General features: G+C 60.5%; 55 protein-coding genes, 2 tRNA genes and 2 pseudogenes (2 of these 59 running past the window's edge). 19 read left to right on the top strand and 40 right to left on the bottom strand.

The window, feature by feature from the left end; translation table 11 throughout:
- The 12 genes from HBH25_RS01270 to HBH25_RS01215 form a co-directional block, all read right to left on the bottom strand.
- A protein-coding gene (locus HBH25_RS01270) for a non-ribosomal peptide synthetase (protein ID WP_168080701.1) crosses the window boundary here: on the bottom strand, positions 1-7,011 show its 5' portion. The gene continues 2,826 nt to the left of window position 1, outside the view; only the first 7,011 of its 9,837 coding nucleotides appear in the window; its start codon is at positions 7,009-7,011; the stop codon falls past the left edge of the window.
- Positions 7,012-7,479: 468 nt separating this feature from the next.
- Positions 7,480-8,628 (bottom strand): epoxide hydrolase family protein, encoded by a 1,149-nt coding sequence (locus HBH25_RS01265; protein ID WP_168080699.1) that lies wholly within the window; start codon positions 8,626-8,628, stop codon positions 7,480-7,482.
- Positions 8,629-8,716: 88 nt separating this feature from the next.
- Positions 8,717-9,847, bottom strand: a complete 1,131-nt coding sequence (locus tag HBH25_RS01260) for a hypothetical protein (RefSeq protein ID WP_168080697.1) — start codon at positions 9,845-9,847, stop codon at positions 8,717-8,719.
- A 344-nt stretch (positions 9,848-10,191) separates the two neighbouring features.
- Positions 10,192-12,270, bottom strand: coding sequence for a M10 family metallopeptidase C-terminal domain-containing protein (locus HBH25_RS01255; protein WP_168080695.1), 2,079 nt, complete (start codon positions 12,268-12,270; stop codon positions 10,192-10,194).
- 248 nt (positions 12,271-12,518) lie between these two features.
- On the bottom strand, positions 12,519-13,904 hold the full coding sequence (locus tag HBH25_RS01250; protein WP_168080693.1) for a GntP family permease: 1,386 nt from the start codon (positions 13,902-13,904) through the stop codon (positions 12,519-12,521).
- 82 nt (positions 13,905-13,986) lie between these two features.
- Positions 13,987-14,817, bottom strand: a complete 831-nt coding sequence (locus HBH25_RS01245; RefSeq protein WP_168080691.1) for an amidohydrolase family protein — start codon at positions 14,815-14,817, stop codon at positions 13,987-13,989.
- Between the two features lie 5 nt (positions 14,818-14,822).
- Positions 14,823-16,124, bottom strand: coding sequence for an MFS transporter (locus HBH25_RS01240; protein ID WP_168080689.1), 1,302 nt, complete (start codon positions 16,122-16,124; stop codon positions 14,823-14,825).
- Positions 16,125-16,178: 54 nt separating this feature from the next.
- Positions 16,179-16,910 carry a GntR family transcriptional regulator gene (locus HBH25_RS01235; RefSeq protein ID WP_168080687.1) on the bottom strand — a complete coding sequence of 244 codons (732 nt, stop codon included), beginning with the start codon at positions 16,908-16,910 and terminating at the stop codon, positions 16,179-16,181.
- Positions 16,911-17,074: 164 nt separating this feature from the next.
- On the bottom strand, positions 17,075-17,626 hold the full coding sequence (locus HBH25_RS01230) for a glycoside hydrolase family 19 protein (RefSeq protein ID WP_168080685.1): 552 nt from the start codon (positions 17,624-17,626) through the stop codon (positions 17,075-17,077).
- A 61-nt stretch (positions 17,627-17,687) separates the two neighbouring features.
- Positions 17,688-18,014 carry an MFS transporter gene (locus HBH25_RS01225; protein ID WP_168080683.1) on the bottom strand — a complete coding sequence of 109 codons (327 nt, stop codon included), beginning with the start codon at positions 18,012-18,014 and terminating at the stop codon, positions 17,688-17,690.
- 111 nt (positions 18,015-18,125) lie between these two features.
- Positions 18,126-19,307, bottom strand: coding sequence for a cellulase family glycosylhydrolase (locus HBH25_RS01220; protein ID WP_168080681.1), 1,182 nt, complete (start codon positions 19,305-19,307; stop codon positions 18,126-18,128).
- Between the two features lie 13 nt (positions 19,308-19,320).
- Complete coding sequence (locus HBH25_RS01215; RefSeq protein WP_168080679.1) at positions 19,321-19,503, bottom strand: Com family DNA-binding transcriptional regulator; 183 nt, start codon at positions 19,501-19,503, stop codon at positions 19,321-19,323.
- Between the two features lie 133 nt (positions 19,504-19,636).
- Here HBH25_RS01215 and HBH25_RS01210 point away from each other — a divergent pair, with 133 nt between their 5' ends.
- Both HBH25_RS01210 and HBH25_RS01205 read left to right on the top strand, forming a co-directional pair.
- Positions 19,637-20,293 carry a helix-turn-helix domain-containing protein gene (locus HBH25_RS01210; protein ID WP_168080677.1) on the top strand — a complete coding sequence of 219 codons (657 nt, stop codon included), beginning with the start codon at positions 19,637-19,639 and terminating at the stop codon, positions 20,291-20,293.
- Positions 20,294-20,436: 143 nt separating this feature from the next.
- Entirely contained in the window at positions 20,437-20,691 is a 255-nt protein-coding gene (locus HBH25_RS01205; RefSeq protein ID WP_168080675.1) for a DUF1654 domain-containing protein, read from the top strand.
- A gap of 1,214 nt (positions 20,692-21,905) precedes the next feature.
- Here HBH25_RS01205 and HBH25_RS01200 read toward each other — a convergent pair.
- Positions 21,906-22,580: a cupin domain-containing protein gene (locus HBH25_RS01200; RefSeq protein ID WP_168080673.1), complete on the bottom strand. Its 675-nt coding sequence runs from the start codon at positions 22,578-22,580 to the stop codon at positions 21,906-21,908.
- Between the two features lie 155 nt (positions 22,581-22,735).
- Positions 22,736-23,509, bottom strand: a complete 774-nt coding sequence (locus HBH25_RS01190) for an SDR family NAD(P)-dependent oxidoreductase (RefSeq protein ID WP_168080671.1) — start codon at positions 23,507-23,509, stop codon at positions 22,736-22,738.
- Between the two features lie 151 nt (positions 23,510-23,660).
- Here HBH25_RS01190 and gcvA point away from each other — a divergent pair, with 151 nt between their 5' ends.
- Positions 23,661-24,596 carry a transcriptional regulator GcvA gene (gene gcvA, locus HBH25_RS01185; protein WP_168080669.1) on the top strand — a complete coding sequence of 312 codons (936 nt, stop codon included), beginning with the start codon at positions 23,661-23,663 and terminating at the stop codon, positions 24,594-24,596.
- A 178-nt stretch (positions 24,597-24,774) separates the two neighbouring features.
- Here gcvA and HBH25_RS01180 read toward each other — a convergent pair whose 3' ends face one another.
- From HBH25_RS01180 to HBH25_RS01170, 3 genes and pseudogenes are all read right to left on the bottom strand, one after another.
- A complete protein-coding gene (locus HBH25_RS01180) occupies positions 24,775-25,173 on the bottom strand; it encodes a hypothetical protein (protein ID WP_168080667.1) in 399 nt (132 codons plus the stop codon).
- 313 nt (positions 25,174-25,486) lie between these two features.
- Entirely contained in the window at positions 25,487-25,747 is a 261-nt protein-coding gene (locus HBH25_RS01175) for a hypothetical protein (RefSeq protein ID WP_168080665.1), read from the bottom strand.
- 196 nt (positions 25,748-25,943) lie between these two features.
- Positions 25,944-26,459, bottom strand: a pseudogene (locus tag HBH25_RS01170) (contractile injection system protein, VgrG/Pvc8 family); the annotation flags it as partial.
- Positions 26,460-26,616: 157 nt separating this feature from the next.
- On the opposite strand from HBH25_RS01170, the pseudogene HBH25_RS23140 reads away from it, so the two are divergent.
- A pseudogene (locus HBH25_RS23140) lies at positions 26,617-26,700 on the top strand (integrase); the annotation flags it as partial.
- Between the two features lie 78 nt (positions 26,701-26,778).
- Here HBH25_RS23140 and HBH25_RS01165 read toward each other — a convergent pair.
- The 9 genes from HBH25_RS01165 to thrS form a co-directional block, all read right to left on the bottom strand.
- Positions 26,779-26,855 (bottom strand) — tRNA-Pro (locus HBH25_RS01165).
- A gap of 98 nt (positions 26,856-26,953) precedes the next feature.
- Complete coding sequence (locus HBH25_RS01160) at positions 26,954-27,310, bottom strand: MerR family transcriptional regulator (protein WP_168080663.1); 357 nt, start codon at positions 27,308-27,310, stop codon at positions 26,954-26,956.
- A complete protein-coding gene (gene ihfA, locus HBH25_RS01155; protein WP_002553164.1) occupies positions 27,291-27,593 on the bottom strand; it encodes an integration host factor subunit alpha in 303 nt (100 codons plus the stop codon). Before ihfA ends, HBH25_RS01160 begins: the two co-directional genes overlap by 20 nt.
- Positions 27,594-27,596: 3 nt before the next feature.
- A complete protein-coding gene (gene pheT, locus HBH25_RS01150; RefSeq protein ID WP_168080661.1) occupies positions 27,597-29,978 on the bottom strand; it encodes a phenylalanine--tRNA ligase subunit beta in 2,382 nt (793 codons plus the stop codon).
- A gap of 27 nt (positions 29,979-30,005) precedes the next feature.
- Positions 30,006-31,022, bottom strand: coding sequence for a phenylalanine--tRNA ligase subunit alpha (pheS, locus tag HBH25_RS01145; protein ID WP_168080659.1), 1,017 nt, complete (start codon positions 31,020-31,022; stop codon positions 30,006-30,008).
- Between the two features lie 108 nt (positions 31,023-31,130).
- A complete protein-coding gene (gene rplT / locus HBH25_RS01140) occupies positions 31,131-31,487 on the bottom strand; it encodes a 50S ribosomal protein L20 (protein WP_040262863.1) in 357 nt (118 codons plus the stop codon).
- 33 nt (positions 31,488-31,520) lie between these two features.
- Positions 31,521-31,715, bottom strand: coding sequence for a 50S ribosomal protein L35 (gene rpmI, locus HBH25_RS01135; protein ID WP_009394045.1), 195 nt, complete (start codon positions 31,713-31,715; stop codon positions 31,521-31,523).
- A 59-nt stretch (positions 31,716-31,774) separates the two neighbouring features.
- Complete coding sequence (gene infC, locus HBH25_RS01130; RefSeq protein ID WP_195755872.1) at positions 31,775-32,326, bottom strand: translation initiation factor IF-3; 552 nt, start codon at positions 32,324-32,326, stop codon at positions 31,775-31,777.
- Positions 32,326-34,248 carry a threonine--tRNA ligase gene (gene thrS / locus HBH25_RS01125; RefSeq protein WP_168080655.1) on the bottom strand — a complete coding sequence of 641 codons (1,923 nt, stop codon included), beginning with the start codon at positions 34,246-34,248 and terminating at the stop codon, positions 32,326-32,328. The genes infC and thrS overlap by 1 nt, the downstream gene beginning before the upstream one ends.
- A gap of 342 nt (positions 34,249-34,590) precedes the next feature.
- Between thrS and HBH25_RS01120 the strand changes: the two genes are divergently transcribed.
- On the top strand, positions 34,591-34,890 hold the full coding sequence (locus HBH25_RS01120) for a hypothetical protein (protein ID WP_168080653.1): 300 nt from the start codon (positions 34,591-34,593) through the stop codon (positions 34,888-34,890).
- Between the two features lie 187 nt (positions 34,891-35,077).
- Positions 35,078-35,290 (top strand): cold-shock protein, encoded by a 213-nt coding sequence (locus HBH25_RS01115; protein ID WP_003234260.1) that lies wholly within the window; start codon positions 35,078-35,080, stop codon positions 35,288-35,290.
- 97 nt (positions 35,291-35,387) lie between these two features.
- On the opposite strand, the gene HBH25_RS01110 is transcribed toward HBH25_RS01115, so the two are convergent.
- The 7 genes from HBH25_RS01110 to HBH25_RS01080 all read right to left on the bottom strand — a co-directional run bounded on the left by HBH25_RS01110 (position 35,388) and on the right by HBH25_RS01080 (position 42,261).
- Positions 35,388-35,714 carry an I78 family peptidase inhibitor gene (locus HBH25_RS01110; protein ID WP_168080651.1) on the bottom strand — a complete coding sequence of 109 codons (327 nt, stop codon included), beginning with the start codon at positions 35,712-35,714 and terminating at the stop codon, positions 35,388-35,390.
- A gap of 167 nt (positions 35,715-35,881) precedes the next feature.
- Positions 35,882-36,817 carry a nucleoside hydrolase gene (locus HBH25_RS01105; protein ID WP_229631773.1) on the bottom strand — a complete coding sequence of 312 codons (936 nt, stop codon included), beginning with the start codon at positions 36,815-36,817 and terminating at the stop codon, positions 35,882-35,884.
- Between the two features lie 4 nt (positions 36,818-36,821).
- Positions 36,822-37,763, bottom strand: coding sequence for a ribokinase (rbsK, locus tag HBH25_RS01100; RefSeq protein ID WP_168080647.1), 942 nt, complete (start codon positions 37,761-37,763; stop codon positions 36,822-36,824).
- On the bottom strand, positions 37,760-38,791 hold the full coding sequence (locus HBH25_RS01095) for a LacI family DNA-binding transcriptional regulator (protein ID WP_168080645.1): 1,032 nt from the start codon (positions 38,789-38,791) through the stop codon (positions 37,760-37,762). The genes rbsK and HBH25_RS01095 overlap by 4 nt, the downstream gene beginning before the upstream one ends.
- A 1-nt stretch (position 38,792) precedes the next feature.
- A complete protein-coding gene (locus tag HBH25_RS01090) occupies positions 38,793-39,782 on the bottom strand; it encodes an ABC transporter permease (protein ID WP_168080643.1) in 990 nt (329 codons plus the stop codon).
- Positions 39,779-41,317: a sugar ABC transporter ATP-binding protein gene (locus HBH25_RS01085; RefSeq protein ID WP_168080641.1), complete on the bottom strand. Its 1,539-nt coding sequence runs from the start codon at positions 41,315-41,317 to the stop codon at positions 39,779-39,781. Before HBH25_RS01085 ends, HBH25_RS01090 begins: the two co-directional genes overlap by 4 nt.
- Positions 41,314-42,261, bottom strand: coding sequence for a sugar ABC transporter substrate-binding protein (locus HBH25_RS01080; protein ID WP_168080639.1), 948 nt, complete (start codon positions 42,259-42,261; stop codon positions 41,314-41,316). Before HBH25_RS01080 ends, HBH25_RS01085 begins: the two co-directional genes overlap by 4 nt.
- A gap of 273 nt (positions 42,262-42,534) precedes the next feature.
- On the opposite strand from HBH25_RS01080, the gene HBH25_RS01075 reads away from it, so the two are divergent.
- Positions 42,535-42,735, top strand: a complete 201-nt coding sequence (locus HBH25_RS01075) for a DUF1654 domain-containing protein (RefSeq protein ID WP_168081423.1) — start codon at positions 42,535-42,537, stop codon at positions 42,733-42,735.
- The gene (locus tag HBH25_RS01070; protein WP_168080637.1) at positions 42,728-43,429 is read left to right on the top strand and encodes an endonuclease; all 702 of its coding nucleotides are present in this window, start codon (positions 42,728-42,730) and stop codon (positions 43,427-43,429) included. The genes HBH25_RS01075 and HBH25_RS01070 overlap by 8 nt, the downstream gene beginning before the upstream one ends.
- Here the strand turns inward: HBH25_RS01070 and HBH25_RS01065 are convergent, their stop codons facing one another.
- Positions 43,430-43,993 carry an SPOR domain-containing protein gene (locus HBH25_RS01065; protein ID WP_168080635.1) on the bottom strand — a complete coding sequence of 188 codons (564 nt, stop codon included), beginning with the start codon at positions 43,991-43,993 and terminating at the stop codon, positions 43,430-43,432.
- Positions 43,994-44,134: 141 nt separating this feature from the next.
- Between HBH25_RS01065 and HBH25_RS01060 the strand changes: the two genes are divergently transcribed.
- A complete protein-coding gene (locus tag HBH25_RS01060; RefSeq protein ID WP_168080633.1) occupies positions 44,135-44,425 on the top strand; it encodes a DUF6388 family protein in 291 nt (96 codons plus the stop codon).
- Positions 44,426-44,497: 72 nt separating this feature from the next.
- Here the strand turns inward: HBH25_RS01060 and HBH25_RS01055 are convergent.
- Positions 44,498-44,574: transfer RNA gene (locus tag HBH25_RS01055), tRNA-Val, on the bottom strand.
- Positions 44,575-44,758: 184 nt separating this feature from the next.
- Between HBH25_RS01055 and HBH25_RS01050 the strand changes: the two genes are divergently transcribed.
- Complete coding sequence (locus HBH25_RS01050) at positions 44,759-46,042, top strand: NAD(P)/FAD-dependent oxidoreductase (protein ID WP_168080631.1); 1,284 nt, start codon at positions 44,759-44,761, stop codon at positions 46,040-46,042.
- Here the strand turns inward: HBH25_RS01050 and HBH25_RS01045 are convergent.
- Positions 46,039-46,767 carry a peptidase C39 family protein gene (locus HBH25_RS01045; protein ID WP_229631772.1) on the bottom strand — a complete coding sequence of 243 codons (729 nt, stop codon included), beginning with the start codon at positions 46,765-46,767 and terminating at the stop codon, positions 46,039-46,041. The two genes, HBH25_RS01050 and HBH25_RS01045, sit on opposite strands and share 4 nt — an antisense overlap.
- Positions 46,768-46,918: 151 nt before the next feature.
- Here HBH25_RS01045 and HBH25_RS01040 point away from each other — a divergent pair, with 151 nt between their 5' ends.
- Complete coding sequence (locus HBH25_RS01040; protein WP_168080629.1) at positions 46,919-47,107, top strand: hypothetical protein; 189 nt, start codon at positions 46,919-46,921, stop codon at positions 47,105-47,107.
- Between the two features lie 34 nt (positions 47,108-47,141).
- Here HBH25_RS01040 and HBH25_RS01035 read toward each other — a convergent pair whose 3' ends face one another.
- Complete coding sequence (locus HBH25_RS01035; RefSeq protein ID WP_168080627.1) at positions 47,142-47,888, bottom strand: TerC family protein; 747 nt, start codon at positions 47,886-47,888, stop codon at positions 47,142-47,144.
- A 106-nt stretch (positions 47,889-47,994) separates the two neighbouring features.
- Here HBH25_RS01035 and nhaR point away from each other — a divergent pair, with 106 nt between their 5' ends.
- Both nhaR and HBH25_RS01025 read left to right on the top strand, forming a co-directional pair.
- Positions 47,995-48,894 carry a transcriptional activator NhaR gene (nhaR, locus tag HBH25_RS01030; RefSeq protein WP_168080625.1) on the top strand — a complete coding sequence of 300 codons (900 nt, stop codon included), beginning with the start codon at positions 47,995-47,997 and terminating at the stop codon, positions 48,892-48,894.
- 59 nt (positions 48,895-48,953) lie between these two features.
- Positions 48,954-49,610, top strand: a complete 657-nt coding sequence (locus HBH25_RS01025; protein ID WP_168080623.1) for a YceH family protein — start codon at positions 48,954-48,956, stop codon at positions 49,608-49,610.
- On the opposite strand, the gene HBH25_RS01020 is transcribed toward HBH25_RS01025, so the two are convergent.
- Positions 49,607-50,428: a shikimate 5-dehydrogenase gene (locus HBH25_RS01020; protein ID WP_168080621.1), complete on the bottom strand. Its 822-nt coding sequence runs from the start codon at positions 50,426-50,428 to the stop codon at positions 49,607-49,609. The two genes, HBH25_RS01025 and HBH25_RS01020, sit on opposite strands and share 4 nt — an antisense overlap.
- 166 nt (positions 50,429-50,594) lie before the next feature.
- Here HBH25_RS01020 and HBH25_RS01015 point away from each other — a divergent pair, with 166 nt between their 5' ends.
- The 3 genes from HBH25_RS01015 to pbpG all read left to right on the top strand — a co-directional run bounded on the left by HBH25_RS01015 (position 50,595) and on the right by pbpG (position 52,325).
- Positions 50,595-50,939 (top strand): hypothetical protein, encoded by a 345-nt coding sequence (locus HBH25_RS01015; RefSeq protein ID WP_168080619.1) that lies wholly within the window; start codon positions 50,595-50,597, stop codon positions 50,937-50,939.
- Positions 50,940-51,047: 108 nt separating this feature from the next.
- Entirely contained in the window at positions 51,048-51,227 is a 180-nt protein-coding gene (locus tag HBH25_RS01010; RefSeq protein ID WP_168080617.1) for a hypothetical protein, read from the top strand.
- A gap of 186 nt (positions 51,228-51,413) precedes the next feature.
- Positions 51,414-52,325 (top strand): D-alanyl-D-alanine endopeptidase, encoded by a 912-nt coding sequence (gene pbpG, locus HBH25_RS01005; protein WP_168080615.1) that lies wholly within the window; start codon positions 51,414-51,416, stop codon positions 52,323-52,325.
- 38 nt (positions 52,326-52,363) lie between these two features.
- On the opposite strand, the gene HBH25_RS01000 is transcribed toward pbpG, so the two are convergent.
- Positions 52,364-52,819, bottom strand: a complete 456-nt coding sequence (locus HBH25_RS01000) for a hypothetical protein (RefSeq protein WP_168080613.1) — start codon at positions 52,817-52,819, stop codon at positions 52,364-52,366.
- 189 nt (positions 52,820-53,008) lie between these two features.
- Between HBH25_RS01000 and HBH25_RS00995 the strand changes: the two genes are divergently transcribed.
- From HBH25_RS00995 to HBH25_RS00985, 3 genes are read left to right on the top strand one after another with little or no spacing between them, the layout of a single operon-like run.
- A complete protein-coding gene (locus tag HBH25_RS00995; RefSeq protein WP_168080611.1) occupies positions 53,009-53,692 on the top strand; it encodes a response regulator transcription factor in 684 nt (227 codons plus the stop codon).
- Entirely contained in the window at positions 53,670-55,064 is a 1,395-nt protein-coding gene (locus HBH25_RS00990; RefSeq protein ID WP_168080609.1) for a sensor histidine kinase, read from the top strand. Before HBH25_RS00995 ends, HBH25_RS00990 begins: the two co-directional genes overlap by 23 nt.
- On the top strand, positions 55,061-55,720 hold the full coding sequence (locus HBH25_RS00985) for a response regulator transcription factor (protein WP_168080607.1): 660 nt from the start codon (positions 55,061-55,063) through the stop codon (positions 55,718-55,720). Before HBH25_RS00990 ends, HBH25_RS00985 begins: the two co-directional genes overlap by 4 nt.
- Positions 55,721-55,880: 160 nt before the next feature.
- Here HBH25_RS00985 and HBH25_RS00980 read toward each other — a convergent pair whose 3' ends face one another.
- Positions 55,881-56,107, bottom strand: partial view of an enoyl-CoA hydratase gene (locus HBH25_RS00980; RefSeq protein ID WP_168080605.1) — the end only. The gene runs 550 nt beyond the window's last position; the window shows 227 of its 777 coding nt (coding positions 551-777); its start codon lies off the right edge, out of view; it ends in the stop codon at positions 55,881-55,883.

The following is a 56,107-nucleotide window of genomic DNA, read 5'->3' as shown; positions in this document are numbered from 1 at the left end:
CACCTGGGGGGTTTGGGTGATGCTGTGGACGGGGGTCGCGTTCAGGGCGTCTGCCAGGTTGAATTCGGCCAGTTCTGGAGCGGCCTCGGACAAGGTGCTGTTAAACACCACTGGCAATGCACTCTGTTGCACGCCACGGGCTTGGGACAGCTCACGCAGCACCTTTACCCCGCTCACCACCGCATGGTCCATGGCTTGCCACAACCGCGCCTGAACCCCCCGGGCGTTGTCGCTGAAGCTGGCCGTGCCGTCGATGGCAACTTCCAGCAAGGCCACGGACGTGAAGTCGCCGATGATCGCATCCACGTCCGCGTGCAGCGGCAGGCGGTTGAACAAGGGCAGGCTGAGGGTAAAGCGCGGCTGTCGGCTCCACAGCGCCAGCACCTGGCTGAATGCCGTGAGCAGCATCACCGACGGGGTGACTGCGAACTGCTTGGCCACCGCTTTGAGCTGCGACCACTGGGCCGCCGATAGCGCCCGGTCGCGCCGCGTGAAATGCGGGTTCATCAGGCTTTCGGGCTGCCGTACCTGGGGCAGCTCAGGCGCCGGCGCCAGGGTGGCAGCACGCTCCCGCCAGTACGCCAGGGCGCAGTCGTAGCGAGGGCCTTGGCGCAGGTGCTGCTCGGCCAGCACGTAGTCGCGGAAGGTCAAGCCCGGCGGCGCCAGCGCGCAGGCAGGGTTGGCATAGAATGCCATCAGTTCACGGGCCAGAATCTGGGTGCTGGCGGCGTCCACAATCAGCGCGTCCAAGCTGATGTGCAGGTGGGTGATGCCGCCATCGAGCAGGGTGACGGCGAACTCGAACAGGGGCCAGCAGCTGGCGTCCAGCACCTGGTGCGACTGGCGCTGGCGCGTGGTTTCCAAGGCCTGCCGCGCCACCTCGGTGGGCAGCCCGCGCAGGTCATGGCGTGGCAGGCGGTACTCAGGCACGTCGGCCAGCACCTGTTGGGTGCCGTCGCTGCGAAACACCACACGCAGCATGTCGTGGCGCTGGATCATCTGGTTCAACGCGCGCTCGAACCGCTCCAGGTCAAGGCCGGGCATGCGCAGTTCTTCATAACCATGGGCACTTACCCCACCCAACCCAACGCTGGCTTCTCTTCCGAACCAATAGGCCTGCTGGATATCGGTCAGGGGGAACGGCGCATGGCGGTTGTCGGGGTCTGGCACCAGCTCGAACGTCGCCTCCAAGTGGGCGTCACCCGCTGGGCGGGCGGCCACGCGGGCGGCCAGGTCCTTGAGGACCGGGGCTTCGAACAGGTCGCTCAAGGCCACCTGCCCGCCCAGGCGCTGGTTGATGGCGTAGACCATGCGCGTGGCCAGCAACGAGTGCCCACCCAGCTCGAAGAAATGGTCTTCCCGGCCTACCCGCTCGCGCTTAAGCACGTCGGCCCAGATCTGCGCCATCTGCTGTTCGCATTCATTGATGGGGGCCACATAGTCGGCCCCGGCCGCACGCTCCGGCGCTGGAAGCGCACGGCGATCCACCTTGCCGTTGCCGGTCAGTGGCAACTGTGCCAAGGGCACCCAGGCGCCGGGCAGCATGGGCTCAGGCAGGTGCTGCGCCAGTGCGGCACGCAGGGTGTGGCCTTCCACGTCTCCCACCACGTAGGCCACCAGGCGCGGGTCGCCGGGTACATCCTCACGCAGCAGTACGGCTGCTTCACGCACCCCTGGCTGGCGTTGCAACAGGCTTTCGATCTCGCCCAGCTCCACACGAAAGCCCCGTACCTTCACTTGATGGTCCACGCGGCCCAGGTACTGCACGTTGCCGTCGGCCAGCCACCGTGCCAAGTCGCCACTGCGGTACATCCGGGCGCCGGGGGTGTGGCTGAACGGATCGGGCAGGAAACGCTCGGCCGTCAGGTCAGGCCGGTTAAGGTAGCCCCGCGCCAAGCAGGCACCGCCGATGTACAGCTCACCGGCCACCCCGATGGGCACCGGCTCCAGTCGAGTATCAAGCACGTACAAGCGCGCATTGGCGATGGGCCTTCCAATGGGGGGTGACTCGGGCCAGCTGTCAGCCGCTTCGCACGCCAGGCTGAACTGGCTCACCACATGGGTTTCAGTGGGCCCGTACTGGTTATGCAGGAAGCGGCCGCCCAAGCCACGCACAAAGGTGCGCAACCCCTCGTTGACCTGAAGGGCTTCGCCTGCAGTGATGATCTCGCACCCTGCTGCGGGCGCAAAGGTGTCGCCCAGCGCGGCCAGTTGCTGCAGCACGGCGAATGGCAAAAAGGCCCGTTCCACGCCTTCGCTGACCAAGGTGCTGGGCAGTGCGGCCAGGTCCTTGCGGCTGGCTTCGGTCATCAGCACCAAGGTGCTGCCCTGGCACAAGGTGCTGAAAATTTCCTGGAAGGACACGTCGAAGTTCAGCGACGCAAACTGCAATACGCGCCGGGGCGGTGGCGTAGGCGCCTGGCTCAGTTGCCAGGCAATGAGGTTATCCAGCGCGGCACGGGTATGGGCCACGCCTTTGGGCTGGCCGGTGGAGCCGGAGGTGTAGAGCACATACCCCAAGTGGGCAGGCCCAACGGCCACCTCAGGGCGGCTGGCGGGCTGATGGGCCCAGGCGCTCGCATCACGGTCCAGGCACAGCACCTGAACCGAGGCGCTGATGTCATCGATGGGCAACAGGTCGCACAGGCTGGCCTGGGTCAGCACCACCTTGGGTGCCGCGTCGCTGAACATGAAGGCCAGGCGGTCACGGGGGTAAGCAGGGTCGAAAGGCACATAGGCCCCGCCCGCCTTGAGAATGGCCAGCACCCCGATCACCATGGCCGGCGAGCGCTCCAGGCTGATGCCCACGCACTGTTCAGGGCCGACGCCCAAGGTCACCAGCTGATGAGCCAGGCGGTTGGCGGCACGGTCCAGTTCCCCATAGCGCCAGTGCGCCTGGCCTGCGATCAACGCCACCGCATCGGGGGCCTGCTCGGCCACGGCCTCGAAGGTATCCAGGCAGCTGCGGCCAGGTTCCGCCTCGGTAGCGTTCCACCCGTACAGCACTTGGCGCCGCTGCTCGGCACCGAGCAGGTCCAGGGCAGTCACAGGTCGCTGGGCGTCCTCGACCATCTGTGTCAGCACGCGTGTGAGGCAGTCGCCAAAGCGCACAACGCTGGCGGGCTCGAACAGGCTGGAGGCGTACTCAAGGCCCCCGGTAATCTGCCCGTCGCGTTCGCTCAGCGCCAACTGCAGGTCGAACTTGGCCACCCGGTGTTCTGTGGCCATCGGGGTGACCTCCAGCCCCATCAGGGCCAGGTCTGGGCCTTGATCCTGCTCCCAGGCGAACAGCACCTGGAACACAGGGCTATGGGCCAGGCTGCGCGGTGGGTTGAGCGCTTCCACCACCTGCTCGAAGGGCAGCACCTGATGGGCCTGGGCTTCCAGCGCCACCTGCCGCGCCTGGTGCAGCCATTCACGGACAGAGGGTGTGCCCTCATGCGTCATGCGCAGGGCCAGGGTGTTGACGAAGAACCCCAGCAGCCCTTCTAGCTCAGGTTGCGTGCGGTTGGCCGAAGGCACGCCGATCACCACGTCCGCCTGGCCAGACAGCCGCGCCAGCATCAGCGACCACCCTGCCAGCAACGCCATGAACAGGGTGACGCCCTGAGCCTTGCACAAGGCCTTGAGCTGCGCAGTCAGCGCCCGGTCCAGAACCAGCGGTACGAAGCCGCCCTGGAAATTCTGGGCCGGTGGGCGCTTATGGTCGGTGGGCAGGTCCAGCAGCACCGGTGCGCCGGCCAACGCGTGGCGCCAGTACGCCACCTGGCGCTCAAGCTCGCTGCCGGTGAGCCATTGCCGTTGCCAGGCGGCGTAATCCACATAACGCAAGGGCAGCGGCGCCACGTCAGCCTCGCGCCCCTCCAGGGCGGCTTCGTAGAGCAGGCCCAGCTCCCGTGTGAGCACACCCACTGACCAGCCATCAGAGATGATGTGGTGCTGAGTGAGCAACAGCACGTGCTCGTCGGCCGCCAGCCGTACCAGGCAGGCGCGAAGCAACGGCCCCTGGGCCAGGTCGAACGGCGCATCCGTGTGCGTGGCCATGTGCGCCTGCAATTGCGCTGGGGCATCGGCCTGTTCGCTCAGGTCGAACAGCGGCAACGTGAACCCGGCTGCCGGTTCGACACACTGACGCCCTTCCCCTTCGACGGCGATGAAGCGCGTACGCAGGGCCTCATGACGGGCGATCAACTGCCCGAAGGCCGCTTCCAAGGCTGGCGGGTGCAGAGCGCCACGTAACCGCAGGTTCAGGGGCATGTGGTACGCCGCATTCCCACCCTGCAACTGGGCCAGGAACCACAGCCGCTCCTGGGCAGAGGACAAGGGTTGGGGGCCTTGGGCGTCGATACGGGGGATCGTAGCCGTGGTGTGGGCCTGCGCCTGCACAGTGCTCGAGCCCTCGGCCACCTGCTGGGCGAATGCTTGCAAAGTGGGTGCAGTGAACAAGGCCGCTGGGGAGACCTGCGCGTGCAGGCGCTGCCGCACATGAGCCAGCACGCGCATGACCAGCAGCGAATGGCCGCCCAGGTCGAAGAAATGGTCGTCCCGGCCTACGCGATCCGTGCCTAGCACCTCAGCCCAGATGGCAGCTAAGGCCGTTTCCAGCTCGCCTTCAGGCGCGGCATAGGCCCGTTGTTCGAACGCCTCGGCACCTGGCATGGGCAAGGCTGTGCGGTCCAGCTTGCCGTTGGCCGTCAAGGGCAGGGTCGCCAGGCCAACGTAGGCCGCGGGCACCATGTAACCGGGCAGCTGAGCCGCCAACTGCTGGCGCAAGCTGCCTGGGGTCAAGCCGGCGCCCACGCGCTCACGGTAATAGGCGACCAGGCGCTGCTCGCCAGGTGTGTCCTCGCGCAGCACCACCAGGCACTGGGCGATGCCGGGTAACTGGGCCAGCTGAGCCTCAATGTCGCCCAGCTCCAGGCGAAGCCCCCGCAGCTTGGCCTGAAAGTCATTTCGGCCCAAAAACTCCAGGTTGCCATCGGTGCGGCAGCGGGCCAGGTCACCACTGCGGTAGAGGCGCTCACCGGGCACGAAGGGGTTGTCGACAAACCGCTCGGCCGTGAGAGCCGGGAGGTTGAGGTAACCCCGTGCCACCCCCACGCCACCGATGTACAGCTCGCCCGTGACCCCAGTGGGCACAGGGGCGCCCAGGGCATCCAGCACGTATAACCGGGTATTGGGCAGTGCCTGGCCGATGGGCAGCACGCCCTCATCACTCCCCGCTGGGCCTACCTCATAGCAGGCACTGTCAATGCTGGCTTCGGTCACGCCATAGGCCTGCACGATCTGGGCCTGGGGGCTGCACAGCCGGCGCAGGCGGGCAGCACTGTGGGCCGTCCAGACATCCGAGCCACACACCAGGGTGCGCATGAAGGCCAGGTCATGGCCGCTGTCTTCCAGCCAAGTCAGCAAGGGGTTAAGCACAGCAGGCACGAAGTCCGCAAAGCCGATGCGCTGGGTTTCAAGCAGCTGGTACAAGGCGGGTGGGTCTAGCAGCGTCGCGGCTGGGCACATGATCAACGTGCCGCCAAAGCACAGTGAGCGGATCACGTCCGCACTGAACACGTCGAAAGAAAAACCAGCCATTTGCACATGGTTCAGTGGCTGCGCCAAAGGGTACAGCTCGGCCCAGGCCGCGCTGACTGCCACCAGGCCCTGATGCTCCACCATCACCCCTTTGGGTGTGCCAGTGGAGCCGGAGGTGTAGATGACATAGGCCAAATGGCGCGAAGTCAGGCCTACGGCCTGGGGGTCGGGGTTGGTGGTGGCCTGGCCCGCCCACAGGTGCGTGTCGTCCAGGTCAAGCACCGCGGGCGCCAGTTCGGCGCCCGTCAAGGCGCTCTCTAGAGGGCGGCGGACAGCGCGCTGGGTCAGCACCACGGGCGCGGCACTGTCGGCCAGCATGTGGGCCAGCCGCGCTTGTGGGTAGGTGGGGTCCATGGGTACATAGGCGCCCCCTGCCTTGAGCACAGCCAACAGGCCCACCAGCATGTCCAGGGACCGCTCCAGGCACAGCCCCACACGGGTGTCTGGCCCTACACCGAGGCTGCGCAGGTAATGGGCCAACCGGTTGGCTTGGGCATTGAGCACACCGTAGCTCAACACCTGCTCGCCGAAGCGCGCAGCCACCGCGTCGGGCTGGCGCGCCGCCTGGGCTTCGAACAACCCATGGAGGCACAGGTGCGCGTCGAAGGGTAGCTGCCGGGCATTGGCGGCATACACCTGCTGTTGATACTCGGCGTTGTCGAGCAGCGTCAGCGCCATTACTGAACGGTCCGGCTCGGCGACCATGCCCGCCAATAGCGTGCGCCAATAGCCCGCGAAGCGCTCCACCGTAGCGGGCGTGAACAGCGCTGCGTTGTACCGTAACTGGCACTCAAGGCCTGCATGAACGTTTGACACCGCCAGGTTCAGGTCCAGGCCTGCCTGCGCTTCCTCCACACCTGTGCCGGCCGACTCACGCCATTGGAAACCCGCCTGGGCCAGGGGGGCATACGCCGGGCTGAGGCCGATGCCCAGCCCGCCGACCCATTGATCGAAAGGTATGCGCTGGTGTTGATCGGCCTGGGCAACGGCCTCGCGCGCGTGGGCCAGCATCTGAGCCACCGCAGGCCCCTGCGGGTTGCCCGCCACTGACAGCGGCACTGCAAGGGTATGGCTTTCACCGTTGGGCTCAGTGGCTATCACCACCTCGGTTTGCCCCGCCAAACGCGCCAGCAACGCGCCCCAGGCCGCCAGCAAGGTAACCCCCAGTGTGACGCCCTGCCGCTGACTGAGCTGTTCCAGCCCCAAGCACAGCGCCGCTTCCACGGTAAACGCCAGGGTTGCACGCTTGCGGGTTTGCTGAGCAGGCCGAGGGTGATCCGTGGGCAGGCTCAGCACCACCGGTGCCTGTGCAAGCCGTTCACGCCACGTGGTCGGAGAGCCAGTCAAGGCGTGGTCAGTGGATTCAGGGGCGAGCGTGTCTGTGCGGGACAGCAATGTCCCACGCGAGGAAAAACGGTCGAGCATGGCGTATCCCGTCTAGAACAATTGTTGTTTGTTGTTAGGCGTATCGGGGCAGTGCTTCAGGGGTGCCGCTTGGCAAGCGGCAAAGGGGTGTCAAGGCGACGATGCGGCCGGTACAAGACCTGAGCGGGGGTAGGAAGGTGGTTGGAGACGTGCGTGGGCCTGGGGATCGTTGAAGTGCGCGGGGGACGTTGCCCCAGTGTTCATGACAGCAACCATTGCATACCACATGATCATGCAAGACTTTCCCTTTCGTTGGAGGGTCAACGACCGGGTACGGCCCGCGCGGGTGTCAGCGCTAGGGTGGACCCGTTCGGCTGTGATCGCAGCATGAAGGCATGCCTGGCGATCGATCGGCACCCGGCTTGTGGCCTGGTACACGTCGTACAACTAAATAACCATGTTTTTTGTGATCCGAGCAAACGAATTATGAAATTTTACTTACAAAAGTTATAAGGTTATTCCTACACGCTACATCGCCTTCCCTACCTGACGGGTCAGGGTTGCGATAAATCGGCGTACGTCGGCCAGCATCAACGCAGGCTGCTCCCACGCTGCGAAATGGCCCCCTGCGGGCATGTCGTTCCACTGCACCACATTGAAGGTTTTCTCCACGTACGTGCGGGGCGGTGGCGCAAACACCGGGTCAGGAAAGGCTGCAAAGGCCATGGGTACCGTGATGCGCGTACCAGGGGGAAACGCGCCGGAGCCTTCCAGTTGCCGCCCGTGGTAGAGCCAGGTAGCGGTGACCATGGCCGAGGGCGCCACGTAGAGCATGATGTTGGTGAGCAATTGTTCTTCAGTGAACCGGGCCCACAGGTCCGGGGCACCTTGGGCGTTCCTAGGCAGGTCCGCCCACTTGCCGCATTTCTCTAATATCCAGGCCGCAGCACCCACCGGGCTGTCCGCCAAAGCCACGCCAAGGGTTTGCGGGCGGGTGCGCTGCAGGTGGCTATAGCCCGTTTCCTCCTCTCTCATCAGCGCCTGGGCCTTGAAAAAGGCCTGCTCCTCAGGGGTACTGGCCTGGGTGCCTTCGGCCGCCAGGTTGGCCATGTTGAGGTGCAGCCCTAGCAGCCGCTCGGGTCGGTCGTAGGCCATCCAGCCGGCGATAGACGATCCCCAGTCACCGCCCTGTACAACGAAGCGCTGGTGGCCACACACGCGGGCCATCAGTTCGTGCATAAGCGCTGCGGTGCGCCGAGGCCCCACCACACCGGTGATGGGCGTGGAAAAGGCATACCCCGGCAGCGACGGTACAATCACGTCATGGCCATCGGCTGTCAGCGGTTCAAGCAGCGCTTCGAACTCAATGAACGACCCAGGCCAGCCATGGAGTAACAGCAGGGGCGGTTTACTGCCGTCCCCTTTTACATGGACGAAGTGAAGGGTTTCGCCATCAATCACGGTGGTGAAATGGGGTAACTGGTTCAGGCGCGCCTCCACCGCTCGCCAGTCGAACGCGGTGCGCCAGTAGTCTACAAGGCGCCGAAGGTCAGCCAGGCCGACGCCCGCCGTCCATCCACCAGCGTCGGGCATTTGGCCCCAGTCGAAGGCGGTGACCTTGCCAGCGATCACCGCCAAGCGTTCATCGGGGATATGAATACGGTAAGGGGCGACCATGGGTGTCTCCTGTGAAGGTTCCGTCCACTACAGGACCCTGTGCAAGCCCCTTATATCCTTTACTCACGCTGAGCCAAGCCCCTACCCATCATGCTTTGCCGAATTCCACATCCAAGCTCATGGAGTTGGAACTGCGCATGGGGTTCTTGCCTTGCCCAAGCTGGTCGTCGTTAGGGTGGATATACGTATCGCCCGTTCCCAACTGCTGCTCCAGGAAGGCGCCGCCCTTCTGCATTTCGGCCGTGGAGCCGTCGTACCAGCCGGGGATGGTGTCATCCAGGTTCTTGATCACACCCTGCTTCAACGCTTCGGCGGCAATGCTCTTTTTGTCGCCGATTTCAAAACCTTTACCATCCGTGGCGTAGATAGAAGCATCGCGACCATCGATGTCACTGGTATTCACGAATTTGTTATAGGCCTCTAGCCGAGCGGCATCCGCGTGGTACTTGCCGTCATCGCCCTTCTGTTTAAACAGCATGGTGGTATCAGCTTCGTACTTGAGGGTGCCCTTTTCCCCTGGCTTGAGGGTGATTTCGCCGATCAGTTTTTCATTCTTGTCGAAAGCACCGTATGACCGCTCTTTATCATCGGTATTGGTGATATTGAGTGAGTAAGGCCCGGTGCCTGACGTCTGGCCACTCTCTGTGGCAACGGTAGCGGGTTTAGAGGTGGCTTGCGCTTCACTCGTCCCCGAGCCGTTGGCAGGCTCGCCCTGAGCGGTTGGGCTGGTGGGTACAGGGGTCTCGGCCTTCTGCACCGGTGCTGGGCTGGCGGTAGGTTGGGCTGTCGCCTGCTCGGGCGCTGGCATGCCGCCTGCTGGCGCACCGGCCCCTCGCCCGCTGCCGCCGCCAGACGAATTGCCGCCGGCATTGTTCTGGGCCGCGCCGGCGTTACCGTTCTGGTTCTGCTGGGTGAACTGGGCGAGCAATTGCAGAATCTGCTGCACTAGGTCACGTACCCGTGACATCACGTCATCGTCTTGGCCGGTTTGTCCGGCAGCAGCCGTTTTGCCCAGCGTGGCCTGCGGGGCCTGCCCGCCAAAATGGATCTGGTTGTTTTGCAGCCCCAGGTTGGCTGAGCTGCCGAAGTCCACGGCGCCACCGCGACCACCGCCGCCCGAAGGATTGCCTGGCCCCGGCTGAAGGCTGGAGGGTGGCTGGTAGGGCGAAACATCCAGCCCAAACGTTTGGGCCGCTGGCCCCTGCACTAGCGTCGACATACCGGTACCTTTGCGCGAGATCGGATGGAGACTGCCTGTGTGGTGAAAGAGGGGGCGTGGTTCCATTGACAGCAGGCGGCTTTTATCGCTGGATCAGGCTGCGCCTCAAGCCGCGCCGTTGTTCGGCCGCGTTGCCCAGGTGGTGGCGAGGCCGAGTACCTACTTCCCGTGCCTTCGCTCTCCCGAGGCGCGCAGGGCTGAAAACGTGGAAGCGCTGCGAAGCACCGCCTGGAAAAAGCCCTCAGCGCGCGGTGCGTCACCGGAGGCGGAGGCGCTGCCAAAGAGATCGGGGCAACGCTTGTCGGGTAGAGGGGGCTTTTAAGGAAAAGCGCCCCTCTCTGCCATTACGCCACGACAGCGTGCTCTGCAGGGTGTTCTACCCCCAGCATGACAATCTGTGGCACCTCAGCGGTGTGCGACGTGCCCGCAGTCTCTTTGGCCAGTGTGGTGGGGGCAAAATTGAAATTTCTGGCCCGCAGTTCATCGTCGTAAGACCCGTCGAGAGACACTTCAAAGCGATTGCCCGCCTCATCCGGCTCCAGCGACTTAACGTAAGTACGGTCCAGCGTGCCGCTGTAACTGACCTGCAAGGTGCCGTTATGGCCATCGCCCAACCCCGTAAACCCCAGGGCCGATACGTCCAGCACATCCTTGTAGTGCTCAAACCCTTTGATCACATCGGCAAAGCTGGTGGTCGCGTTGCGGTAGCTGTCAGTGAGGGCCGTAAACACAAAGGTGTTCTTGCCCTCACCCCCGTCCAGGGTATCCCGGCCGGTGCCGCCGATCAGCACGTCATCGCCCCTGCCGCCATTGAGGCGGTCATCCCCGGCCAACCCTCGTAGCACTTCGTTCAAGGGGGTGCCGGTCAGGGTATCGTTGCCGTCCGTCCCGGTGATCACCACCGTGGAGAACAGCAAGTTGCTGGTGTTCAGGCTGGCGGCCACGTCGCCGTCGATGGCCACTTCGAAGCGATGGCCGTTGGCGGCCGCGTCGTAGTTTTTTAGGTAGGTCGTGCGGTGGTCGGCACTCACCTGCACTGCCAGCGTACCGTTATGGCCATTGCCCAGGCCGGTGAAACCCAGCCCATTGAGGTCGATACGGTCCTGGCTGGCATCGAAGTCCAGGATGCGGTCGCTGAATGCGCCGGTGGACGTTCGGAAACTGTCCTCCAGGGAGGGGAAGCGGAACACGTCTGCGCCCTGGCCGCCGATCAGCACGTCACGCCCGCCACCGCCTTGCAGCACATCGTTCCCTGCGCCGCCATTGAGCACTTCAGCGTCACCTGACCCTTCCAGCAGGTCCACATTGGGCGAACCGTCCAGGTGAACCTTGCCGTCCTGGCTGCCGAAAGTGGTGTCCAGGCTGCCATCGGCATTCAGCCGAACCACCCCATAGCCGTCCACTACTTCGCCGGCTGCTGCCCCCAGGTAGCTATCAGCGGCGATCAGTATCTTGCCATCGGCCTGCACGGTGACAGAGCGTGGCGAGTCGTAGCCAGGGCCGATATCCAGGGCCAATACCCCGCCTGCTCCGAAGGTGTTGTCGTAGCTACCGTCAGCGTTGAGCCGTACCAGCGAGAAGCCTCCATAGCTGCTGTTGCTGCCTGCCAGCAAAATCTTGCCGTCGGCCTGCAAGGTAATGTCACTCCGGTAGTCGTCCAGTACATCAGCGCTGAACCCTACTTGCCCGTGGTCGCCGAAGCGGTCATCCAGGGAGCCGTCGGCATTGGCGCGTATCAAGCTGTAGTGGGAGCCCTCGCCGTAGCCTTGCGCGCTGGCCACAAGCACCTGCCCATTGGGCAGCGCAATGGCATGCCGGTCACCATACAGATCCAGCCCAGTATCGACGTTGAGCACACCCCCCGCACCGAACCGGGTGTCGCGTGTGCCATCGGCGTTGAGCTGTATCAGGCTGGCGCCGTTTTCGCGGCCACCGCTGTACAGCACCGTGCCGTCGGCATTGACCCTCAGGTCACCTTCATCGGTGCTGAAACCTGGTGGAATGCTGGCCTGTGCATTGGCGTTGAATAGTGTGTCCGGGGTACCGTCAGGGCTTAGGCGTGTGAGGCTGGCCGTCGACTCGCCCTCTACATAGCCAGGCGATTGCACAATGATCGCACCGTCAGGCTGTACGACCAGGCTGTAGCCTTCATCGATGGACACCTGAGCGCTGATCACCACGCGGCCGCTCACGCCAAAGCTGGTGTCCACCGTGCCATTAGCGTTCAGGCGAACCACCGAGTAGTCATAGTAGGTTTCGATGGGCCCGCCGTAGAAGCTGAAGCCGCCCACTAGCACTTTGCCGTCTGGCTGAACGGCAATGCTTTGGTTGACTTCATTAAGGCCGGCTACATCGACGATGACGGTACCGGGGGCGGTTCTAGTCGTGTAGCTGGCAGTGGAAACAGGGGTGTAGACGGCCATGAATCATTCCTTTGCAGGGCGGTGAGAGGTGCTGGTATGTAACGGCCCTTCCACCCTAGCGGGTTTGAGCGCCGTTGCCATCAACCTGCAAACCAGCGGTCGGATATTTGATGGCGTCGCACTACGCCGCCCGCAAGCACTGCCATTTCGCGCGGCGCTGTAAGGGCATGGGCAGTTGCCAGGGTACTCGGCAATCGAAGCCTCAATGATCTGCTTTGTGATAGCGTCGTCACTGATAGAGCCATCGGTCAGCCCACGGTTACCACTGCGTTAATTAGCAGCACCACGATCAACCCCACCACGGCTACGATGGATTGCACCACCGAGATGGTTTTGGTGGCTTCGCCCATGGTCATGCCGAAGGATTCCTTCACCATCCAGAAGCCGGCGTGGTTGGCGTAGTTGAAGAAGAGCGAACCGCAGCCGATGGACAACGCCAGCAGTGGCAGGTTGAGTGTAGGGTCTGCGCCAGCCAGGGGTGCTAGCAAGCCGGCAGCGCCGACGATGCCAACAGTCGCCGAGCCGGTGGACACCGACAGCAGCATGGCGATCAGCCAACCCAGTATCAGCGGAGGGAACGCCGATTGCTGGGTAAGGTGCACGATGGCGTCCCCTACTTTGGCGCTGGTCAGCAGTTCCTGGAACGCGCCACCCCCGGCGATGATCATGATGATGGAGGCAATGGGCTTGAGGCTTTTGCCCAGCCCATCGCGCAACTGTTCGGCATCACCTTTGCGAACCAACACCAGGGCGGCGCCGGCAAACAGCACGCCTAGCAGCATGGCGATCAAGGGGTTGCCCAGGAAGCTGGCCAGTTCCAGGGCAGCGGCGCCCTTAGGCAGCACCATTTCGGCCACGGCGTGCACCAGCATCAGAATGGCCGGTAGCAAAGCAGCCAGCACCCCCAGCCAGACGCTCGGGCGGGCGTGATCGGCGGGCGTTTCAGCGAGGGTGAATTGGTCCAGCAAAGCCTGATCGGGCTTAGTGGTCATGCGCGGTGAAATAAACGCGCCATACAGCGGCCCGCCCAGGATCATGGCCGGAATCGCTGCCAGAAAGCCGTAAAGCATGGTGGGGCCGACCGAGGTCTTCAGGGCCGCAATGGCGGTCAAAGGGCCTGGGTGCGGCGGCACCATGCCATGCATGGCGGCCAAGGCCGAGATCACCGGCACACCGACATAGACATAGGCCGACCCTTTGAAGCGTGCCTGGGTTTCCAGCTTGCGAGCCACGCTGAAGATCAGCGGCAACATGATCACCAGGCCCACTTCGAAGAACATGGGAATGCCAATCACAAAGGCCACCATCATCATGGCCCACGGAATCATGCGGTCCGAGGTGCGCCTGAGGATGACTTCGGCGATCTGCTCAGTGACCCCGGCGTCAGCCAGGATCTTGCCCAGCATGGCGCCCAGCGCGATCACCACCCCTACCGCGCCCAGGGTTTTGCCCGCGCCGGTGATCAGATGGGTGACGATGGCGCCCGGCTCCATATGGGTGGCAAAGCCTACCCCGATGGACACCACCAGCAAGGCCAGCAGAGGGTGCAGCTTCAAGCGCGATACGATCAATGCAACCAGCACCAGCACGCTGGTCAACGCCGTGAGTAACAGCTGTATATCAAGAGCGGTCATGAAGGAAATCTCGGTTTGGGAGGCTTTGGAACAGCACTCGGCCGTTGAACAAGGGTTCAAGCGTCATACGCGCATACAAGGGTTAAAACCCGAACAGCACGCGGGGCGCGTCAATCAGCAACGCTTGCCGCAGGTGTGACGAACAACCCAAGGCCTCAAGCTGTGCCACAGCGGTGGGGAAACTTATGTGGTGTTCATGTTGGGTATGAGGCCAGTCACTGCCCCATACCAGGCGCTGGGCACCGAACCGTTGCTCCAGCAGTGCCATGGCCTCACGCGCGAAGGCCAGTTTTTGCTCATCGGTTCCACCTAAACGGTACAGGCCGGACACCTTCAGCCACACCTGTTCGTTCGCGCCCAGCGCCAGCACGTGCGCGAACCCCGGATGATGCACGCCCAGTGCTGCGTCGGGGCGGCCGAAGTGGTCGATCACCAGCCGAACCCCACACGGCAGCAACTGGGTGACCAGCTCGGGCAGGTCGTCCACGTGCCGATGCAGCTCTACGTGCCAACCGAACTCAGCGACCCGGCCAAAAAAACGCTTCCATAAAGGCTCGCGAAGGTCCGGCATAGCCTTGCCCAGCAGATTAAGGCGGATACCGACCACGCCTTGGGCCGCCAGGCGCTCCAGCACTACAGGGCTGGTATCAGGTGCGAGCACTACTACCCCGCGCAGCCGCTCCGGGGCCTGGCGCAGGGCTGAAAGCAGGTAGCTGTTGTCGGTGCCCAGGAAGCTGGGCTGCACCAGCACCCCATGGCTGAACCCGTGGCGGTGCAGGTGAGCCAGGTACTGGGCCAAGGGGGCATCGTAGCCAGGGGCATATCGGCGCTCCGCCGCAAGGTCGAGCTCGCGGGTAAACACATGGGCATGGGCATCAATGCCAGTCAGGGGAACAGCAGAGGTATCGGGCATAGGACTCATGGGTGGTTAGTACGAGGTATCAGTGACGAGGGCGCTGGCTGGGCGGGCGAAGGCGCAGGCGTACCCTCCAGGTGGCGGCCCTGGGTTTCCGGCAGGCACAGGGCAGCGATAACGGCTACGCCATAGGCAACCCCTGCATCAATGCCGATAGCAGAACCCAGGGACATGGCGTCGCTCATATGGCCCACCAGAAACGGGAACACAGCCGACAGCACCCGGCCGAAGTTGTAGCAAAACCCGACACCCGCGCCCCGTACGTCGGCTGGGTAGAGCTCGTTGAACAGCGCCCCAAGGCTGGCGGGAATACCTGCGGCGAAGAAGCCCAGGGGGAACCCCAGGAACAGCATTTGGGTGTTGGTCAACGGCAGAAAGACGTAGCACTGCACGGTTATCACGCAACACAGTGCGAACAGCACGATGTTCTTGCGGCGGCCAATGCGGTCGATGGCGTAGCCGCTGGCCACGCACCCGCACCAAAACGCGATGATGATCACCGCGAGATAGCCGCCGGAATTAAGCACTGACAGGTTACGCTCGGTTTTAAGGAAAGTCGGCAGCCAGGTCATGACCGCGTGGTAGCCCCCATGGGCCCCAAGGCCCAGCAGCCCGCCAAAAAGGGTGACCCGAAGCAGTTCAGGCCTGAAAATGCCTGCCATGGAGCGAGCGAAACTGTGCGGGATGGCCTGAGCCTGCTTTACCCGCTGGAAACTGTCAGGTTCCTCCACGTGGCGCCGTACCCACAGAATAAGCAACGCGGGCAACAGGCCCACAATGAACATGACGCGCCACGCCATGGCCTGGGGTACAAAGGTGTAGATGAGCGCAAACACACCTACGGCAATCCCCCACCCCACTGCCCAGGCGCTCTGGACAGTGCCCATCACTTTCCCCCGATACCGAGGGTTGATGGTCTCGGCCATCAGTACTGCACCGGCCGCCCATTCACCGCCAATGCCGAACCCCTGCAGCGCTTTTACCACCAACAGCTGGTTGAAGCCCGTGACAAACGCCGACAAGCAAGTGAACAGGGAAAACCACAGGATCATCCACTGAAGCGTGCGCACTCGGCCATAGCGGTCTGACAGGGTGCCGCCCAACCAGCCACCCAATGCCGAGGTAATCAGGGTCACGCCACTGATCAGCCCCGCGTCACCTTTGCTCAGGGCGAACGCAGCGATCAGCGCTGGAATTGCCAGGCCGAACATCTGCACTTCCAAAGCGTCCAGCGACCATCCGCCGAAACAGGCCCAAAACGTTTTTCGCTCGCGAGGCGTAATCTGGCGATACCAGCCGAACATAGTGCTTATCCTTATGGTTGAACGTGAAGCAGCCCACAAGCGCTGACGGCGGGGTCAACGAATGTCCACGTGGTAGCGGAAGTGTTCAGCGTGGCCCCGGGAACGACGCCATTCCAATGGCGTACCGGCGTAGTCCCGCGCCAGCCGTTCGATGACCACTACGGGGCTGCCCAAGGGCACATGCAGCAGGCGCGCGTGCACCTCGTCCACGGCTTCGGCTGTCAGGGTTTCTTCAGCGAAAGCGACTACTTGCCCGCATACCGTCTCGTAAATGGGGTAAAGCAGCGGCCCTTGCTGGCTAAGGTCGATGCCTAGCAGCCCCTGAAAGCGCGCGCGTGCAAGCCAGATGTCCTCCGCCAATACCGGCTGATCCTCCAGCAGGCGAAGGCGAACGATACGGATCACGGCAGCGTGAGCAGGCAGGCCCAGCGCTTGGGCAACGGCGGACGGTGCAGCCAAGGGCTCGATGGACAGGATTCGGCTTTCCGGCACCTGGCGTTCGCCTGTGGCTGACTGGAAGCGGAAAAACCTAAACAGCGAAGAATGGAATTGGGGGCGCCGCACGAAGGTGCCTCGGCCCTGATGCCGTTCGAGAATGCCTTCGGCAACCAGAGCGTCTACGGCTTTGCGCACGGTGCCGGTGGACAACTGATGTTCGGCCGACAGTGCGGCTTCAGTAGGAATGGCTTCGCCGGGGCGCCACCGGTTGTTGGCAATCTGCTGGGCCAACTGGTCACGCAGGCGCTGATACAGCGGCAAGCGTGCATCACTAGGCAGTGAATTCATAGACTTATTCACCTTGTTATATAGTCATCTATATGAATCTGCAGTGAGTATTCGTCGCCCTGTGGGGAGGTGTCAAGGGGCTGAGGGTGTGAGCGGCACAGGTGGTGGCCGCTCGAAAGAAAGGGTTAGCAGCGCTGAAAAATGTTTGGCACTGGGGCAAGTGCTTATGTGAGCACCTTCAACGCCCGGTCATAAAAGGCTTTTCGCTCGGGCAACCCCTTGAGCCCGCCGTTGATGGCACGGGTAATCGCCTCGGTATCCCCGCCATCAGCCAGCCTGTTGAGGTGGCGCATCGCCCAGTACCAACCAGCGGACAAAGCCGCATAGCAGGGCTGTTCAAGGAGCTCGGGCGAACCCAGCAGCCTCTGATCGCCGAACAGGGCCAGGCTGCAGGCCAGGTAGTTGTCGCGGCCGGTGACCTGAAGCAGCCCCCTGCCACGGTAGGCTTGGCCATCGCCATCTGCCCAGGGGGTGTTCCCCAAACGCTTGGCGAGGGGCCCGGTGTCATAGCGCTCCAGGTAGCGATCGCTGCCCAACTCACGAACGTATCGAAGTTGGCCAGACTCCTGGCCGACCTGCGCGAGAAAAGCGCTGACCCTGAGGGGGGTGTCGATGGCGTAACGCGCCATGGCCAGGTTGATCGAATTCAGGTAAGCGCTGGCGCGGTCCCCCGCCAGCGGGAAGATCTGCCGCAGTTGAATGTCGGTCAGAGGCATACGCACCTCCGGTGTGAAGGCCTTGCGGCCAGGGTATTGCAAAGGTGGAGCATGCAAGGGGTCATGGTTTGGGCCCTCCGAATTTGCTTCGGATGATTGACCATAGGTCTGCTGCCTTGATAGCACGGGTAATGGCGGCCACCAGCGACCCTCCAAACGCGCCCAGCAGGAACCCTACCCCTGCCACGCTGCTAGGTTCGACAACGCCGAAGTAGGCGCTCACCATGCCGGTAAGGTAGTGCGCGCAAGCCATGCCCGTGAACAGAAACATCAGCCATGACGCGCAATCGCTCAGGTCTTCCTTGTGCCAACGGCTGGCAACAAGGGCGCCGAACAAGCCCGCCATCATCCAGTCAAGCCGGGTGAACATCCGCTGAAAGAAGTCCATACGTCACCTCGCGGCGTGATGCGGAACAGGCCGCCACCGGCCTGCACACTGGCAAGGCGTGCAAGACCGGCAGCGGGATGGATGCCCGGCGAGTGCCGGGCTAGGGGTGAGTCAGCTCGCGGAGAAGTTCCAGTGGCTGATCCGTTTGGCGAAGTACGGCGTAACCAGTGCCACCGTAGCCGCTTGGTCCGAGCGTTCCAGGCTCATCTTCTCGGTGTCCGAACCAGGGCCGGTGACCCACAGCGTGCCAGGGACCTGTTTGGTCACCATCAGGTCCAGCAGGTTCTTCAGCGCCGTGCGGGCCGCGTCAGTGCTGGGGATGCCTACCTCACCAATGTAAGTAGCCATTTTGTTCTTGGTGGCATACTCGAACATGGGTGTGAAGATCCCGTCCGGTGCCGCTTTGGTAAAGACGTCGGGCTTTATCTGGGTGTTGTCACCGTTGTAGGCACCACTGGAGCCGCCGTCTACGTCTCCGTAGCCGTGTACTTCCCACACAATCGAATTGGCCGAATCTACAATTTGTGCTTGCAGGTCTTTTGACGCATTTTCCCAGTTGCGAGCACTTGCATACTGCAAGCCACAGATAAACACCGGTTTCTTGGAGCTGTTGCGCAAGTACTTCAGCACCGTGTTCATGGTGTTGATATACAGCGTATTCATCCCCTCTGCCGTGATGTAGTCCGTTGCATTGGGCGTGGTCTGTGCATAGGGCTCGTTACCCAGCCCCCAACCCAGCACCATCGGGTCGTCACAGGACTGCACCAGCTTCTGGTGGAAGTTGGCCAGGTGAATGGCCGACCAGGCCGCCCCACTGATGCTATTGCTGTCGTTGATAAGCACAGGCTCGGTGGCCTTCCAGCGGTTACCTTGGTTACCGGCCTGGTTGGCTGGCAGCAGGCGCCCGGTCATCTTGCCGTTGGCCGTTTCATAGCGCATCAGGCGCATGTAATGGTGTGGGTCCGGGATGATTTTCGCTTCACCGTTGGAGTCTGCGCGAATCCACCCCAGCAGCTCCTTCCATTTGCTTACAAAGGTGGTATCCAGGCTGGCGCCCTGCCCTGGCAAGCCTTCGTTGGTGAGGTTGATCGCCCGCTGCACTTCGAAAGGGAAGCGAATAAGGCGAACGCCGCGCTGCTTCACCCAGAGGGTGATGGTGTCGCGGGTAGGCCAGAAGTAATGAGTGCCCGCCTCGCCGGGCACGATCTGCCGAGCGTTTGCATGGGAGCCCAGGTTGATACCCAACAGTGGAATGTTGGTCAGCGTGTTGATGCCGGTGCTTGAATTAGCCATGGTGTGTTGCCTCTTAGTCAGTAGATAAGGAAAGCAGTCGTGCTGCCTGTTCTACGCTCAAGGGCGTTGGCTCGAGGCGCTTGGCCTTCACATGATTCAATGTTCCGCAGCGGGAGCATTTGATCTGGAGTTCAGTGAACTCGCCCATTCGGGCGAGCAGTCGGTTGCAGTTGCCACAGCGGCAGTCGTTCAACATGTGGAAAGGTCCTCGCTGTTAATCCCCGCTGGCCTGTGTTCGTATCCAGTGACATCAGGTTACAAGTATAGATTGCGACTTACAAGCTTTTTTTGTAATGATTTCTACAACCCTGAATTGTATAGTGATCGCCATGAGCACACTCCATAGCCGCATCGGTACGGCACGCGAACAGAAAGGCCTGAATCAGTCCGAGCTTGCCAGAGCGCTTGGGGTGTCCCCTCAAGCTGTGCAAGGTTGGGAAGCAGGCAAGTCAAGCCCTCGGGGCAGCCGGCTGGCTGCGCTCGCCAATTGCCTTGGGGTCTCTGTGGCCTGGCTCATGGTGGGCGGAGACTCCCCGGCGGTCTCTATAGAGCCAAATGTGGAACCAGGCCCTCCGATTACGTCAGTGGCTCGAAGGATTGAGATTGTGGGAACAGCACAGTTAGGCCCGGAGGGCTTCTGGTTCGAGCTCGATGGCGGCGACGGCCATGTGGAAACCTGGTCCAGGGACGAGGACGCTTACGCCCTGCGCTTGAAAGGGGACTCCATGGCGCCGGCGATACGCAGCGGCTGGGTAGCCGTGTGCGAACCGAACCATCGGCTGGTGCCGGGTGAATATGTGATGGTGACCACCCGGGATGGGCAAAGCATGGTCAAAGAGCTGCTATTCGAGAACGACGATGGTGTGAGCCTGATGTCGGTGAATTCTGCTTATGGCGACCGCTTGTTCGTGAATTGGCAGGACGTGCAGGCCATTCACTATGTGGGCAACATTCTTGCGCCCAGCAAGATTCTCGGCCGCCTGTAGCGGTTAGCGCTCCCCTTTTCATGTGCCCGCCTTGTGCGGGCTTTTTTGTGCCCTTCAAACTTGCCGTACCTCGATACAGCCTAGGCTTGCTTTCAGTGAAGCCTTGGAATACTGTTTATAAATACAGTTATTCGGAGGCTACCATGGCACGTACAGAGACCCGCGCTACACACACCCCGCCCACCTCGTACGAGCTGATGGGGCTGCGGCTTCAAAAAGTCATCAACTCGTCGGCTTCCCAACTTTCCAGGTCAGCCGTGCTGGAACGTCGGCCTGAAGACCAGGAACAGGATTGGGATCGGCTCATAGAGGAAATTGGCGAGAACGAGCACGTCACTATTCGCCATCGCGGGAATCATTTTCTTACGCTGGTGTGGAGTGTGCCTACGGAGCATTGAACACACTCAGCGTGCCTATAGCGTTCGAACAATCCTACAGTGCCAGGTCTGCAGGTACGTCTGGCCACCCTCCTGCTCCTGCCCTACGACCGTAAAAGCGCGTGTCGACATCGTATCCACGCGCACATTTACCAACGGAGGCAGCAGGTGCTGCCGGGTGCCTGGTGCAATCAGTACAGCCCTGGGGGCATGCCCCACCACTCGCTCACACCTCTCCACCCCTATTTTCAGATCGCCTTGTACCGCTTCGCTTAGTGGTACATCGTTCGGTTCCCGCTTGACACCGTGGGTATACATGCGGATTACTGCGAAGTACATAGTCCTTCCTATATGTATATCTATACAGTAATTATCCTTCAGGAAGGGGGGAATGGAAACCGCGCTTGGTCGGCCAGGAGGCACTGTGAACCGTTGGAGAAGCTATTGGGAAATCATCGATGACCAAGTGTGCTGCCGTACCTGTGGTGCGCGACAAGGCCTGATAGAAGCTGGGCGCCCGTTCGTACACTACCCCTTCTGCACTGCGAAGATCCCGGCAGCTCAATTGCCGTGGCGGGACCTTGCCTCCATATTGAGGCGGGAGGTGGGGAAGCCTTCCAAGGGCCAAGCAGGTTGAAGAATAGGGGCAGCGTCCGGCCTCGCAGACATTGCCCAACTCAACACTCGGCGGCTGTACAGTATTGAAATGATTTGCCCGCACGCCCGATGTTCCAAACTCACACTGCGTGCTTAGTGCCTCGACTGCATCCAGCCAATGATCATGAATATCAGGCCTGGAATAAGAAGGCCTGGCGCCACGTAGGCCAAGGTCCCATGAGCGATCAGTCCCGTCACACCGGGGCTGAAGCCGCAGATTGCGAGGGGTAGCCCTACTAGAAACATCGAATTCCGGAATGCCCTTTCCACACCGTTTCCTTATCGAACTGACGTTCGATCAATCGTAGCAGTAGATGGGAGGCTGATCGAGTCGGCCTAAAACATATCAGGCACAGTTGTGCGCGGGCCGGTGTTGACCCTATTGAAACGGTGGACCGGATAAGAATGTGATGTCACTCATAAAGTCACTAGGCCCAAAAACAACAAAACCACCCGAAGGTGGTAAGTCATTAGATATATTGGTCGGGACGGAGGGATTTGAACACTCGCACCCCCATGCGTGCAAGAGGCCTCAAACCTCCCCGGCATCCCGCCAATAACTGCAACACGCACTTGATTCACACCGAAGCCTCTTGAGATACGCCTATCGATTCCCCGAGCCGTAGGTAGAGCGTGGCGCCTTGCGTGCCCGCCTGTAGCTGCTCCGGCGGGCCGGGGGGGAACCGCAGCCAGCTGCCGGAAGCGAATCGATGCCCATTTGTGAATACCTCGCCGGCAACAATCAGGATTTCAGTCTGGGTTGAACGGTTGCCGAAGACGGAGCCTTCTCCCTTGAGACGCAACAGGTAAACCTCTTCGCTGTCGTTGCTATACAACGGACAGACAGACCCGTCACGGCCCGGGCGCCAATTCGCAGGATCATAGGTGTCCAAACGCACCATGAGCTGATCGTCTTCACGCATCTGCCGCAGCTTGACGAAAATTACAGCGCCCTTCGGGCTGGAAGGCGCGTGCATCGAACCGGAAGGGTTACGCAGGTACCAGCCGGCCGGATAGTGGCCGTCATCGTCCGCGAAGGTGCCGTCGAGCACCAGGATCTCTTCACCGCCGGGATGACCATGGCTCGGAAAGACCGAGCCCGGTGCGTAGCGGACAATGCTGGTGGCCCGTGCTTTTTCAGCTCCCACTCGGTCAAGCATGACGCGTTCGACCCCCGCCTGGGGCGAGGCAACCCAGTGGTAGTCCTCGACAGCGACGACTGCCGGACGGGTGAAGTCAGCATTGACCAACATGAGGCGCTCCCAGAACGTACGAGGTAGAAGATTAAAACGTAGGCAGTTGAGCGTAGGCATCCATTACCCGAGCGGAATATACCAGGGCAGCACCGGCATTGAGTGCGACTGCTACACCCAGCGCTTCAGCGATTTCGCCTTGGCAGGCTTCTAATTTAGTTGCGGCCGGCCATGACACCGCCGTCAACGTCCCAAATGGCACCCGTAACCCAGCCAGCCTTGTCGGAGAGCAGCAAGGCGACCACTTCTGCGACGTCTTCTGGGGTACCTACCCGGCCAATCGGATGGAAAGCATTGAAACCTTGCAAGGCCGAATGAACCTCGGCCTTGGGAATGAAGCCTTCGTAGATCGGGGTTTCAACCACGGCAGGCGATACAGCGTTCACGCGGATCTGCTTAGGCGCCAGTTCCATCGCCAGGTGTTGGGTCAACGCATGCAGGCCGGCTTTAGCCATGGAGTAAGCCGAGGAAGGAGTTGCAGCAATGGCTTGCCGGGCCCACATCGAGCCGATGTTGACGATGGCGCCAGGACGGCCCTTAGCTACCAGGTTCTCAGCTACTTTCTGGGTGATGAAGAAAGTGGCTTTGTTCAGCTGCATGTACTGATCGTAGTCCGCTTCCTGATGTTCCAGGAAAGGCTTGGGAAAGAACACGCCAGCAGCATTGACCAACAGGTCGATGTCAGCGTGATGCGCGTCAATTTCGGCCAATACCGCTGCTACGCCTTCTGCATTGGTCAGGTTGGCCGTGAAGGCGCTGATAGGGCCAAAGGCCGAAAGGGCTTGGCGCGCTTGCTCGGTTTTCTCGGCACGGCTACCAACGATAACGGCGGTACCGCCCTGTTGCAGAACGTGGCGAGCGATGGCCATGCCCATGCCGCTGGTGCCGCCAATGACCAACAATTTCTTCCCGCTGAATTGATGACTCATGTTATTTACTCCGGGTGGGTAATCGAGCGTTAGGCGGTGACGGCTTAGCCGTTAACGCTTACGCTCTGGTGTATGAGCAAATAGTGAGCTGTCTTGCATACGTGCACAAACCAGATAAAGTGTCAGTTCGATAAACAAAATCTTTAACGTCATGGCCGCAATTGTTCACCTCAACGCTCTTCGTGCTTTCGAAGCCAGTGCCCGCCACCGAAGCTTTTCTGCTGCCGCGACTGAACTCAATGTCACCCCTGCTGCGGTGGGCCAGCTAGTGCGCACCCTGGAGCAATGGCTAGGAACACCGCTGTTTCTTCGCGGGGCCAGCGGCAAGGCCCGTCTAGTTACGACCGATACCGGCGAGCGCGCGCTACCGGACATTCGTGCCGGCCTGGAACGGCTTGCTTTGGGACTGGAGCACATGAAGCAGGGTGCGCTCAGCGGTGTGCTGACCGTGACAGTCAGCCCTGCTTTTGCGGCCAAATGGCTGCTGCCACGTATCGAAGGCTTTCATACCGCATGTCCGGACACCGATGTACGTTTGGATACCCAACTCCGGGCAGTGGATTTTCTTGCCCAGCGCATCGACATTGGGGTGCGCTATGGCGCGGGAAATTGGCCCGGTTTGGTGAGCGAAAAGCTGATGGAAGAAGAGGTGTATCCGGTCTGCTCACCCGTACTACTGGCCAGGTGCGGTTCACTGCGAGCGCCGAATGACCTTACCCATGAAACCTTGATCCACGACCAGTCCATGGACGGCCATGCAGGCTTCGCTACGTGGGAAACATGGTTGCAGACCGCCGGAGTGGCCGACATTGCGGTCAGGCGCGGCATGAAGATCAATAATTCGGCGGCAGTTCTGCAAGCGGCAATCGATGGCTTGGGCGTAGCCTTGGCACGCAGTGTAATGGCCAGGGATGATGTGGCAGCCGGCAGACTGGTCCGCCTATTTCCTCAGATCAAGTTCGCTTCACCCTTGGCCTATTTCGTGGTCTACCGGCCCGAATACGCCGATTTGCCAAAGGTACGTGCCTTTCGTGAGTGGTTATTTAAGGTATCAGCAAGCCAGAACGCACTAGGTGCTGCTGGTTAGCCCGCCTATCTGACCTAAAGCAACCAGCCATCCCCAGTGGATCTCGTGTACGAGCTAGGTGAGCGATTGCTATGGTCGGTTGCAGCAGGTGGTGACAACCCGCAGCCGCCCCCAGCAGCTCTTCGGAATATGGCCAGCTCGCCACTTCGCGGATAGATGATGGAACTGTATGCCAGGCTCAGTTCAAAGCATCCAACTCCGATCTGGGACACACTGACCACGGCACCTTTCCTGCCACCTGCTTGATATGCCAAGCCTGCCGGTAGGCCGCCCCACCTATGATCTCAATGCCCGCCAGCACCATGCCCAAGGTCGCCATGCCATCCAGTTTCACTTCGTAAAGATCCGGCAAAGGCGGCGAATCAAGCGGCGCGCTTGGCCTGATGTAGGCTTTCAAGCATGCCTGCTCCAAAGGGCCGAACGGGTTAGCCAGCATCTGAATATTGCCTTGGATAGGCTCAGTGGAACGGACCACCTTCAAATCGAGCTTTACGCCACGCTCGTACATTGGGACGATTACGTTTTCAACAAGCGCACCGGCTCTCTCCGTTGTTCGTTGTTTATAAAGCGCCGCCACTGCCGCTTCGGCTTGCTGCTGCCGCTCCAGGGCACGCTGCGCCTGCGCAGCACCGGCGATTGCGATCGAGGCCAGGTCGGCAGCGTAGCCCTAGGATCGGCTGGCCAGCGCTGCCGTGCAGGCGTTTGCCTGCCAGTACCAGGCTCTACAGAAGCCAATGCCGGCCGCGAACGCCAGTGCGCTGCTGCTGGCCAGTACGCGCGTGAGGAGAACGTTCAAATGAGCGCCCTACGCATGCCTTCCTCTAGGTGTAAAAAAGCCCGCACAAGGCGGGCTATTGAATGGTCACGGACTTACAGCAGTAGTGGCTGAGTTATCGTTTGGCGGTGAATATCAACCAGAAACAGAATGCGAAAAACGCGCCCGCTATGGCGAGCCCAATGCCCAGCAACACTCGGCCCACACCCTCACCGAAAAGGCTAGTGGACCGTTCGTGGATAACGCTTCCAAGTGAGCCAAACACGACGGTCAATGCCATGGGCAGGCGAAAGTAATGAAGCGCTACAGATCGCTCGGGCATCAACCAGATGCCTACTATCCAGAAGGCCAGAAACCCTGTTGCAACATCGTTCATAAGTCGACCTGGATCGATTGTCTTTTTTGCCGGTTCCAGCTTCACTATCCAGCCCTTTTCAACAGCTATTGCGTTTGTACGATAGTACGTCAGGCCGCAGCCCACCGTTTGGAACCTGATCACAACCCAGCACTTATGACGACGGTTATAGCCGCTCTACCTTCAGAGTCGACTTGGACCTTTTGGCCTTACCCATGCGTCCGGGCATCTCAAGGCGTACCGCAGCAGTGGAGCGGTTGAAGGCCGCTATCCGAGCTTTTGCGGCAGCCTCTGCAGCGGTCTTGTTTGGATGGATATGCCGGTCAGTGTGCACACCAGGAAGGCCAGTGGGCGCATCGGCATTGTTCAGGGAGACCACGGCCAACTTGCCCGTTTCTTTATCCAGGTAATGTGCCTTGGCGCCGGATTGGCTGGTGCGGTCGCTGTGCCCGAAATGCCACCGGCTGACGTCGCTTCGTTTGAGTGCAAGCGGAGGGGCCACTGTTCCGGTGGCCGTAACGCCGCCTTGTCGGGGCATGACCAATAGTTTGCCGCCAGCGACTTTAGCCGTGCAGTCGTACTGACACGCCAGGCGGGTAAGAAAATTGAGGTCCGATTCCCCTAACTGATCGACCCTGGGCATGAGCGTTTCAACCTCACACACCGGTTCTCAGCCGTTACGAACAGCAACCTCAGTGACAATCTCCCGTAGCGGCCTGCCTTCCCAGGCTCCTGGGGATCTTCTTGGTGCTAGGGGCGAAGACGACGACGGACACGCTGCAGAGCCCACGGCAACGGTAACTCCCTGCAAGCCCGCCAGCTCCAGGCCCTGCTGGACAAGTGCAGCGACCTGGCCAAGGAAGCATTCGTCAACCTTCATGGTAGCGCTGCAGTTGATCGACGCAGCCAACAAGGTATCAGCTACGGACTCACGTGGACCAGTGTTGACCATATTGAAAAGGAGGACCGGATGAAAAAGCGATGTCACTCGAAAAGTCACTAGGCCCAAAAACAACAAAACCACCCGAAGGTGGTTAAGTCGTTGAATATGTTGGTCGGGACGGAGTGATTCGAACACTCGACCCCTTGCACCCCATGCAAGTGCGCTACCGGGCTGCGCTACGCCCCGACTAGGCGTTTACCACCTGTTCCCGTTAGCAGCGGGAACGAGGAGAAAGATACCCTAAGCTTTTGAATTACGAAAGCTTTTTCTCCATTTTTTTTCGTTTACTTCTTGAGCACGTGCAACACGTCTTCCAGTTCGCTGATCATCTGGCGAATCAGCTGCTTGTACTGGGTCGTATCGTCCTTGGCTTCATCGCCAGAGAGGCGCAACCGCGCGCCTCCGATGGTGAAGCCTTGGTCATACAACAGGGCGCGGATCTGACGGATCATCAGCACGTCCTGGCGCTGGTAATACCGGCGGTTGCCGCGACGCTTTACAGGGTTTAGCTGCGGAAATTCCTGTTCCCAGTACCGGAGCACGTGCGGTTTTACCGCACACAAGTCGCTGACTTCACCAATGGTGAAGTAGCGCTTGCCGGGAATGGGCGGGAGCTCGTCGTTATGACTTGGTTCCAGCATAGGCTTCCACTCGGGCCTTCAGCTTCTGCCCTGGACGAAAGGTGACGACACGGCGCGCAGTGATCGGAATTTCCTCACCCGTTTTCGGGTTTCTGCCCGGCCGCTGGCGCTTGTCTCGGAGGTCGAAGTTTCCGAAGCCGGATAGCTTGACCTGTTCGTTGTCTTCGAGTGCGTGCCGGATTTCCTCGAAAAAGAGCTCGACCAATTCCTTGGCCTCGCGCTTGTTCAAACCCAACTCCTCATAAAGACGTTCTGCCATCTCAGCTTTCGTCAGAGCCCCCATACGTCACTTCCTTAACGTGGCGTTCAACCTTTGTTCGAGCGAGGTGAGGATATGCGAAGTGGTCGAGTTCACCTCATCGTCGTTAAGAGTGCGCGATGGATGCTGCCAGGTCAAGCCAACGGCAAGGCTTTTTCTATGCGGATCAATACCTTTACCTTGGTAGACATCAAACAGCCTGAGGTCTGTCATCCATTCGCCAGCACCCTCTCGGATCACAGCCAGTACCGCTTCGCTGGAGACCGTTTGATCGACTATCAGAGCGATATCACGACGGACTTCAGGGAAACGAGACAGCTCTTTGAATGCAGGCAACCGCCCTTCTACCACCGCTTCCAATACCAGCTCGAACACATAGACCGTGCGATCCAGCCCTAGTTTCTTTTGCAGCTGAGGGTGCAGTGCGCCCAGGAAACCTACCTCTCTGCCCTCACGTTCAATCCGCGCCGTCTGGCCAGGGTGCAAGGCCGGATGGCTGCCTGGCACGAAGTTGAAACTGGCCAAGGCGCCCGCGTGCCCCAGCACCGCTTCAACGTCCGCCTTGATGTCGAAGAAATCGACCTTGGCATCGCCTTGGGCCCACCCTTCTGGTAGCCGGCTCCCGCATACCACACCGGCCAGCATAGGCTCCTGCTTCAGGTCGCCCAGCTGCCCCACGAACCTTAGGCCACTTTCGAACAGGCGCACACGGGTTTGCTGGCGGTTGAGGTTGTGCTGAAGGGCCTGAACCAAACCGGGCCATAGCGACACGCGCATGGCGGCCATGTCCGAAGAGATGGGATTGGCCAAGGTCAGTGGCTCAACGCCAGGATTGAACAGCTCGAACTGCTTGGGATCAATGAAGCTGTAGGTGATCGCCTCTTGATAGCCACGAGCAACAAGCAACCGGCGCAGGGCCGGCAATTCAGCCTTGGCTTCTGTACGCAGCTGTGGCGCAAGGCGTGCCTGCGGGTACCGGACGGGCAAACGGTTATAGCCGTACAAACGACCCAGCTCTTCGATCAGGTCCACTTCCACGCTGAGGTCGAAGCGATGGCTTGGTACCGTCACCGTCCACTGCCCCGCTCCATTGCCGGTAACCCCCAAGTCCAGGCCTTTGAGCAACCCTTCGATGGTGGCCTCGCCCATGTCCAGCCCCAGCATCTGCTCCACCCGGTCTGCTCGCAGGGTAATAGGTGCAATATGCGGCAGGTGCGCTTCGCTGCTGACGTCTACCACCGGGCCTGCTTCGCCGCCGGTGATCTCCAGCAGCAATGCTGTGGCACGCTCCAGGGCTTCGCGGGCAAGGTTGAAATCCACACCGCGCTCGTAACGGTGCGAAGCGTCGGTGTGCAGCCCATAGGAGCGCGCCTTGCCAGCCACGGATACGGGTTCGAAGAAAGCACTTTCCAGGAACAGGTCACGGGTTTTCTGAGTGCTCACACCACTGTGCTCGCCACCCATTACACCTGCGATGGCCAAGGCACGCTGGTGGTCAGCGATAACCAGGGTATCACTACGCAGGGTTACATCCTGGCCATCGAGCAGCACAAGCTTCTCGCCCTCTTCGGCCATGCGCACACGGATGCCGCCATTGATCTCGTCAAGGTCGAACGCATGCATGGGTTGCCCCAGCTCGAGCATCACATAGTTCGTGATATCCACTGCGGCATCAATGCTGCGTACCTCGGCACGGCGCAGGCGCTCAACCATCCACAGCGGCGTAGGGCGGGCAAGGTCCACGTTGCGTATCACGCGGCCCAGGTAACGCGGGCAGGCGGCAGGCGCCAGCACCTCGACCGGGCGTATATCATCGATAGCAGGCGGTACAACAGGCACTGCAGGGCGGCTGACCGGGACTGCATAGAGTGCGCCCACTTCACGGGCCAGGCCGGCCAGGGAGAGGCAGTCGCCACGGTTCGGGGTAAGCCCCAGCTCGATGATCACGTCTTCGAGGGCGAGGTACTCACGGATGTCTGTACCCACCGGCGCGTCCGTCGGCAGCTCGAACAAGCCATCGTTGCCCTCGCCCACCTGTAGCTCGGCTTGAGAGCACAGCATGCCGTTGGATTCGGCACCGCGCAGCTTGGCCTTCTTGATCTTGAAGTCGCCCGACAGCGCTGCACCGATCATGGCGAACGGAATTTTGAGGCCGGGGCGCACATTGGGGGCGCCACACACGACCTGGAACGTCTCACTGCCGTTGCTGACCTGACACACCCGCAGCTTGTCCGCGTCCGGGTGTTGCTCGGTGCTCAGCACCTCGCCCACAACCACCCCGCTGAACGTGCCGGCTACGGGTGTAACACTGTCGACTTCCAGGCCGGCCATGGATAGGCGCGCCACCAAGTCGTCACGGGATACCTGCGGGCTCACCCAGCCACGCAGCCATTGTTCACTGAATTTCATGCTGTTCTCCTGAAAGGGCTGCTATGGCTAGCGAAATTGCGCGAGGAATCGCAAGTCATTGTCGAAGAACAAGCGCAGGTCATTCACACCATACCGCAGCATGGCCAGGCGCTCGGCACCCATGCCAAAAGCAAAACCGGAGAATTCCTCAGGGTCGATGCCGGACATACGCAGCACATTCGGGTGAACCATGCCGCACCCCATCACTTCCAGCCAGCCGGTCTGCTTGCATACGCGGCAGCCACGGCCGCTGCAGATCACACACTGGATGTCCACTTCTGCAGACGGTTCGGTGAAGGGGAAGAACGATGGGCGGAACCGCACCGCCAGCTCTTTTTCGAAGAACACACGAAGAAACTCTTCAATGGTGCCCTTGAGGTCCGCGAAGTTGATGTCGCGGTCGATCAGCAGCCCTTCCACCTGATGAAACATCGGGGAATGGGTCAGGTCCGAGTCGCAGCGGTAAACACGACCAGGGCAGACAATGCGAATGGGCGGCTGCGTAGCTTCCATAGTCCGCACCTGAACAGGGGACGTGTGGGTACGCAGCAGCATGTTCGCATTGAAATAGAAGGTGTCGTGCATGGCACGGGCCGGGTGATGCCCCGGAATGTTCAACGCTTCGAAGTTGTGATAGTCGTCTTCGACTTCAGGCCCTTCGGCGATGCCGTAGCCAATGTGCGTGAAGAACTGTTCGATGCGTTCGAGCGTACGAGTGATGGGGTGAAGCCCTCCACTGGCCTGGCCACGCCCTGGCAAGGTGACGTCGATTTGCTCTGCAGCTAATTGCGCATCAAGGGCGGCCGCCTCAAAGGCTGCCATACGGCCATTGAGCACATCGCTCACACGCTCCTTGGCTTCGTTCACCAGCGCGCCGACCTTTGGCCGTTCCTCGGCAGGCAGGTTGCCCAGGGTTTTCATCATCTGGGTCAGTTCGCCTTTCTTGCCAAGGTAATTAACCCGGATCTGCTCCAGGGCATTGATGTCTTGCGCTTTGTGCACGGCCTCCAAAGCTTGGCTGACCAGCGCATCCAGGTTTTCCATGTACAGGCTCCAGATACAAAATAGGGGAAGAGCGCAGGCCCTTCCCCTATTTAAAAACGTTCTACACCGCTACCAGCCGTAACCAGCAGCGGTGATTGCCGGGGGTACTCAAGCCAGTGAGGCTTTAGCCTTCTCGACAATGGCAGCAAACGCTGCTTTCTCGTTCACTGCCAGATCAGCCAGTACCTTACGGTCGATCTCGATGGCAGCCTTTTTCAGGCCAGCGATCAAACGGCTGTAGGACAGGCCGTTGGTACGAGCACCAGCGTTGATACGGGCAATCCACAGAGCGCGGAACTGACGCTTCTTCTGACGACGATCTCGGTAGGCGTACTGGCCAGCCTTGATGACGGCTTGCTTGGCAACACGGAAGACGCGCGAGCGTGCACCGTAGTAGCCTTTGGCAAGTTTCAGAATTTTCTTGTGACGCTTACGGGCAATGACGCCACGCTTAACACGAGCCATGAGTTATATCCTCTATCTTTGACCGAAACGGAATCAACGAACGCGCAGCATGCGCTCCACTTTTGCAACGTCAGACGGGTGCAGCAGGCTGCTACCACGCAGTTGACGCTTACGCTTGGTGGACATCTTGGTCAGGATGTGGCTCTTGAAAGCGTGTTTGTGTTTGAAGCCGGAAGCCGTTTTCAGGAAACGCTTCGCGGCGCCACTTTTGGTTTTCATCTTTGGCATGTTCGGTACTCCGCATTCAATGAATTAACATAACCACAAGGCCTGCCGTGCCCTGGAGGTTACTTCTTGCGTTTGGGGGCGATGACCATCAACAGCTGGCGTCCTTCCATCTTAGGCTGCTGTTCAACGGCGCCGTATTCCACAAGGTCAGCTTCAACCCGCTTCAACAGCTCCATGCCCAGCTCCTGGTGGGCCATCTCACGGCCACGGAATCTCAACGAGATTTTGGCCTTGTCCCCATCACTCAGGAAACGTACCAGGTTGCGCAGTTTTACCTGGTAATCCCCTTCTTCCGTCCCTGGACGAAACTTGATTTCTTTGATCTGGATCTGCTTCTGGTTTTTCTTGGCTTCGTTAGCCTGCTTCTTCTTCTCGAAGAGGTGCTTGCCGTAGTCCATGACCTTACAGACGGGCGGCTGCGCGTCTGCAGAGATCTCTACCAGGTCCAGCTTCGCTTCTTCAGCGATACGAAGCGCTTCATCAATCGAGACGATGCCAAGCTGATCGCCGTCAGCACCGATTAACCGGACCTCACGGGCCGTGATGTTCTCGTTGATCGGTGCCTTGGGCGCAGTTCGTTTATCCTGTCTCATTTCACGCTTAATAATGATTACTCCAAATCTTGGCGACCACGCCGGGAAACCGCCTGCGCAAGGTGCTTCTGGAAGTCCTCGACCGGCATGGAGCCAAGATCGGTACCTTCACGTGTGCGCACGGCGACAGTTCGCGTCTCTACTTCACGGTCCCCGATGACAAGCATGAACGGTACCTTGAGCAGAGTATGCTCACGGATTTTAAAGCCAATTTTCTCGTTTCTCAAGTCCGACTTGGCACGGAACCCGCTATTGACAAGAATTCCTTCAACTTCCCGGGCAAATTCGGCCTGATTATCGGTGATATTCATGATCACAGCCTGGGTAGGCGCCAGCCATGCCGGGAATACGCCAGCGTAATGCTCGATCAGCATACCGATGAAACGCTCGAACGAGCCGAGGATGGCACGGTGCAGCATCACCGGGCGCTTGCGGCCATTGTCTTCGGCAATGTAGTTCGCGTCCAGGCGATCCGGCAGGTTGGGGTCGTACTGCAAGGTGCCGCACTGCCAGCTCCGCCCCAGGCAATCCTTGAGCGTAAACTCGATCTTCGGCCCATAGAACGCACCTTCGCCGGGCAGGTACTCCCACTCCAGGCCCGATTCATTCAACGCGTCGGCCAGGGCTGTTTCAGCGCGATCCCACAATTCCTCGGAACCTACCCGCTTGGCCGGGCGAGTGGAGAGCTTCATGGTCACATCGGAGAAACCGAAGTCCTCGTAAACCTTGAGGGTAAGCCTGATGAAATCGGCTGCCTCGCGTTTCACCTGCTCTTCCGTGCAGAAAATGTGAGCATCGTCCTGAGTAAAGCCGCGTACACGCATGATCCCGTGCAAGGCACCCGAGGGCTCGTTGCGGTGGCATGAACCGAACTCCGCCATGCGCAATGGCAGGTCACGGTAGGATTTCAAGCCCTGGTTGAAGATCTGCACGTGGCATGGGCAGTTCATGGGCTTGACAGCGTAGTCGCGGTTTTCCGAGGACGTAGTGAACATGTTTTCGGCATAGTTGGACCAATGCCCAGAGCGCTCCCACAGCACGCGATCCACCACCTGTGGGGTTTTCACCTCCACATAATTGTTTTCGCGTTGAACCTGGCGCATGTACTGCTCAAGCACCTGATAAATGGTCCACCCATTGGGGTGCCAGAACACCATCCCCGGCGCTTCTTCCTGAAGGTGGAAGAGATCGAGTTGCTTGCCGATACGGCGATGGTCGCGTTTCTCGGCTTCTTCAATACGCTGGATATACGCCGCAAGCTGCTTCTTGTCGGCCCATGCGGTGCCGTACACACGCTGCAGCTGCTCGTTTTTCGCATCGCCGCGCCAGTAGGCTCCGGAGAGTTTTGTGAGCTTGAACGACTTGAGGAAACGGGTGTTGGGCACGTGAGGGCCACGGCACATGTCCACGTATTCTTCGTGGTAGTACAGCCCCATGGCGGTTTCTTCCGGCATGTCCTCTACAAGGCGCAGCTTGTAGTCTTCACCACGGGCCTTGAACACCTCGATCACTTCGGCACGCGGGGTCATCTTCTTGATGACGTCGTATTCGGTGTCGATCAACTCGCGCATGCGCGCTTCGATCGCCGCCATGTCATCCGGCGTGAAAGGCCGCTCGTAGGCGATATCGTAATAAAACCCTTCTTCGATCACCGGGCCGATCACCATCTTTGCAGTGGGATACAGCTGCTTGACGGCGTGACCCACCAGGTGAGCACAGGAGTGACGGATGATTTCCAGCCCCTCTTCATCCTTGGGGGTGATGATCTGGAGCCTGGCATCGTTTCGAATCACATCGCTGGCATCCACCAGGGTGCCGTCCACCTTGCCGGCGACCGTTGCCTTGGCCAAGCCTGCGCCGATGGATGCGGCCACTTCTGATACGGATACCGGGTGATCGAACGAACGTTGACTGCCGTCAGGAAGAGTAATGGTGGGCATGGCGCCTCCTCTCCTAGTGGTGACCCCTACCAAAGGTCACGTGGGTTGGGATGAGCCAGTACAGGATTCGGCGGTATGCCTGCCTCACAGTGGCAGGAGCCAATGGCCAACCAGGAACCGAACCGGAGTGACTGGAAATGAACAAAACCCGCCCTCTTGAGCGGGTGCTTATCCTAGCATGATTGATAACCAGGCCTGGGAGATTCGTTACCTGCCGGAAGGCTTGGCGTTGTGGACCTGCATTCGGGCTGAACTTGAGCAGGCTGCTCGCCTCGAAAAAGCATACCGCCCGGCGGTTTTTTTACCTGTTCAACGCCTCACCTGCCCATTCAGGAGCCCTCTATGCGCGTTCTTCCATTACTGACCATGACCCTTCCACTGGCAATGCTGGTGCCGCTGGCGGCCCAGGCTGCATGGCCCGAGGGTGCGCGTCAGCAGTACATGAGCGACTGTGTCGCCACAGCGACGCAAAGCGTGAGCAAAGAAAAAGCGACGGCTCATTGCGACTGCGGCGCCCAAGTGATCGACAAAAAATTCAGCACCGCAGAAATCCAGCAACTGATGAGCAAGACCCCGCCACCTACCGTTGCATTGCGTGACCGCCTGCAGCAGGAAGTGGCCGTTTGCAAGGCAAAATCCTGATCACCGTATGGCCAACCGGCGCCAAAGAGCCGCCGCCCGAGCAGAAAAACAGTGGGTTTTAGTAAAATCTCAGCTTTTTTAACGTCTACGGGGTTACCAAACCTCAGATTGTGTCTATGATGGCTCCGTACCCGTTCGGTTGAACGGTACCCGTACTAGATACTTATGTTTCCTGGAGATACACCCCATGTCCAATCGCCAAACCGGCACCGTCAAATGGTTCAACGATGAGAAGGGCTTCGGCTTCATCACCCCCCAAGGCGGTGGCGATGACCTGTTCGTTCACTTCAAAGCGATCGAATCTGATGGTTTCAAAAGCCTGAAAGAAGGCCAGACCGTTTCTTTCGTGGCTGAGAAAGGCCAGAAAGGGATGCAGGCCGCGCAGGTTCGTGGCGAGTAAGACTCCGCCGCTTACAGTGCCGAAAGAGCCCGCCTGGGAAGCCGCATGATGCGGTGGACCTGGCGGGCTTTTTCTTTGCCTGTAAACAGGCTAGCGATCAGCCGCAGGTGGCACGAACGATCTTGCCAGTTTCGTCTGCATTAAGGTTCAGCCGTTCAGAACGGTAATCCATGGTCACTGCATCGCGTGGGCCAAGCACACGTGCCATCAGCGAACCTGACTTGACTCTGGCCTGCTCTAGCAGCGCCTGAGAGGCCTGCTGGCCAACGGCAAACTGTGCGGCTTGCGAGCTGCACCGCCCCATTTCCACCGATGGCCCGGTTGCGCCCGTGGCATCAGCCTGTGGTGCCTTATGCTCTGACGTGGCGCAAGCACTCAACGCCGCTGCAGCCAGAAACGCCAGCCCACTTTTACCCAAACCCATGAAGCCTCCTCATTTTTTAAAACAATGCCCACCTGCGACCGTCGGCAACCTGAGAGGTTGCACGCGCAGTGTGCCTGTTGCCTGAGGCAGGCGACCTGGAAAAAGGTCACAGGATATTTCGCAGGAGGGGTCCGCAGTGGCAGGGGTGCTCCATACAGCGCTTGAACTCAGGGCAGCCTGACAAGGCTCGCCTTCAGCAAGGCGAAAAAGCCTTCACTGTCCGCATCGGTTATCCAGTTCACTTGCCCCTCGGCTGAGGCGCCTGCCTCCAAAGGCTGTGTTTGCCCGAACGCGTCGCCCTCTTCGCACACCACGGCCATGTCGGCCGCACGGCCTTGATAAATGCCAGGGTTGAGCAGCCATGCAATAACGTTAGCGTCATGCACCGGGCCGCCGGGCAACCCATACCGCTGCATGTCATGGCTAATGTAGGAGGCCACAACATCGGCCACCCGCTCTCCAGCCCGAGTACCCAACGCGCGGATCTCCGCCAGGCGATCATGGCTGGTCAGCACTTTATGGGTCACGTCCAGCGGGATGTACACCAAAGGGAGGCCACTGGCCAAGACTTCAGCTGCCGCATGGGGGTCGGCGAACAGATTGAATTCAGCCAAGGGTGTGATATTGCCCGGGTTGAACCAGGCACCGCCCATGATCACGACCTGTTTCAGCCCACGGGCTGCCGCCGGTGACTGTCGCAAGGCCAGGGCAAGGTTAGTCTGCGGCCCTAGCATGGCGAGCGTGATGCTCCCAGGCGCAGCAGCCTCCAAGGTGCGAACCAGGTAATCCACAGCATGCTCGCTGGCCGCGCCTTCGGCAGGCGTGTGCACCACGCTATCGGGCAAGCCTTCGCTTCCGTGAATAGCCTCGGCATACAGGGGCGTACGCACCAAGGGGCGATCTGCGCCTGCGTATACCGGCACATCACCGCGGCGTGCCCATTCCCGTGCCAGGCAGGCATTGCGTGTGGTCTTGGCCAGCGGCACATTGCCTGCCACGGTGGTAATGGCCAGCAGGTTCAGGCGTTCAGGGTTCGCCATGGCAAGGAGCAACGCCACGACGTCGTCCACGCCCGGGTCGGTATCGATAATCAGGTCAAGCATAGGGTTACCAAGGCCAGGCCAGCACATGCTGGCGATGAGGAATGGAAGGTTGTGCGCCCTCTTGTGTGACGGACAGCGCCGCTGCCTGCTGAGCGAAGCGGATGGCTTCTACTTCTGCACAGCCTTGCGCAAGCGAGGCTGCAAAGGCGCCTGTGAAAGTATCACCTGCCGCAGTGGCGTCTACCGCCTGGACCTTGAAGGCAGGAAAATCCTGTATCCCTTCAGGCCCGGCCAGCAATGCGCCCGCGGCGCCCAAGGTCAACAACACTTTGCCAGCACCGCGCTGCAACAAGACCTTGGCGGCGGCTTCCGCGCCCTGTCGGCCTGTCACCGCTACGCCAGATAACAACTGCGCCTCGCTTTCGTTGGGCACCAGGTAGTCAATCCAGGGCAGCCACTGCGCGGGCAGCGGGCCTGTGGCAGGTGCCGGGTTGAGTATCACGATTTTCCCCAATGCGCGCGCCCTGGCCAAGGTATGCCCTACCACCGCTTCCGGAACTTCCAGCTGGCAGACCACCACGCTGGCAGCCTGCAGGGCTGCTTCCATGGCATCGACTTGTTCGGCACTCAGGCAGCCATTGGCACCTGCAACGATCATGATGGTGTTCTGCCCTGAGCTGTCCACTGTAATCAGCGCAACGCCTGTGGGGGCCTGCGCATCCGTGGTTACGCCGTCGCAGTCGATGCCGTCGTCCAGCAGGGCCTGGCGTAACGCCCGGCCATTGGCATCGTCACCCACACAGCCGATCATGCTCACCTGCGCACCCGATCGCGCAGCAGCAACGGCCTGGTTGGCGCCCTTGCCGCCGGATGCCGTGGCGAAATGGGACGCTGCCAAGGTTTGGCCGGGCTGTGGAAGCTGTTGAGCCCGCACCACCAGGTCCATATTCAAACTACCCACTACAACGACCCTAGCAAGGGCTGGGGCTGATTCATCAAGGCTCATAAAGATACGTCATCCTGTTCAGCATCCATCGGCGTTCTCGCCGCCGTGGATTCACGTAAGACAATACGGGGCGCAACCACATGGCGCTGTGGCCTGCCTGTGGCCCGCCCCTGAATGCGATGCAGCAAGTGCTCGGCAGCCAACTCCCCCAATGCCAGGATGGATTGGCCTACCGTGGTAAGCGCCGGGTACACGTAACGGCACATGTGTATGTCATCGAAACCGATCACCGACAGCGCCTGTGGTACGCGTACGCCCTGCTCTGCCGCCGCCCGCAGCAGGCCCATGCCCAGCATATCGTTGGCAGCGAACACCGCAGTGGGCGGTACTGCCTTTAGCAAGGCAAGGCCAGCCTGATAGCCGCCTTCGGCTGTAAAATCGCTCTCTATGCGCCAACGGGCGGGTACCTCAAGGCCTGCTTCGGCCACGGCGCGGTCAAAACCCGCTTGTCGCAACCGGGCCACCGACGCATTGGCGGGCCCATTCACGCAGGCCAGCCGACGATGCCCCCGTTCGATCAGGTGTCGAGTGGCCATGTACGCCCCAGCCGTATGGTCAATACACACGACGTCGGCAGCGACACCTGTGATTTCCCGATCCACTACCACCAGCGGCGTTGTCAGGTTATGCCATTCACCCCCCGGGCTAGCGTCATCCACAGCCGCCAAAACCAGACCATCGATGCGTTTTTCCTGGAGCATTCTCAGGTAGTTTCGCTGCTTTAACGGGTCATCATCCGAATTGCACAGGATCACGCAATAGCCATTGCGCTCACAGGCATCTTCGATCCCCCTGGCCAGCTCCGCAAAGTACGGGTTGCTGTTGTTAGGCAACACTAACCCGATGGTGGCCGTGGTGCGCGCCTTGAGAGACCGCGCCACGCCACTGGGCACATAGGCCAGCTGCACAATTGCCGCTTCGACCTTGGCCCTTACCGCATCACTGACCGGCCGTGAATTGTTCACCACATGGGACACGGTGGTGTAGGAAATGCCAGCCAACGCTGCGACGTCCTTGATCGTAGCCATGTCAGCCGCGTTGCCGAGCGCGACGGCTTCGGTAGGTGTCCAGAATCACCGCCAGCACAATCACCGCGCCGGTGATCAGGCGCTTGGTGGGCTCGCTGGCACCGATCTGGGCCAGGCCGGCAGCTAGCACGGAAATGATCAAGACCCCGAACAACGTGCTGACCACTGAGCCACGCCCACCCATCAGGCTGGTGCCACCGATCACCACCGCCGCGATCACTTGCAGCTCCAGGCCAGCGCCCGCATTAGGGTCTGCAGCTTCCAGGCGAGACACTTGGAACAGCGCCGCCAGGCCTGCCAGCAAGCCCATGAGGGAGAACACGAGTACCTTGTAAGGCCGCGGGTCCACCCCTACCAGGCGCACCGCTTCCTCGTTCGTACCAATACCTACAAGGTAGCGGCCAAACACGCTGCGGCTGAGCACCAGTTGCGCAGCCGCCACAACGGCAAGCGCAATCAGGAACGAGGGGGAAATACCCCACAGCAGTGGCTCGGACAGGCTGCTATAGGCATCACCAATGTAGGCTGTGCGGGAATCGGTGAGTTGGTAAGCCGCGCCACGTGCCATTTCCAGCACGCCTAACGACACGATAAACGACGGGATACGCCATGCCACGGTGACCGCGCCGGTGACGGTGCCGGCCAGGGTTGCGCAGGCCAGGCCCAGTGCAGCGGATGGCAATGCCCCCCACCCCCACCCCAGCATGGCCACACTGACAGCCGACGCGGCCAGTGCCAGTACCGACCCCACGGAGAGGTCGATGCCGCCGATGATCAGGATAAAGGTCATGCCCACCGACAGCACCATCAGGTCGGGAATCTGGTTGGCCAGCATGCTGAAGGTGTTGTAGGAGAGGAAATGGCTGCTCAGGCACGAGAACAATACCACCAAGGCCAGCAGCGCACCGCCCAGGCCAAGGTAGGTACGCAATGCCGCAGGCGCATGGCGAAAGCCGCGTGGTTGAGACGCGGCAGAAAGGGTTGTTTTCATAAGGGTTCTCTAGCCCCAGCCGGGGCGCGATAGTGACGGTTGCCGGGCAGCGCCGCAGCAAGCAAATGTTCCTGGGTCCAGTCAGCGCGCTCGAAGATGCCATTGAGCGCACCTTCACACATCACCCCGATACGGTCGCACAGCAGCATGAGTTCGCGCAGGTCGCTGGACACCACCACCAGCGCCTTGCCTTGCCGCGTGAGGTCGCCCAGCAACCGGTAGATGTCGAACTTGGCGCCCACATCGATGCCCCGCGTGGGTTCGTCAAACAGCAAAACGCTACAATCGCGTTCCAGCCACCGGCCAATGACCACCTTTTGCTGATTGCCGCCGGACAGTTCCCCAACGGGCTGGCTAGGCCCCGCGCTGCGAATGCGCATGGCATCGATCTGCCGACACGCCAAGGCATGCTCACGGCCGCTGTTCATCCAGCCAACAGAGGCCACTTGGTCCATGTTGCCCAGGGCCAGGTTGGCGCTGATAGGCTGCTGAAGCAACAGGCCTTCGCCCTTGCGATCTTCACTGATCAGGGCGATGCCCTGGCGCACCGCTTCAGCAGGCGAACCCAGTTTCAAAGGTTGTGGTGGCGTCCCCAGGCAGACACGGCCGGTGTCAGCCTGGTCTGCTGCAAAGATGAGCCGCAGCAATTCCGTACGCCCGGCGCCAATCAACCCGGAGATGCCGAAAATTTCGCCGGCGCGCACCTCGAAGCTGACGTCTCGCACCTTGTGGCCACGGCCCAGGCCTTCCACTTTTAGCAAAGGTGCGCCGATGTGGCGCTCACCCAGGTCGATGCGTTCGCCCAGCTCACGCCCCACCATCAGGTTGACCACTTCGGCTTCGCTGACCTCTTCGGTACGCGCAACCTTGACCAGCCGACCATCACGCAGCACGGCCACACGCTGCGCGATCCGGGCGATTTCTTCCAGCCGATGGGAGATGTACACCAGCGCCACACCGGCTGCCTTGAGCCGTTCAACCTGCGTGAACAGCAGCTCCACTTCCCGCGCAGTCAGCATGGCCGTGGGCTCGTCGAGGATCAGCAGGCGGCAGTCGCCAATCAGGTTTCGCGCTATTTCCACCATCTGTTGATGGCCGATACCCAGCTCCGAGACGGGTGTGTCCGGGTCCAGCCCTTCCAGGCCCACCCGGGCCATGGCTTGGGTGGCGTCCGCGCGCAGGCGTGCGCGATCCACCCAACCGAAGCGCCGTGGCAACTGTTCCAGGAACAGGTTCTCGGCAATGGTCAGGGTGGGGAGCAGGTTCAGCTCTTGCAATACCATCCGCACGCCCTGGCGCTCGGCGTCCCGGCGGCTACCCGGTGCCCACGGCTGCCCTATGAAACGCATATGGCCGATGGTGGGCGTTTCCAGGCCTGCAATAATCCGCGACAGGGTGCTTTTGCCAGCGCCGTTTTCCCCGGTCAAGGCCAGCACTTCCCCAGGGTTCAGGTCCAGGTCCACCCCACCCAGCACAGGCTGGGTGTAGGTTTTGCCGATACCTTCCAGGCGTAATACAGGGGCTACCGCGCTCATTGCGCCGCCTGGGTAACCAGGTCGACCGGGGTCTGCACGTTGCCACCGGCATCGCTTTGCTCGCCTTTCACGCGGCGCAGGGCTTCTTCAATACCGAATACCGCTTGGCGGGCAGCGTACTGGTCAGCCGTGGCCAACACGCGACCGTCCTTGAGCATGGGGGCGATGGCCTTGATGTTGTCATACCCCACCACATACACCTTGCCCGCCTTGCCTGCGGCGCGCACGGCCGACACGGCACCCAACGCCATGCTGTCGTTACCGGCCAGCAGCGCCTTGATGTCCGGGTATTCGTTCAGCATGGCTGTGGCCACAGCATTGCCTTTATCGATTTCCCAATTGCCCGACTGCACCGACACCACCTTCATGCTGGCCGCGCTCATGGCATCCTTGAAGCCGGCACTACGCATCTGGGCGTTGGTGGTGGTGGGCACGCCTTCGATAATCCCGACCTGGTCACCTGCTTGCAACTTGGTTGCCAGGTAGTCCCCTACCTTCTTGGCGCCAGCGCGGTTGTCCGGGCCTACGAATGGCACTTCCAGGTGCTTGGCCTTGAGTACGTCAGGGTCCAGTTGGTTGTCGATGTTCACTACCTTGATGCCCGCGTCCGAGGCCTTCTTGAGTACAGAGACCAGCGCCTTGGAATCAGCTGGCGCAATCACCAGTGCATTGACATTGGCATTGATCATCTGCTCGACGATACGGATCTGTGCGGCAGTGTCGGATTCGTCCTTGATGCCATTGGAGATGAGATCAAAGTCGGCGGCGTGTTCCTTCTGGTAATCCTTGGCCCCATTTTCCATGGTGAGGAAAAACTCGTTGGCCAGGGACTTCATCACCAAGGCCACTTTGGGCTTGTCGGCCGCCTGGGCCGGCGCTGCCGCCAACCAGGTAGCAGCCAGTAGGGAAACGGAAAGGGTACGCAGGAATGGCAAGGTGTTCATGTGGGGCGTCCTTCTTATGATTATTTGTGCCCGTTGCACGAGGCAAACGTTTGCGACAACAACTATGAGAGGGGTTCAGCGCGCTGTCAAATCCTTCAACAGGGTATGCCCAGTTAATTCACTTGTATGAAAAAGGGTTGAACATTGTAGGCAAACAAGCGCAACGGCTTGCGAAAGAGGCTTCAGCTCACTACTGTATGCGCATACAGCCAAAAAAGGGCCTTTCTTGTGACCGGTTCCACACCCCCTCCAACAGCCACGGCGTATGAACGCATGGCGGTGCGTGTTCAAAAAATCATCAATGGGCCAGCGGCGCAGCGCTCGCGTTCGGTGCTACTGTTTCGCCAACCCCACGAAGCGCCTGAAGACTGGCAGCAGTTGCTCGACGAAATTGCCGAGAACGACAACGTCACCCTTGCCTGGCGGGATGACGGCGGTATTCAACTGTTCTGGGTGGTGCCTACGGATGATTAAGCAAGGCGCACTCGGTGCGCTGGCCGGCCTGTGCCTGCTGGCGATCACGCCGGCACTCGCCGAAGCGCCCCGTACGTTCTCCGAAGCCAAGAAGGCTGGCTGGCGGCTGTATGCTCCCCAGTCCACGGAGTTCTACTGTGGCTGCAAGTACACGGGTAACAAGGTAGATCTCAAGAGCTGTGGCTATGTGCCCCGCAAGAACCTGGCACGGGCGTCGCGTATCGAGTGGGAGCACATTGTGCCTGCTTGGCAGATCGGCCATCAGCTGCAGTGCTGGCAAGCGGGTGGGCGTAAGAACTGCACCCAGCACGACAAAACCTACCAGCAAGCCGAAGCCGACTTGCACAACCTGGTGCCGAGCATTGGCGAGGTAAACGGCGACCGTAACAACTTCAGTTTCGGCTGGCTGCCAGAGAAGCGTGGGCAATACGGCAGTTGCCTTACCCAAGTGGACTTCAAAGCCCGCAAAGTGATGCCCCGCCCTACCATCCGAGGGATGATCGCACGCACCTACCTGTATATGAGCAAACGCTACAAGCTTCGGCTGTCTAGCCAGGACACCAAGCTGTACCAGGCCTGGAACAAGACCTACCCAGTACAACCTTGGGAGCGCCAACGCAACCAGCGAGTCGCTTGCGTGATGGGGCATGGCAATGAGTTCGTAGGCCCGGTCAACCTCAAGGCCTGTAGCTGATCACGGAGCGGGATGCGGCTCTACGCCTGATTCAATGCCCTGGCTGGCCATCAGCTTGTCCCGGGTCGCAACCGCCTCTTCACGGCTGTCGAAAGGGCCGAGGAAAATACGGGGCTTGCCATCCCGCGTGACCACGCTGCCCATGAACCCATGCTCGACCAGGCGGGACATCATGTCAGTGACCGCGCCGCGGTTATTGTCGGCAATCACCACATCCCACCCGTGGGCCGCCTGCTCAGCTGTTGCCGCAGCGTCCTCTGGTGCCGCCACCGGTGCACCACAAGCAGCACGCACCACTACATTACGGCCATCCCGGTCGATCACGGCCTGGTAGCCGTTTTCGGTCTTGATGGCTGCATAGCTTTGATAGCCCCCATAATTACCGCTGGCGTCTTTGCCTTTCACTTGCCCGCAGATGTTGCCGTTGGGCGTTGAATGCACATTGGTGTACTTGGCCGAACCGGGGTTTTCCAGCTGGGCCGAAACGGCCTTGTGCGCCTCTTCCAACGCGCTGCCGCAACCCGCCAAGGCCAATACCAATGCAACACCTGTCAATTTACGCACGCCGACTGCCTCTTGGAAATGTAGGAAGGGATTCTACCACCGGGGGCACGCCTTGGCAGGCCAACTGCCCGCTGATGGCAGCGCCAGGCCTGGCACGTGTGGCATCATGGCAGCCTGTTTTCACCTTTGCAGAGAGCCGTTATGCCCCCTATCGACGCCCGCCAGCAGTTGGCCCACGACCGCTACCTGGCTACCCACCCCGAGCTTGCCGAGGAGATTCGGCAGCTGGATGCCCGTGAGCAACAGCAGCAAGTACAGTGGGCCTTCGAAGACGCCGCTCAAAGCCAGGGGCTGGAACCCTGGGAATATGTGCTGGAGCTGACGGCCGAGAGCCCAGAAGAATTGGCCAGCTTGCGTGAAGGGGTGCACCGGGAAGTGGCGCAAGCACTAGGCATGCCTTGGGAGGCCTACAAGTCGCTGAACGAGCTGTAGGGAAGCCGCTGGCGGACAGCAAAAAGGGCGACCCTTTCGGATCGCCCTTTTTGACGTGCCTTTCGGCGAAGCTGGTAGGCACAATTGGACTCGAACCAACGACCCCCACCATGTCAAGGTGGTGCTCTAACCAACTGAGCTATGTGCCTGCTGTGGGGGCGCATTCTACGCATGGCACCAGCGATGTCAATGGAAATTTCTTCTAAGCTGCTGAAAAGGCGCTGAAAATCCAATCGCGACCGTACACAGGTTGGCCCATGGGTTCGCTAGCAGCCCTAGGCGATTTGAGTTAGCATCCTTCATCGTCAAGAATATTAAACAAAGGTTGCTGCCATGGCGCATATCGCCTACCCGCCGTCTTACTATGCTGCCTCAGCCAATGGTGCGCCCGCGCGCCCGCACTTGCAGGAAACCTTGGAAACCGACGTCTGCGTGATAGGCGCCGGGTATACAGGCCTGTCCAGCGCACTGCATTTGCTGGAGCAAGGCTTCAAGGTCGTGGTGGTAGAAGCGGCCAGGGTGGGTTTTGGCGCTTCAGGCCGAAATGGCGGCCAGATCGTGAACAGCTACAGCCGCGACATCGATGTCATCGAGCGCACCGTCAGCCACGATCACGCCCAATTGCTCGGAGCGATGGCCTTCGAAGGCGGCCGTATCATTCGCGATCGCGTAGCGCGGTACAACATTGATTGCGACTTGAAGAACGGTGGTGTGTTCGCCGCGCTCACTTCCAAGCAATTGGGTCACCTGGAAGCCCAGCAGCGTTTGTGGGAACGCTACGGCCACACTCAACTGGAATTGATGGACCAGCGCCGCATCCGTGAGGTGGTGGCCTGCGAGCGTTACATCGGCGGCCTGCTGGACATGAGCGGTGGCCATATCCACCCGCTTAACCTGGCCCTGGGTGAAGCGGCAGCGGTCGAGTCGCTGGGTGGCAAGGTGTTTGAACAAACACCTGCCACCCGTATCGACCGCGGCCCGAACCCGGTTGTGCACACGCCACAAGGCCAGGTAAAAGCGAAATTCGTGATCGTGGCGGGCAACGCCTACCTGGGTAACCTGGTGCCGGAATTGGCGGCCAAGTCCATGCCATGCGGCACCCAGGTGGTAGCGACCGAGCCGTTGAGCGACGAGCTGGCCCACAGCCTGTTGCCACAGGACTATTGCGTAGAAGATTGCAACTACCTGCTGGACTACTACCGGCTTACCGCAGACAAACGGCTGATCTTCGGCGGTGGCGTGGTCTATGGCGCACGCGACCCGGCCAACATCGAAGCCTTGATCAGGCCTAACCTGGTCAAGGCCTTCCCCCAGCTGAAGAACGTGAAAATCGACTTTGCCTGGACAGGTAATTTCCTGCTTACCCTGTCACGCCTGCCCCAGGTGGGCCGCATCGGTGAAAGCCTCTACTACTCACAAGGGTGCAGTGGCCATGGCGTGACCTATACGCACCTGGCCGGCAAGGTACTGGCTGAAGCGCTGCGCGGCCAGGCTGAACGCTTCGATGCCTTCGCCGCCCTGCCCCATTATCCGTTCCCGGGCGGCCAGGCGCTGCGCGTGCCCCTGTCGGCGTTGGGGGCGTGGTATTACAGCCTGCGGGATAAGCTAGGTTTTTAGGGGCGGGCGTTCAGGGCACTCAGGGCCCGTTGCGCTGCCACCTCCTGGCCTGCCTGGCCCAACCGGTTTGCAGCAGCGGCCCAGCGTGCAGGGTCTACCTCGGCGGGCAAGTGTGCAGGAGGTTGAGCCAGCACCGCCCAGTTGCCTGCGGAACGCCAGTACGCTACGAAGTCAGAAAACGTTATCAGCTGCCGACGCTGCGCCCCGGAGCGCAGCAGTACGTGGCTGCGGAACCGGTCGTAACCGATCAGCAGCGCATAGTGATCCGTTCCCCACAAAGCACCATCACGGTAGCGCAACAGCACTGGGTTGCCTGCAGCGACCTGGGTGAGCAAGGCCTGGAAATCCGGCTGTAGCGGGTAAACCACCAAGCCGTACTGGCGAGCGGCCTCTTCAACGCTGCGATCTAGGCCAGGGGGGCTGGCGGGCAACTTTAGGTAGGGCTCGACCAGGCCAGGCGTGACGGTCATTCCACGGTCCCGCAGCAACGCAGCCAGCGCCGTAGGCGCCCCGTGATCGTCATCGCCTTGGTAAAAAGGTACAGCGGTCAGTTCCACCCGGTCTGGGAGGGTGCCCATGCGCGGGGCTGGTGGGGTGGCGCAACCGGCCAGCACTCCCAGTACAGCCACCAGGCTCACAGCCTGCCTTACCGAGCGGTTTAATATTTCTGACAGCATGGTAGTTTCCGGACTCTGACCCAGCCAGTGCTGGCGTAGGCGCATCATAGGCGGCTCACCTTGGAAGGTACAGACGGTACACTGAACCCAAATGCATACCGGCACGTCGTAACCGCTCGTCACGCCTCGGAAACATAGTGGCCTTTAGACTGCTCTTACGTACAGATACGTGCGTGGGCGATGCTGAGGAGAACCACCTATGAGCCTTACAGCGGCAATACTGATGATGATAGGGGCCTGGATACTGGTGGCAGCCGCCATGCTATGGGGCGTACTGCGCATTGCACGCCGCCATCATGCCGCGACACCTGCCCCAGCACGGCGCAAAACAGACGCCAGCGCTCAAGATAAGGCTCGCCCTTTACACCGCCTTAACCTGGCCCATTGAAAACGCCCCCGGCCGAGGGGGGCGTAACGTGCTATCAGGCTGACGGGGGCGTAGAAGACTTCCTGCGGCGCGCCCACAGGTTCAAGCACTCGATGGCCGCAGAGAATGCCATGGCGGTGTAGATATAACCTTTTGGCACATGGGCACCGAAGCCTTCGGCGATCAACGTCATGCCAATCATGATCAAAAAGCCCAGGGCCAGCATCACCACGGTTGGGTTGGCGTTGATGAACTTCGCCAGAGGCTCTGCCGCCAGCAGCATTACCAACACCGCCACAATCACCGCAATCACCATGATTGGCAGGTGTTCAGTCATGCCGACTGCCGTGATGATACTGTCGATCGAGAACACAAGGTCCAACATCAGAATCTGCCCGATGGCCGATGCCAGCCCTAGGGTGACTTTCGAGCTGATCTTGGCATCAGCCTTGGCGCCCGGATCGACACTGTGATGAATCTCGCTGGTCGCTTTCCACAGCAGGAACAAGCCGCCCGCGATCAGAATCATGTCTTTCCATGAGAACCCATGGCCGGCCACTTCAAACACCGGCGCGGTCAGGGTAACGATAAAGGCCACCGTGCTGAGCAGGCCAAGCCGCAGGACCAGCGCCATGCCAATCCCCAGCCGTCGTGCCTTGGTCTGATGCTCGGCAGGCAGCTTGTTGGTGAGGATCGAAATGAAGATCAGGTTATCGATGCCCAGCACCACTTCCATCACAATCAGTGTGGCCAGCGCCGCCCAAGCGGCAGGGCTGGCAAGCAGGTCCATCAAGTAGTCCATAGGTGGCTCCAGGCCAAGGTGAATGACTCGGAGTCTAGACCAGCCTATACTTTTGAAAAATTCGTATTTTACAGCTCAATAGTTCGCTTATTTCGAAGTGTCCGGCATGCTCAATTACCGTCAATTGCACTATTTCTGGATGGTCGCGCGCACCGGCAGCATCACGCGGGCCTGTGAGCAACTGAACCTGACCGCGCCTACGGTCAGCGGTCAGCTGTCGTTGCTGGAGCACAATCTGGGGATGCGTCTGTTTCAGAAGGTAGGGCGCCATCTGGAGTTAACTGAGGCCGGTCGACGAGTACTGGCCTATGCCGAGCCCATGTTCGAGGCTGGCGTGGCGTTGGAGGCCATGCTCCGTTCCCAGCCTGGGCAGCAGCCGCTGGCGTTCAGGGTAGGCGTAGCGGACGTTGTGCCCAAATCCATCGTCTACCGGCTGCTGGCCCCTACCATGGCACTGGAAGACCCTCCCCTGCGCATCAGCTGCCGCGAGGACAAGCTAGAGCGGTTGCTGGCTGACCTGGCCATACAGCGGCTTGACCTGGTGATTTCCGACAGCCCGGTCCCCCCTCAATTGGACATAAAAAGCCGCACGCTAAAACTGGGGGAGTGCGGCATCGGCTTTTTCGCAACGCCTGAGCTGGCTGGGCGTTGCAAAGGCGCTTTTCCTGGCTGCCTTGAGCACATGCCCTTGCTTATTCCAGGCCCTCAGAGCGTGGTGCGCAGCCGGCTACTGCGCTGGCTGGAAGAGGCTCGGGTAAACACTCGAATTGTTGGGGAGTTCGACGACAGTGCGCTGATGCAGGCCTTTGGCTTGGCAGGCAGCGGCGTGTTCGTAGCGCCCAGCGTGATTGCCGACGACCTTACACGCCAAGGCGACGTTCAACTGTTAGGGGAAACCGATGCCGTCACCGAAGCGTTTTATGCCATCTCGGTGGAGCGTCGGGTGAACCACCCCGGTACAGTGGCCGTTGCGGAGGCGGCGCGCGAAGGGCTCTTCCAGCAATAGGCCTGCAGGCCCTACTCTAGTTATGTTCCCGCCACCACTTTTTCGCCAAGGCCCTGTCCATGACCGACCACTCTGACAACGCTGCCACGCTGCAAAAGCCTGACCTTACCCCTGCGGACCTTCGTATTCTCGGGTGCCTGGTGGAAAAGCAGGCCAGCAACCCTGAAACCTACCCCCTTACCCTCAATGCGCTGGTGCTGGCCTGCAACCAGAAAACCAGCCGCGAGCCGGTGATGCAACTGGCCCCCGGTGAGGTAGGCCAGCGGTTGCGTGTGCTGGAGCAGGCGGGCTTTGCAAAGTTGGTGATGGGCAACCGTGCCGACCGCTATGAACACCGGCTCGACAAGGCACTGGAGCTGGTGCCAGCCCAAGTTGCGCTTTTAAGCCTGCTGTTTCTCAGAGGGTCACAGACCCTAGGGGATTTGTGGACGCGGTCCAGCCGCCTGCACCCCTTCGACGATGCCGACCAGGTACGCCATCAGTTGGACCGGTTGATTGCACGGGGCTATGCGCAGCAACTCCCTCGGCAACTGGGCCAGCGTGAAGTCCGCTTTACCCATGGCTGGGCCCATGTGGCCGAGGGCGCCGTGGAAAATAGCGCCCCTGCTGAAGTGGATACTGCGGGGGATACAGCAGCAGCGGCCGCTCGCCTAGAGGCACTTGAAGCACGGGTGGCAACACTGGAAGCGCGCTTGGCAGCGCTAGGCCTGGACTAACCGGCCGCCGCGAAAGCGGTTGCTTGAGCTACCAGCGCATCACTTGGCCGTACGCCGGTGTACAACGCGAACTGTTCCAGGGCCTGCAGCGCTACCACGTCCTGCCCCGAGATCACGCGCTTGCCAGCGGCCTCGCCTGCTATCACCAATGGCGTGCGCGCAGGCAATGCCACCACATCAAATACGACGTCAGCTGCGTCTATCGTCTGCTGGCTGAAGGCCAAGGCATTGGCTTCAGCCCCACCGGCCATACCCACCGGGGTGACGTTAACCACAATGTCAGCCTCGACACCCTGCACACTCGCTTGCCATTGATAACCGCATTGTTTGGCCAGTGCCGGGCCGGCCTCAGGGTTACGCGCAATAACCGTAGCACGGGCGAACCCGGCGTCGCGGAAGGCGCAGGCCACGGCTTTGGCCATCCCACCGCTGCCCCGAATGGCCAAGGTGCAGTCCGAGTTGAGGGCGTGGGCCTGGATCAGCTGACGTATGGCCAGGTAGTCCGTGTTGTAGGCCTTCAAGTAACCGTCGTTATTGACGATAGTATTGATAGACGCAATGGAGGCTGCCGACGCATCAAGCTCATCGACCAAGGGAATACAGGCTTCCTTGAATGGCATTGAGACCGCACACCCGCGAATGCCAAGTGCGCGAATGCCGGCAATGGCAGCTGGCAGGTCCGAGGTGGTGAACGCCTTGTAGAAATAGTCCAGGTCCAGCGCTTGATACAGGTAGTTATGGAAGCGTGTACCAAAGTTGCCTGGGCGCGCGGCCAGAGACATGCAAAGTTGGGTGTGCTTGCTGGGAAAAATAGCCATGAAAGGTCCGACAGGTCTGTGAAGTTGTAAGGAAACCGATACGGTGAACTTACAGAAAATTTACCATTTGCGGGCGCTGCATTTAACCGTTTCGCTGTCATAGTGTGTACGGCAGTCCCAGGTCCCGAGGGCGGGAACCAGGCGCTGCGTATCGCGAGGAAGCATCATGATTCGTCATCTCCCCAAGGTTGCCCTGCTGGTCGGCGCACTGAGCCTGGCCGGGCCTGCGGCCGCACACGGCGGCATAGGCCCAGGCGTCATTGGCGCGGTGCTAGGTGCTGCTGTGGTAGGGGCTGTGGTTGCCAATCCAGGCCCTGTCTATGTGGAACGTCCGGTTTACGTGGCGCCCCAGCCTGTCTATGTACAGGCGCCCCCACCGCCAGTCTACTACCAGCCTGCGCCGGTCTACGTGGCTCCGCCACCGCCACCGGGCTACTACGTGCCGCAGGGGTACTATGCACCCCATGGCTACTATGCACCGCGAGGCTATTATGGCCCCCCACGCTGGTAACCATGTGCTCAAGTACGCCTGTTTCAATAGCCACTATTGAGCACGTTGATTTGTCGTCGGCTCGCTCGGCCTTGACACTGAGCGCATTGAGTCAGCGAGGTTCCTGTCATGCCTTTATTTCACATCATGAGCGTTGTCGGTAGTGCAGTGCCCGAGCACCTGCGTGACCTTGGGCTGCTTGCGTGCTGGTACGTCGTATTCGACGGCAATGTCGTAAGCCCGCCGCTGATGTCGCGCTCGGCTGCCGAACGCCATTGCCGCGACATGAGCCAGTGCCTGGCGGCCTGACGCGCCTCATGCTCGCCGCTTAACTTCTTTTGCTCGCAAGGCATCCTGTGCAGCCCGGCCTACCGGCTTAAATGAAGAAACATTTAGCTGCCCGGACAATCGACAGGCACTTGGCCATAAATTTACAATGTGGCCAACTTTGATGGCAGGGACGCCACACTTCTACTCTTCTTGCGAGTGATCTGCGTGAAAACCCCTCTTTCGATACTTGGCCTGTGCTATGTGCTTGCAGGCGCCTGCTTCACGTCGAACGTCACCGCTGCGGCTGCCTCTTTCAGTCGAGACCCTGCCCAACTGCACCTGGCCTCGCATAGTGCATTGTTGGTAGACCTCCAGACCGGTCAGGTCATTTACGAAAACAAGCCTGACCAGGTTGTGCCTATCGCCTCGGTCACCAAGTTGATGACGGCGATGGTCGTACTGGACGCCAAACAGTCGATGAGCGAAGACATTGCTGTCGATATCAGCCAGACGAAAGAAATGAAAGGCGTGTTTTCTCGCGTCAAGCTGGGCAGCACGCTCAGCCGTCACGACATGATGCTGATCGCGCTGATGTCGTCCGAAAACCGTGCCGCCGCCACCTTGGCCCACCATTACCCAGGGGGCTACAACGCTTTTATTACCGCGATGAATGCCAAAGCGCGCGCCTTGGGCATGAGCCATACCCGCTACGTGGAGCCCACCGGCCTGTCCGAGAAGAATGTGTCCACGGCCCGGGACCTGAGCAAGTTGCTGACCGCGGCACGCCGCTACCCTATGTTGTCGGAACTGAGTACCACTAAAGAAAAGACGGTCAGCTTCAAAAAGCCTAACTACACGCTGGGCTTCCACAATACCGACCATTTGCTCAACCAGAAAAACTGGGACATCCAGATCACCAAAACCGGCTTTACCGACAAGGCCGGCCACTGCCTGGTACTGGTGACCAGCATGGGGGGCCGCCCAGTAGCCATGGTGATCCTGGATGCCTTTGGCAAGTACACGCACTTTGCCGACGCTACCCGCCTGCGTACTTGGGTAGAAACCGGGCGCGGCGCCAAGGCGCCGGCTGTGGCCATGCAATACAAGGCCGAGAAGCACCGCCAGCTGGCAGATTGACCCTTCAACTAACGGCTACCGCCCTGCTCCCCCAGGGCTTAGGCCGTAGTACTGATACTGGTACCGCTGGTGCTGCTGCCCTGCTTGCTAAGTGCCTCTAGCAGCTGGGCACTCACCGTCTGCAACTCGCCACTGGTAGCGGCCACTTGGGCCTGTGCAGATGCCACGGCCGTAGCTTTGTCCTCGGGGCTAGCTTTGGCACTGATAGCCGCCTGAAGAGCCTGCTGCTCTTTGGCCAGCTCCTTTTGAAGCTTGGCCAACCGCTGCTGCAACTGGGTGACGATATCTGAGCTGCCACTGCTGCTTTCACTGGAACCGGACCCACCACCGGCGGGCACCGTACCGCCGGCTGGGGCGGCAACCTGTGTGGTAGCCGACGTACCTGCCCCTGCCACAGCCGTTGTAGCGTTTTCATCAACAGCGGCGGTGGTAGCCTTGCTGACGGCGTAGGTCTGGATATGAAGATTGGAAGCAATCGAGGAAAGGCTGGTCATGGGGGGCCCTATGAACGGTTTATTGGCCTACCCTCCATCGGCCGCTGTATCACAGGCTTTAGCACACCTTTGTAACGACCACGTATCGCCGCCCTTACATAGCGTGCCAACATGAAATAATCTTCAAATAGCCTCCAATCAAAACTTGGCACAATGCCAGGGTCCGCTTCATTTCTTGCAGGTACTTCCATGACACGTGTACTGACCATCGAAGACGATGCCGTTACCGCCCGGGAAATCGTGGCGGAACTGAGCAACCATGGCCTTGAGGTCGATTGGGTCGACAATGGCCGCGAGGGGCTTGTGAAAGCCGTCAGCGGCGTCTACGACGTCATTACCCTGGACCGCATGCTGCCTGAGCTCGACGGGCTTGCGATTGTCACCACGCTACGCACCATTGGGGTGTCGACTCCGGTGCTGATGATCAGCGCCCTGTCGGATGTGGATGAACGTGTTCGAGGCCTGCGCGCAGGCGGTGATGACTACCTCACCAAGCCCTTCGCTTCGGACGAGATGGCCGCACGGGTCGAGGTACTGCTACGGCGTAAACTGGCCGGCACCGCCCAGGACAACACCTTGAAGGTAGCGGACCTGGAACTGGACCTGATCACCCGAGAAGCTCGCCGCGGCGATCAACCGCTGAACCTGCTGCCTACCGAATTCAAGCTGCTCGAATTTCTGATGCGCAATGCCGGCCAGGTGCTCACCCGCATGATGATCTTCGAAGAAGTGTGGGGCTATCATTTCGACCCCGGCACCAACCTGATCGATGTGCACATCGGGCGCTTGCGCAAGAAAATCGACCCGGCCGGTACCCCGCCGCTCATCAAGACCGTTCGAGGGTCTGGCTATGTCATTGCCGAACCCCTCTAAGGGGTGGCGCTCCTCCAGTAGCCGCTTGCTGGCGCTATACAGTTTCCTGTTCGTGGCCTGGAGCAGCATTCTACTGGGCGTGCTGTACTTCGAAGTGTCGGACTACCTCAACAGCCTGGCCCGACAATCCTTGATGCAGCGCCAGCACCTGTTTGCACGGTTCGGTGGGCGGGACCTGGAAGACGCATTGGCCGCCAGCCAGGCCTTCGACGACCGTGCCTTCGACGCCTATGGCCTATTCGACGACGAACTGTACCCGGTTGCCGGCGAGCTGCACCGCATCCCTCGCGGGCTGGCGCTGGATGGAGAAATCTATGAGCTGGACGACTGCGTCGACTCCAACGACCTCAAACTTCCCCAGGACAGCTGTGCCGCTGTTGCCATGCCCACGCGTGATGGGCGCTGGCTAGTACTGGTGCGGGATAACGGCTCCGTGTTCGCGGTGACGCACATCATTCTGCGCGCCTTGCTGTGGGGCATTTCGCTGACCGTGCTTCCCGGCGCGGCAGGCTGGCACCTGCTGCGGCGCCGGCCGCTGCGGCGTATCCGCCAGATCCAGGCCAGTGCCGAAGCCATCATGGCCGGCGACCTGGCTGGGCGCTTGCCGTTGTCCGACCGGCGTGACGAACTGGACATGCTGGCAGCTATCGTCAATGCCATGCTGGACCGCATTGAAAAGCTCATGTTCGAGGTCAAGGGGGTGTGTGACAACATTGCCCACGACCTGCGTACGCCGCTGACTCGGCTGCGGGCACAGTTGTATCGCATCAAGCAGCAGACCGAAGACAGCTCGGGGCAGGCGCAGGCCTTGGACCAAGCCATTGCCGACACCGACACGTTGATGGCGCGCTTCCGTGGCCTGCTGCGGATTTCCGAAATCGAAGACCACCGTCGGCGCTCGGGCTTCGTGGAAATGGACCCCCTTGAATTGCTGCAAGAGCTTCACGATTTCTATCTGCCCCTGGCCGAAGAAGGCGAGTTGGCACTGCTGCTGGACGTGCCTGATAGCGTTCCGCCTCTGACCGGTGACCGTGCCCTGCTGTTCGAGGCCATCGGCAACCTGCTCGGCAATTCGATCAAGTTCACCCCACCGGGGGGCCAGGTCATATTGCGTGCAGAGCGCTATCAAAACGCAACACGTATCAGCGTGGACGACTCTGGCCCCGGGATTCCAGAAGCCGAACGCCAGGCCATTTTCCAGCGTTTCTACCGTAGCGACGAGTCTGCCCAGGGCGGCTTTGGGCTGGGCCTGTCTATCGCGGGCGCAGTCGTGAACCTGCATGGCTTCGGCCTTGAAGTCACTGACAGCCCTCTGGGCGGTGCTCGCCTGGTCCTTGATTGCCGACCCACCAACGCACTGGTTGCCACATGAACCTTCTCTACATTACCGAGCAGCCCGACCACGCCCTGATGCGGATGTTTACCGACCATGCCGGTGACGTCGTGAGTACCGTGCCTGAACAGGCCGATGTGCATTTGCACGGCCAATATGGCTATATCGTGCTGGACCTGCCCGTGGCCCGTGCAGACCTCTTGCACAAGGCTGTAGACCGCCGAGGCCGTGCCCGGCTTCTGGTATTGCTGGGGCAAAGCGATTCAAGTATCCGTGCCCAGGTGCTGCAAGCGGGGGCAGACCTTTGCCTGCCTCGCCCGCTGAGCACCGAAGAGCTGCAGGCGCGCATGCAGGCCCTGACCCGGCATTATCCTGTGCCGGCCACCGATCCTGGGCCAGGGCTGTGGCTGTCCAGCAACCGGTTGCTGTTAGGCCGTGCCGGCGCTCAGCAAAGCGTGACCGTTACCGAGCAGCGCCTGCTGGCCCTGCTGGCCCAGCACGCCGAACCCATCAGCCGTCATGCGATCGAGGGCCACTTGTGGGGTTCGGCAGAGCCCTCCCGGGGGCCTTTGATCGAACGCCACATCTGCAACCTGCGGCGTAAGCTGACCGAGCTGGGCGCACCGTATGCCCTGCAGACGTTGCGGGGGTATGGTTATTGTCTAAGCGAGAGCCTGCGGCTGCGCACAGACTAGGCTTTGTACGAAAAGTGGCTGCGCTCGGCCATGCTGTGTCAAAAGTCAGCTCGGAATGCTCATTTACAACCAGTAAACCCGAGTGCGGGCCCAGTCCGCTTCCTCGCCTGCTTTCGCCTTGCCTGACCTTCGCACAACTTATTTCAGGCAGGCCCTAGGGTTATCGATGAGTAAACCCTGGCGTGCGCTTATCGATAAAGGCAGCCATGCCCTCTTTCTGGTCTTGGGTAGCGAAGGCCGCATGGAACAGCCGCCGCTCGAAGCGCACGCCTTCGGCCAGGCTGACTTCGAAGGCACGCTCTACGCTTTCCTTTACCATCAGGCTCATAGGCAGGGATTTTTCAGCGATCACGGCAGCCACCTTCAACGCTTCCTGCAACAGGTCGG

The sequence above is a fragment of the Pseudomonas quercus genome, from assembly GCF_012033695.1.
Lineage (GTDB): Bacteria > Pseudomonadota > Gammaproteobacteria > Pseudomonadales > Pseudomonadaceae > Aquipseudomonas > Aquipseudomonas quercus.
This window is presented reverse-complemented; position numbering and strand designations above follow the sequence as displayed.

Bases quoted from the DNA above. Each gene is read 5' to 3' on its own strand.
- HBH25_RS01265 (WP_168080699.1), bottom strand. From the start codon at position 8,628: ATGGTCGCCCCTTACCGTATTCATATCCCCGATGAACGCTTGGCGGTG.
- HBH25_RS01260 (WP_168080697.1), bottom strand. From the start codon at position 9,847: ATGTCGACGCTAGTGCAGGGGCCAGCGGCCCAAACGTTTGGGCTGGAT.
- HBH25_RS01255 (WP_168080695.1), bottom strand. From the start codon at position 12,270: ATGGCCGTCTACACCCCTGTTTCCACTGCCAGCTACACGACTAGAACC.
- HBH25_RS01250 (WP_168080693.1), bottom strand. From the start codon at position 13,904: ATGACCGCTCTTGATATACAGCTGTTACTCACGGCGTTGACCAGCGTG.
- HBH25_RS01245 (WP_168080691.1), bottom strand. From the start codon at position 14,817: ATGCCCGATACCTCTGCTGTTCCCCTGACTGGCATTGATGCCCATGCC.
- HBH25_RS01240 (WP_168080689.1), bottom strand. From the start codon at position 16,124: ATGTTCGGCTGGTATCGCCAGATTACGCCTCGCGAGCGAAAAACGTTT.
- HBH25_RS01235 (WP_168080687.1), bottom strand. From the start codon at position 16,910: ATGAATTCACTGCCTAGTGATGCACGCTTGCCGCTGTATCAGCGCCTG.
- HBH25_RS01230 (WP_168080685.1), bottom strand. From the start codon at position 17,626: ATGCCTCTGACCGACATTCAACTGCGGCAGATCTTCCCGCTGGCGGGG.
- HBH25_RS01225 (WP_168080683.1), bottom strand. From the start codon at position 18,014: ATGGACTTCTTTCAGCGGATGTTCACCCGGCTTGACTGGATGATGGCG.
- HBH25_RS01220 (WP_168080681.1), bottom strand. From the start codon at position 19,307: ATGGCTAATTCAAGCACCGGCATCAACACGCTGACCAACATTCCACTG.
- HBH25_RS01215 (WP_168080679.1), bottom strand. From the start codon at position 19,503: ATGTTGAACGACTGCCGCTGTGGCAACTGCAACCGACTGCTCGCCCGA.
- HBH25_RS01210 (WP_168080677.1), top strand. From the start codon at position 19,637: ATGAGCACACTCCATAGCCGCATCGGTACGGCACGCGAACAGAAAGGC.
- HBH25_RS01205 (WP_168080675.1), top strand. From the start codon at position 20,437: ATGGCACGTACAGAGACCCGCGCTACACACACCCCGCCCACCTCGTAC.
- HBH25_RS01200 (WP_168080673.1), bottom strand. From the start codon at position 22,580: ATGTTGGTCAATGCTGACTTCACCCGTCCGGCAGTCGTCGCTGTCGAG.
- HBH25_RS01190 (WP_168080671.1), bottom strand. From the start codon at position 23,509: ATGAGTCATCAATTCAGCGGGAAGAAATTGTTGGTCATTGGCGGCACC.
- gcvA (WP_168080669.1), top strand. From the start codon at position 23,661: ATGGCCGCAATTGTTCACCTCAACGCTCTTCGTGCTTTCGAAGCCAGT.
- HBH25_RS01175 (WP_168080665.1), bottom strand. From the start codon at position 25,747: ATGAACGATGTTGCAACAGGGTTTCTGGCCTTCTGGATAGTAGGCATC.
- HBH25_RS01160 (WP_168080663.1), bottom strand. From the start codon at position 27,310: ATGCTGGAACCAAGTCATAACGACGAGCTCCCGCCCATTCCCGGCAAG.
- ihfA (WP_002553164.1), bottom strand. From the start codon at position 27,593: ATGGGGGCTCTGACGAAAGCTGAGATGGCAGAACGTCTTTATGAGGAG.
- pheT (WP_168080661.1), bottom strand. From the start codon at position 29,978: ATGAAATTCAGTGAACAATGGCTGCGTGGCTGGGTGAGCCCGCAGGTA.
- pheS (WP_168080659.1), bottom strand. From the start codon at position 31,022: ATGGAAAACCTGGATGCGCTGGTCAGCCAAGCTTTGGAGGCCGTGCAC.
- rplT (WP_040262863.1), bottom strand. From the start codon at position 31,487: ATGGCTCGTGTTAAGCGTGGCGTCATTGCCCGTAAGCGTCACAAGAAA.
- rpmI (WP_009394045.1), bottom strand. From the start codon at position 31,715: ATGCCAAAGATGAAAACCAAAAGTGGCGCCGCGAAGCGTTTCCTGAAA.
- thrS (WP_168080655.1), bottom strand. From the start codon at position 34,248: ATGCCCACCATTACTCTTCCTGACGGCAGTCAACGTTCGTTCGATCAC.
- HBH25_RS01120 (WP_168080653.1), top strand. From the start codon at position 34,591: ATGCGCGTTCTTCCATTACTGACCATGACCCTTCCACTGGCAATGCTG.
- HBH25_RS01115 (WP_003234260.1), top strand. From the start codon at position 35,078: ATGTCCAATCGCCAAACCGGCACCGTCAAATGGTTCAACGATGAGAAG.
- HBH25_RS01110 (WP_168080651.1), bottom strand. From the start codon at position 35,714: ATGGGTTTGGGTAAAAGTGGGCTGGCGTTTCTGGCTGCAGCGGCGTTG.
- HBH25_RS01105 (WP_229631773.1), bottom strand. From the start codon at position 36,817: ATGCTTGACCTGATTATCGATACCGACCCGGGCGTGGACGACGTCGTG.
- rbsK (WP_168080647.1), bottom strand. From the start codon at position 37,763: ATGAGCCTTGATGAATCAGCCCCAGCCCTTGCTAGGGTCGTTGTAGTG.
- HBH25_RS01095 (WP_168080645.1), bottom strand. From the start codon at position 38,791: ATGGCTACGATCAAGGACGTCGCAGCGTTGGCTGGCATTTCCTACACC.
- HBH25_RS01090 (WP_168080643.1), bottom strand. From the start codon at position 39,782: ATGAAAACAACCCTTTCTGCCGCGTCTCAACCACGCGGCTTTCGCCAT.
- HBH25_RS01085 (WP_168080641.1), bottom strand. From the start codon at position 41,317: ATGAGCGCGGTAGCCCCTGTATTACGCCTGGAAGGTATCGGCAAAACC.
- HBH25_RS01080 (WP_168080639.1), bottom strand. From the start codon at position 42,261: ATGAACACCTTGCCATTCCTGCGTACCCTTTCCGTTTCCCTACTGGCT.
- HBH25_RS01075 (WP_168081423.1), top strand. From the start codon at position 42,535: ATGGCGGTGCGTGTTCAAAAAATCATCAATGGGCCAGCGGCGCAGCGC.
- HBH25_RS01070 (WP_168080637.1), top strand. From the start codon at position 42,728: ATGATTAAGCAAGGCGCACTCGGTGCGCTGGCCGGCCTGTGCCTGCTG.
- HBH25_RS01060 (WP_168080633.1), top strand. From the start codon at position 44,135: ATGCCCCCTATCGACGCCCGCCAGCAGTTGGCCCACGACCGCTACCTG.
- HBH25_RS01050 (WP_168080631.1), top strand. From the start codon at position 44,759: ATGGCGCATATCGCCTACCCGCCGTCTTACTATGCTGCCTCAGCCAAT.
- HBH25_RS01045 (WP_229631772.1), bottom strand. From the start codon at position 46,767: ATGATGCGCCTACGCCAGCACTGGCTGGGTCAGAGTCCGGAAACTACC.
- HBH25_RS01040 (WP_168080629.1), top strand. From the start codon at position 46,919: ATGAGCCTTACAGCGGCAATACTGATGATGATAGGGGCCTGGATACTG.
- HBH25_RS01035 (WP_168080627.1), bottom strand. From the start codon at position 47,888: ATGGACTACTTGATGGACCTGCTTGCCAGCCCTGCCGCTTGGGCGGCG.
- nhaR (WP_168080625.1), top strand. From the start codon at position 47,995: ATGCTCAATTACCGTCAATTGCACTATTTCTGGATGGTCGCGCGCACC.
- HBH25_RS01025 (WP_168080623.1), top strand. From the start codon at position 48,954: ATGACCGACCACTCTGACAACGCTGCCACGCTGCAAAAGCCTGACCTT.
- HBH25_RS01020 (WP_168080621.1), bottom strand. From the start codon at position 50,428: ATGGCTATTTTTCCCAGCAAGCACACCCAACTTTGCATGTCTCTGGCC.
- HBH25_RS01015 (WP_168080619.1), top strand. From the start codon at position 50,595: ATGATTCGTCATCTCCCCAAGGTTGCCCTGCTGGTCGGCGCACTGAGC.
- HBH25_RS01010 (WP_168080617.1), top strand. From the start codon at position 51,048: ATGCCTTTATTTCACATCATGAGCGTTGTCGGTAGTGCAGTGCCCGAG.
- HBH25_RS01000 (WP_168080613.1), bottom strand. From the start codon at position 52,819: ATGACCAGCCTTTCCTCGATTGCTTCCAATCTTCATATCCAGACCTAC.
- HBH25_RS00995 (WP_168080611.1), top strand. From the start codon at position 53,009: ATGACACGTGTACTGACCATCGAAGACGATGCCGTTACCGCCCGGGAA.
- HBH25_RS00990 (WP_168080609.1), top strand. From the start codon at position 53,670: ATGTCATTGCCGAACCCCTCTAAGGGGTGGCGCTCCTCCAGTAGCCGC.
- HBH25_RS00985 (WP_168080607.1), top strand. From the start codon at position 55,061: ATGAACCTTCTCTACATTACCGAGCAGCCCGACCACGCCCTGATGCGG.